The organism is Verrucomicrobiales bacterium (assembly GCA_016793885.1).
Lineage (GTDB): Bacteria > Verrucomicrobiota > Verrucomicrobiia > Limisphaerales > UBA11320 > UBA11320.
In genome coordinates this window covers 1-57671 of sequence record JAEUHE010000197.1, presented here as the reverse complement: position 1 = coordinate 57671, position 57671 = coordinate 1, and the positions used below count along the sequence as shown (strand labels likewise).

Annotated in this window: 40 protein-coding genes and 1 pseudogene (1 of these 41 running past the window's edge); 17 read left to right on the top strand and 24 right to left on the bottom strand. The window is 60.0% G+C overall.

The genetic code is table 11. From position 1 onward, the window contains the following. The 5 genes and pseudogenes from JNN07_22620 to JNN07_22600 form a co-directional block, all read right to left on the bottom strand. Nucleotides 1-432, bottom strand: the start of a protein-coding gene (locus tag JNN07_22620; protein ID MBL9170546.1) for a DUF1553 domain-containing protein. 1200 nt of this gene lie to the left of the window's left edge; 432 of the gene's 1632 nt are visible here — the first part of the coding sequence; its start codon is at nucleotides 430-432; its stop codon lies off the left edge, out of view. A 9-nt stretch (nucleotides 433-441) separates the two neighbouring features. After that, a pseudogene (locus JNN07_22615) lies at nucleotides 442-1572 on the bottom strand (DUF1549 domain-containing protein). Between the two features lie 116 nt (nucleotides 1573-1688). After that, the gene (locus JNN07_22610; GenBank protein ID MBL9170545.1) at nucleotides 1689-3017 is read right to left on the bottom strand and encodes a DUF1501 domain-containing protein; all 1329 of its coding nucleotides are present in this window, start codon (nucleotides 3015-3017) and stop codon (nucleotides 1689-1691) included. A 144-nt stretch (nucleotides 3018-3161) separates the two neighbouring features. Then, nucleotides 3162-4724, bottom strand: coding sequence for an IMP dehydrogenase (locus tag JNN07_22605; protein ID MBL9170544.1), 1563 nt, complete (start codon nucleotides 4722-4724; stop codon nucleotides 3162-3164). Between the two features lie 65 nt (nucleotides 4725-4789). Next, nucleotides 4790-5689 (bottom strand): MBL fold metallo-hydrolase, encoded by a 900-nt coding sequence (locus JNN07_22600; protein MBL9170543.1) that lies wholly within the window; start codon nucleotides 5687-5689, stop codon nucleotides 4790-4792. A 244-nt stretch (nucleotides 5690-5933) separates the two neighbouring features. Between JNN07_22600 and JNN07_22595 the strand changes: the two genes are divergently transcribed. The 4 genes from JNN07_22595 to JNN07_22580 all read left to right on the top strand — a co-directional run bounded on the left by JNN07_22595 (nucleotide 5934) and on the right by JNN07_22580 (nucleotide 9759). Further along, the gene (locus tag JNN07_22595) at nucleotides 5934-6620 is read left to right on the top strand and encodes a methyltransferase domain-containing protein (protein MBL9170542.1); all 687 of its coding nucleotides are present in this window, start codon (nucleotides 5934-5936) and stop codon (nucleotides 6618-6620) included. Between the two features lie 124 nt (nucleotides 6621-6744). Beyond that, a complete protein-coding gene (locus JNN07_22590; GenBank protein ID MBL9170541.1) occupies nucleotides 6745-6915 on the top strand; it encodes a hypothetical protein in 171 nt (56 codons plus the stop codon). Between the two features lie 315 nt (nucleotides 6916-7230). Beyond that, complete coding sequence (dnaA, locus tag JNN07_22585; protein ID MBL9170540.1) at nucleotides 7231-8676, top strand: chromosomal replication initiator protein DnaA; 1446 nt, start codon at nucleotides 7231-7233, stop codon at nucleotides 8674-8676. A 66-nt stretch (nucleotides 8677-8742) separates the two neighbouring features. Further along, entirely contained in the window at nucleotides 8743-9759 is a 1017-nt protein-coding gene (locus JNN07_22580; protein ID MBL9170539.1) for an ABC transporter ATP-binding protein, read from the top strand. Between the two features lie 14 nt (nucleotides 9760-9773). Here JNN07_22580 and purL read toward each other — a convergent pair whose 3' ends face one another. The 3 genes from purL to JNN07_22565 form a co-directional block, all read right to left on the bottom strand. Continuing rightward, the gene (gene purL / locus JNN07_22575) at nucleotides 9774-13685 is read right to left on the bottom strand and encodes a phosphoribosylformylglycinamidine synthase (protein MBL9170538.1); all 3912 of its coding nucleotides are present in this window, start codon (nucleotides 13683-13685) and stop codon (nucleotides 9774-9776) included. 467 nt (nucleotides 13686-14152) lie between these two features. Next, the gene (locus JNN07_22570) at nucleotides 14153-14575 is read right to left on the bottom strand and encodes a hypothetical protein (GenBank protein MBL9170537.1); all 423 of its coding nucleotides are present in this window, start codon (nucleotides 14573-14575) and stop codon (nucleotides 14153-14155) included. Beyond that, nucleotides 14572-15843, bottom strand: coding sequence for a hypothetical protein (locus JNN07_22565; protein ID MBL9170536.1), 1272 nt, complete (start codon nucleotides 15841-15843; stop codon nucleotides 14572-14574). Before JNN07_22565 ends, JNN07_22570 begins: the two co-directional genes overlap by 4 nt. A gap of 281 nt (nucleotides 15844-16124) precedes the next feature. Here JNN07_22565 and JNN07_22560 point away from each other — a divergent pair, with 281 nt between their 5' ends. Genes JNN07_22560 through JNN07_22545 form a run of 4 tightly spaced genes read left to right on the top strand, consistent with a single transcriptional unit; the run spans nucleotide 16125 to nucleotide 20137 of the window. Further along, nucleotides 16125-16679 carry a UbiX family flavin prenyltransferase gene (locus JNN07_22560; protein ID MBL9170535.1) on the top strand — a complete coding sequence of 185 codons (555 nt, stop codon included), beginning with the start codon at nucleotides 16125-16127 and terminating at the stop codon, nucleotides 16677-16679. Nucleotides 16680-16700: 21 nt separating this feature from the next. Next, nucleotides 16701-17591: a 4-hydroxybenzoate octaprenyltransferase gene (locus JNN07_22555; protein MBL9170534.1), complete on the top strand. Its 891-nt coding sequence runs from the start codon at nucleotides 16701-16703 to the stop codon at nucleotides 17589-17591. Then, nucleotides 17588-18691: an aminofutalosine synthase MqnE gene (gene mqnE, locus JNN07_22550; GenBank protein MBL9170533.1), complete on the top strand. Its 1104-nt coding sequence runs from the start codon at nucleotides 17588-17590 to the stop codon at nucleotides 18689-18691. The genes JNN07_22555 and mqnE overlap by 4 nt, the downstream gene beginning before the upstream one ends. A 51-nt stretch (nucleotides 18692-18742) precedes the next feature. Beyond that, nucleotides 18743-20137, top strand: coding sequence for a hypothetical protein (locus JNN07_22545; protein MBL9170532.1), 1395 nt, complete (start codon nucleotides 18743-18745; stop codon nucleotides 20135-20137). A 2096-nt stretch (nucleotides 20138-22233) separates the two neighbouring features. On the opposite strand, the gene JNN07_22540 is transcribed toward JNN07_22545, so the two are convergent. Further along, entirely contained in the window at nucleotides 22234-23322 is a 1089-nt protein-coding gene (locus tag JNN07_22540; protein ID MBL9170531.1) for a PilT/PilU family type 4a pilus ATPase, read from the bottom strand. 36 nt (nucleotides 23323-23358) lie between these two features. Continuing rightward, nucleotides 23359-23685, bottom strand: coding sequence for a PilZ domain-containing protein (locus JNN07_22535; protein MBL9170530.1), 327 nt, complete (start codon nucleotides 23683-23685; stop codon nucleotides 23359-23361). Nucleotides 23686-23787: 102 nt separating this feature from the next. Here JNN07_22535 and JNN07_22530 point away from each other — a divergent pair, with 102 nt between their 5' ends. After that, on the top strand, nucleotides 23788-26010 hold the full coding sequence (locus JNN07_22530; protein MBL9170529.1) for a cellulase family glycosylhydrolase: 2223 nt from the start codon (nucleotides 23788-23790) through the stop codon (nucleotides 26008-26010). Nucleotides 26011-26445: 435 nt separating this feature from the next. Here the strand turns inward: JNN07_22530 and JNN07_22525 are convergent, their stop codons facing one another. From JNN07_22525 to JNN07_22505, 5 genes are all read right to left on the bottom strand, one after another. Next, complete coding sequence (locus JNN07_22525) at nucleotides 26446-26970, bottom strand: chemotaxis protein CheX (GenBank protein ID MBL9170528.1); 525 nt, start codon at nucleotides 26968-26970, stop codon at nucleotides 26446-26448. Between the two features lie 63 nt (nucleotides 26971-27033). After that, nucleotides 27034-28725 (bottom strand): amidase, encoded by a 1692-nt coding sequence (locus tag JNN07_22520; GenBank protein MBL9170527.1) that lies wholly within the window; start codon nucleotides 28723-28725, stop codon nucleotides 27034-27036. A 369-nt stretch (nucleotides 28726-29094) separates the two neighbouring features. After that, nucleotides 29095-32388, bottom strand: a complete 3294-nt coding sequence (locus tag JNN07_22515; GenBank protein ID MBL9170526.1) for an efflux RND transporter permease subunit — start codon at nucleotides 32386-32388, stop codon at nucleotides 29095-29097. Then, nucleotides 32385-33416, bottom strand: a complete 1032-nt coding sequence (locus tag JNN07_22510; protein MBL9170525.1) for an efflux RND transporter periplasmic adaptor subunit — start codon at nucleotides 33414-33416, stop codon at nucleotides 32385-32387. Before JNN07_22510 ends, JNN07_22515 begins: the two co-directional genes overlap by 4 nt. Nucleotides 33417-33429: 13 nt before the next feature. Then, the gene (locus tag JNN07_22505) at nucleotides 33430-34749 is read right to left on the bottom strand and encodes a TolC family protein (protein MBL9170524.1); all 1320 of its coding nucleotides are present in this window, start codon (nucleotides 34747-34749) and stop codon (nucleotides 33430-33432) included. Nucleotides 34750-34878: 129 nt separating this feature from the next. Here JNN07_22505 and JNN07_22500 point away from each other — a divergent pair, with 129 nt between their 5' ends. Further along, complete coding sequence (locus JNN07_22500; GenBank protein MBL9170523.1) at nucleotides 34879-35559, top strand: sigma-70 family RNA polymerase sigma factor; 681 nt, start codon at nucleotides 34879-34881, stop codon at nucleotides 35557-35559. Between the two features lie 392 nt (nucleotides 35560-35951). On the opposite strand, the gene JNN07_22495 is transcribed toward JNN07_22500, so the two are convergent. Together JNN07_22495 and JNN07_22490 are read right to left on the bottom strand one after the other, a co-directional pair. After that, nucleotides 35952-36203 (bottom strand): zf-HC2 domain-containing protein, encoded by a 252-nt coding sequence (locus JNN07_22495; GenBank protein ID MBL9170522.1) that lies wholly within the window; start codon nucleotides 36201-36203, stop codon nucleotides 35952-35954. A gap of 64 nt (nucleotides 36204-36267) precedes the next feature. Continuing rightward, nucleotides 36268-37266: a LysR family transcriptional regulator gene (locus JNN07_22490; protein MBL9170521.1), complete on the bottom strand. Its 999-nt coding sequence runs from the start codon at nucleotides 37264-37266 to the stop codon at nucleotides 36268-36270. A 102-nt stretch (nucleotides 37267-37368) separates the two neighbouring features. On the opposite strand from JNN07_22490, the gene JNN07_22485 reads away from it, so the two are divergent. The 3 genes from JNN07_22485 to JNN07_22475 are packed head-to-tail and all read left to right on the top strand — an operon-like array spanning nucleotide 37369 to nucleotide 43188. Then, a complete protein-coding gene (locus JNN07_22485) occupies nucleotides 37369-38553 on the top strand; it encodes an efflux RND transporter periplasmic adaptor subunit (GenBank protein ID MBL9170520.1) in 1185 nt (394 codons plus the stop codon). Beyond that, nucleotides 38550-41714, top strand: a complete 3165-nt coding sequence (locus tag JNN07_22480) for a multidrug efflux RND transporter permease subunit (GenBank protein MBL9170519.1) — start codon at nucleotides 38550-38552, stop codon at nucleotides 41712-41714. Before JNN07_22485 ends, JNN07_22480 begins: the two co-directional genes overlap by 4 nt. A 1-nt stretch (nucleotide 41715) precedes the next feature. Then, on the top strand, nucleotides 41716-43188 hold the full coding sequence (locus JNN07_22475) for an efflux transporter outer membrane subunit (protein MBL9170518.1): 1473 nt from the start codon (nucleotides 41716-41718) through the stop codon (nucleotides 43186-43188). 49 nt (nucleotides 43189-43237) lie between these two features. On the opposite strand, the gene JNN07_22470 is transcribed toward JNN07_22475, so the two are convergent. From JNN07_22470 to JNN07_22455, 4 genes are all read right to left on the bottom strand, one after another. Next, on the bottom strand, nucleotides 43238-43567 hold the full coding sequence (locus JNN07_22470) for a cytochrome c (protein ID MBL9170517.1): 330 nt from the start codon (nucleotides 43565-43567) through the stop codon (nucleotides 43238-43240). A gap of 12 nt (nucleotides 43568-43579) precedes the next feature. Then, nucleotides 43580-44830, bottom strand: a complete 1251-nt coding sequence (locus tag JNN07_22465; protein MBL9170516.1) for a molybdopterin-dependent oxidoreductase — start codon at nucleotides 44828-44830, stop codon at nucleotides 43580-43582. A gap of 170 nt (nucleotides 44831-45000) precedes the next feature. Continuing rightward, a complete protein-coding gene (locus tag JNN07_22460; protein ID MBL9170515.1) occupies nucleotides 45001-46539 on the bottom strand; it encodes a HAMP domain-containing protein in 1539 nt (512 codons plus the stop codon). Continuing rightward, nucleotides 46536-47201, bottom strand: a complete 666-nt coding sequence (locus tag JNN07_22455; GenBank protein ID MBL9170514.1) for a response regulator transcription factor — start codon at nucleotides 47199-47201, stop codon at nucleotides 46536-46538. Before JNN07_22455 ends, JNN07_22460 begins: the two co-directional genes overlap by 4 nt. A gap of 230 nt (nucleotides 47202-47431) precedes the next feature. Between JNN07_22455 and JNN07_22450 the strand changes: the two genes are divergently transcribed. Continuing rightward, nucleotides 47432-49162 carry a CotH kinase family protein gene (locus tag JNN07_22450; protein MBL9170513.1) on the top strand — a complete coding sequence of 577 codons (1731 nt, stop codon included), beginning with the start codon at nucleotides 47432-47434 and terminating at the stop codon, nucleotides 49160-49162. A 48-nt stretch (nucleotides 49163-49210) separates the two neighbouring features. Here the strand turns inward: JNN07_22450 and JNN07_22445 are convergent, their stop codons facing one another. The 3 genes from JNN07_22445 to JNN07_22435 all read right to left on the bottom strand — a co-directional run bounded on the left by JNN07_22445 (nucleotide 49211) and on the right by JNN07_22435 (nucleotide 53280). Beyond that, complete coding sequence (locus tag JNN07_22445) at nucleotides 49211-50233, bottom strand: hypothetical protein (GenBank protein ID MBL9170512.1); 1023 nt, start codon at nucleotides 50231-50233, stop codon at nucleotides 49211-49213. 285 nt (nucleotides 50234-50518) lie between these two features. Beyond that, the gene (locus tag JNN07_22440; protein ID MBL9170511.1) at nucleotides 50519-51919 is read right to left on the bottom strand and encodes a sigma-54-dependent Fis family transcriptional regulator; all 1401 of its coding nucleotides are present in this window, start codon (nucleotides 51917-51919) and stop codon (nucleotides 50519-50521) included. Beyond that, on the bottom strand, nucleotides 51916-53280 hold the full coding sequence (locus JNN07_22435) for a hypothetical protein (GenBank protein MBL9170510.1): 1365 nt from the start codon (nucleotides 53278-53280) through the stop codon (nucleotides 51916-51918). Before JNN07_22435 ends, JNN07_22440 begins: the two co-directional genes overlap by 4 nt. Before the next feature lie 145 nt (nucleotides 53281-53425). On the opposite strand from JNN07_22435, the gene JNN07_22430 reads away from it, so the two are divergent. Genes JNN07_22430 through JNN07_22420 form a run of 3 tightly spaced genes read left to right on the top strand, consistent with a single transcriptional unit; the run spans nucleotide 53426 to nucleotide 57271 of the window. Next, entirely contained in the window at nucleotides 53426-54592 is a 1167-nt protein-coding gene (locus JNN07_22430) for an HlyD family efflux transporter periplasmic adaptor subunit (GenBank protein ID MBL9170509.1), read from the top strand. 39 nt (nucleotides 54593-54631) lie between these two features. Further along, nucleotides 54632-55717 (top strand): DUF3616 domain-containing protein, encoded by a 1086-nt coding sequence (locus JNN07_22425; protein MBL9170508.1) that lies wholly within the window; start codon nucleotides 54632-54634, stop codon nucleotides 55715-55717. A gap of 21 nt (nucleotides 55718-55738) precedes the next feature. Further along, nucleotides 55739-57271 (top strand): TolC family protein, encoded by a 1533-nt coding sequence (locus tag JNN07_22420; GenBank protein ID MBL9170507.1) that lies wholly within the window; start codon nucleotides 55739-55741, stop codon nucleotides 57269-57271. The last annotated feature ends 400 nt before the right edge of the window (nucleotides 57272-57671 follow it).

Sequence of the window (57671 nt, the reverse complement as noted above, 5' to 3'; positions counted from 1 at the left end):
GTCGGTGAGCAGACCGTTCAGACGGCTCTGCCAAACCGGATCCGCCTTGGCGAAAACAAAGCCATACAAGGAGGCAACCTCGGCAATCGATTTGGGCGATTGTCCGCGAAACACCTCAACTACCGCTGTGGGCAAGCCGCGGGTGCGTTCATCCTGGCCTAAATTGGACAACAGCCGCCGCGATTGCTCCGGCAAGCGGGCCGGCGGCACCCGCTGCAGGACCTGCCAGAGCCGGAACACCCCGCCCTCGCGCCGCGTCCCCACCCGGATGAGCTGCTGCCAGTTCTTGAGCAGCTCCGGATCAGCCCCGTTCTTGGTGAGATAGGGAGCCTGCTCCCTCACCGGCAAGGTGGTGGCGAACAGATAAACTCCGGCATGATGCCGATAATCCCCAAACGCCGCTGAGACCAGTCCCGTGGACACATTCTCCATGCGCAGCTCGAGTTCCGACCGCTCCTTGAGGTAATCGGCATACGCCGGGGTGTTCGTTTGGGAGCCGCTGAGCAAGGGGGACGAAACAGGTTGAACCGAACTGGCAAAGATCCCGTGCAGAGAATAGTAGTCGGCCTGGGGGATGGGATCGAACCGATGATCATGGCATCGCGCACAGGAAACAGTCAGCCCCAGAAACCCCTTCGTAACGACATCGATTCGGTCATTGATGATGTCGTTTTCGTTGCCATTGTAATGCTCTCCCACCGTCAGAAAACCCATGGCCGCCAAGGCGTGGTTGCCCTTGTTCACCGGGAACTTGTCGCCCGCCAGCTGTTCGAGAATAAATCGATCGTACGGCTTGTCGTCATTGAAAGCCTTGATGACATAATCGCGATAGGTCCAGGCATAAGGATACAACGAGCTCTCGCGCTGCCGACGGAATTGTCCCTTCGTGTCGGAATACCGAGCCACATCCAACCAATGACGCCCCCACCTCTCCCCATAGTGCGGCGAAGCCAACAAGCGATCGACCAGGTCTTCCCACGCCTTCGGTGAAGTATCCTGGACGAAGGCATCCACTTCCTCCGGACTCGGAGGCAGACCGATGAGATCAAAGTATAGACGCCGGATTAGTGTAGACCGATCCGCTTCCGGAGCGTGCGAAAGCCCGACCTCTTCCAGTTTGGACAGGATGAAGGCATCCACTGGAGTGGCGATCCAACCCGGTTCCTTGACGGATGGTATAGCCGGCTCCCGCACCGGCTTGAAGGCCCAATGGGCTTTGGGATCATGACCGCTCGATCGCTCGGTTCGCGAGTCTGGCGCGCCCCGCTGCACCCAGGACACCAGCGTCGCCACCTCAGCCGAAGAAAGCCTCTCTCCCTTGGGCGGCATCTGGAGGTCCGGATCGGCATACCGAACTGCTTTGATCAACAGGCTCTTGTCAGGCTCGCCGGGAACCAACGCCGGGCCGGAGTCGCCCCCTTTCTCCCATCCGCCCTTCCAATCCAACTCCAACCCTGCTTTGACCTTGCCTTGAGCGGTGCTGTGACACGAATAGCAACGACGCTCCAGAAGCGGTCGAACCTGCGCCTCAAAGAAAGCCCAATCAGCAGCCCCCGGCGTAGCCCCACCCATCGGCCGCACCAACCCGGCAGCCACCGCCAAACCCAGCAACCCCAGGCGCCATCCGCTCACTTCACGCAACTTCTTCATAGTCGTCAGTTCTGGAGGAGCAAGTCCCCCCCTTAAAGTTAGCTGAGAATGGACTGCACCAGCTTGCCGTAGTTGTCCGTCAGCCGAAAGTCTCGGCCGTTGTAGCGATAGGTGAGCTTCTCATGGTTCATTCCGAGAAGATGAAGAAACGTGGCATGCAAGTCGTGAATGTGAACCGGATCCTGAACGGCTTTCGCGCCAAATTCATCGGTGGCACCATGAACCACCCCGCCCTTGACCCCTCCGCCCGCCAGCCAAACGCTGAACGCCTTGTTGTTATGATCGCGTCCGGGATCATCTCCCCCGTTGCGGTCCCGAGTCGCGGTGCGTCCAAACTCACCGCCCCACAGCACCAAAGTGCTGTCCAACAACCCGCGCTGAGCCAGGTCGGTCAGCAGAGCGGCCGCCGGCTGGTCGATTTCCCGAGCCGATTGAGGAAGCTTGGTTTCGAGATCGTCGTGATGGTCCCATCCACCCGCCCATACCTGCACAAACCTCACCCCACGCTCGACCAAGCGCCGAGCGATCAGCAACTGGCGTCCTTGCGTCGAGTTTCCGTACAGCGCTCGCGTCTCAGCGCTCTCCTTCCCGATATCGAACGCATCCGAAGCCTCCATCTGCATGCGATAGGCCATCTCAAAAGCCGCGATCCGGGCATCGAGCTGCGGATCCGGACGAACCTGCGACTGAGACCGCGACGAGTGATTGAGCTTTTGGACCAAGTCCAACTGACGACGCTGCTGGGCCTGAGTCAAATACGGATTGCGAATGTTCTGGAGCATCCCCTCCACGCTCTCGGCCTTGGTATTAATGCTGGTCGCTTGAAAATTTCCCGGCAGGAAGGCGGAGCCCCAGTTCTGCACGCCCCCGGGCGGAAGCCCCCCCGGCCGCAGGGCAATGTACCCCGGCATGTTCTGATTCTCACTGCCCAAACCGTACAGCACCCAGGAGCCGATGCTGGGCTTGATCATGCGCAGCGACCCGGTGTTCATCATCAAGGTGGCCACATCGTGAGCGGGGATGTCCGTGTGCATCGAACGGATGATCGCCAGCTTGTCCACATGCTCAGCCAGCTGGGAAAACACGTCGCTCACCTCAATGCCAGACCGTCCATGCTTGCGAAAACGAAACGGCGAAGGCATGGCCACCCCGTTCATGCCCGGCAATGTTTCATCCTCGTGCTTCGCCAGCTCGGGCTTGGGATCCCAAGTGTCCATCTGGGAAGGAGCCCCTTGGGCGAAGATATGAATGACTCGCTTCGCCTTGGCCGCCAAGCGGCTGCCCGCAGGTGGCTCAGGACTACCAGCGGCCCTACCCTCCTGTTCGGATGCCAACAAGCCAGCCAACCCCAGAAAACCGAAGCCCATGGCGGTGCGTTGGAGAAAGTGTCTCCGATCGAGACATTCCGCAGTTGAGAAGCCCATCCCGGCCGACTGAGTGTGCTGATTCTTCATAGCGAACCTACACCCTTATTGACGGCAGAAATCGCCAGGAGGTAACAAAGGAAGTCGTCAGCCTCCCGTCTTTACTTCCACCACATCGTGCGGCGAGGCTTCTCTCTGTCCAGCAGGGCTGACACGGATGTATCGGGCCTTGGATCGCAGCTGCGTCAGATCGGCCGCGCCCAGATAGCCCATGCCGGATTGGATCCCGCCGATCAACTGGGTCAGGATGGTGTCCACGGAAGCCGAGACTTCTTTCAACGCCTCGACGCCTTCGGCCGCCACCTTGCGGGTATTGTCTTTGGAATGCCCATACCGGGCCGCCGATCCCGCGCTCATGGCAGCCAGGCTGCCCATCCCCCGATACTGCTTATACAGCTTGTTCCCAATTTCAAGAATCTGACCCGGTGCCTCCGGACACCCGGCAAACAGTCCGCCGCAGAGCACCCCATTGGCCAAAGTCAAAGCCTTGACGATATCCCCCGACTTGGTGATCCCGCCGTCGGCCAAAATCGTCACGCGCTTCTTCTGCGCCGCCTGCGAGCACACATAGAGCGCCGTCAGCTGAGGAATCCCCACTCCCGCAACAATGCGGGTGGTGCAGATGGATCCAGGACCTTGTCCCACTTTAATACAGTTGGCCCCCGCATCCGCCAGAAACTCTACTCCCGAGGCACTCGTCACATTCCCCGCGATGATCGGCAGCTTCGGGAAAGCCTCCCGGATCATCCGGACAGTATCGCCGACGCCTTTGCTGAAACCATGAGCGGTCGAGACCGCCACCACATCGACACCCCGCTCCACCAACCCCTCGACATGACGAAGGATGCGTTCGCGGTCCAATTCACCGAAAGCATTCCGGGTCGCCGAAACGGCCGCGCCGCAAACCAGCCGAAATTGGCTGTCGCGGGCTGGCTTAAACTGAGCCTTCTTTTCCTGGGTGATCCGCTCGATGTCGCTCATCGTGAACAAGCCATGCAGATGATCCGCATTGTCCACCACCAATAGCTTGTGAATCCCCGGATGGTCGCTGAAGAAACGATCAGCGCGCGCGATCGGGTCGTTGCCCAACTCCTTTTTGTTGATCGTATGGATCTGGCTCCGCTCCGTCAGCGCCTCGCCGACCTTGCGCTTGGCATAACGGGGTTTGACCACATGCCCGGGCAACAGTCCCAACAGCTTCCCGCTCTCGTCCACCACGGGAAACGTGCCGAAAGCGAACTTTCGCTTCTCGATCATGTCCAACACCTCACCAATCAGCTGATCGGGAGAGACCTTGATCGGCTCCTGGATCAAGCCGTGAACGTGGTTCTTGACGCGGCTGACCTCCGAGAGCTGATCCCGCTCCGGCATGTTGTAGTGGAGAAGGCCCAAGGCGCCGTTTAGCGCCATCGCGATCGCCATCCGTGACTCGGTGACCGTGTCCATGTCCGCCGAAACGATCGGCACATTCAGTCGCAAGGACTCACTGAGGGCGGTATCAAGCTGCGTGTCACGAGGGAGAACCTCGGAGTAGAGGGTCGCCAAGGTCACATCGTCGTAGGTCAATCCCACGTTGCGATGCGCCCCAAAGAAGGCCTCGGCCGGCTGATAAAACTGATCGTCAATGGCGGAAGTTTTCCGTGCTGCCATGGCCCATCTTGACCGGGTATGTTCTCGGCTGGCAAGCGGAACCTATCGGAAAGGAAAGCCGAAGGCTAACACGCGGCTCGGAGCACGACTGTTGCCCCTTCACGGGCCGCCTCTACGTGCAAGGAAGACCCCAACGACCGAGCGATCTCCCGGGCTCGCCGCAGCCGCTGCGCGATGATGCGGTCGCCATGGTCCGGATCGTGGTGAAACAGTTGCAGCTGCTTGACCCGGGCTCGACAGGCCAAGGCCACCATGTCCTCCAAACACCCATGCCCCCACCCCGCATGCCGAGGATACTCGCTGATGTCGTACTGGGAGTCCAGAATCAGCAAATCCACGCCGCGCACAAACGACTTCAAATCCCGGTCCAAAAGTACAGGACGCGGTTGGCGGGGCAGCCGCTTGGAAAGCTCACAATCGGGAAGGTACGCCACCGAGGCGCCGGGCGCGGACAACCGATAACCCAGGCATCCATCGGGGTGGTTCACCCGTATCGGAGTGACTTGGAAGGCGCCAATCTTGAAGGACCGCGACTCCGCCTCACAAAAGGTGGGACAGCTCGGCAGTCGACGCAAATCCACCGGAAACCAAGGAGACTGCATTTGACGATGGAACGCCGCGCGGAGCGACATTCGTCCGACGGCGGGGCCAAACACGCGAATCCGGTTTCCCGGCTCATACAGCGGCTGGAAGAAGGGAAAGCCCTGAATGTGATCCCAATGCAGGTGGCTCAGCAGAACATCAAGCTCCATCGGCGCCGACCCATACTCCGACAGCAACGCCGCCCCTAAAGCCCGAATCCCAGTCCCCGCATCCAGAACCAACAACTGAGATCCATACCGAATCTCCACACAGGACGTGTTTCCACCAAAGCGTGTGGTGCTTTTGCCGGGAACAGGAATGGAGCCGCGGACCCCCCAAAAACGGACATCGAGGCTTCGCAACGACCGGTCGGACGGTTTCATTTGAGCACGTTTCAAGCGTCTGGAACCATTTAACGCCAAGATGCGTCGGGGGGGAACCGGAAAAATTCAACAAAGAGAAGTTGGCTTGCTCCAGGGGCTTCTGCTATTAAACTGGGATCAACGCAACCAACTTCAGCGAATCAACGAGGCTTGGACTGCCAACAATTGCGATGGACACTCACACGCCAAATGTATTCACTCCGCGGGAATGTTATGGCAAAGTGCCGTCGAAGCATGATCGAAAATGGGACTCCCCTGGCTTAAGGCATTGACCGTTTTCGGTCAGGAGCTGGTATCAAACCCGCGACCTATCGGGGCGGCGTGCCCTAGCTCCCCCGGGCTGGCTCGCCGTGTGGCCCGCATGGTAGGTCATACTCGCGGCAATTACATTCTGGAGATTGGCGCCGGCACCGGAGCCATCACCGCCGCGCTCCTGCGCGACTGCGTGCCCGCTGACCGCCTCATTGCCGTGGAGCGCTCCAGTTCCATGGTCAATCTCCTGAGGCAGCGTTTCGAGAAGGTTCGCATTATCGAAGGCGATGCGTGTGACCTGGTCGATACGCTCCACAGACAGGATATTGACCTGCGATCCATCACGCACGTCGTTTCCAGCCTCCCGCTGCGCTCGCTGCCGGCCGATCAGGTGGCCAAAATCACCAGCCAATTCCTCAAGATCCTCTCTCACGGATCCCACCTGGTCCAATACACGTATAACCTGCGCCACGGCAGCGGCAACGTGTTTGGACAGTTTAGACGCCGCTCTTCCTCGGTAGTGTGGCTCAACCTGCCACCCGCACGGGTTGAACTCTTCTCCGCTGTCGGCGCCGGCCAAAGCCTGGAATCTCAGGACACCTTCGATCGACTCCCTTCTGAGAATCCCTTCCGCATGGCCCCAGGAACCAAACGCGCCAACGCCTCCCCGAGGAGTTAGAGCCGCCGCCGCGAGACTGGACAAGCCGCGGCGAAAGCCTCCATCGAAGCCGCCCCGGTGGACTTCCCACGCCGAATCTCGCGATCCGTGGTTGCCATTCCCGTGGTCAGACTCCCCCTCCGACATGACGATTCGCTGGCTGAAATCGGACGTGACACGCAGATTTTTCCAAAGCTTCACCGCGGAGCATTTTTCAGCAATGTGTCCAGCAGAAAAAAATCTCAAACGCACTTTTCTAAAACCGCTCAAAAATCAGCGTTTTTTGGGGCTTTTTGGGGTTGTGAATAACTGGTGAAAAACTCCTAAAACATTGTCCTAGTCACTCCGGTTTTCATCCACTACAACCGCTCCGCGTCACTTGATCCAACTGTTGTGCAGATCGTTTTCGTCGACGGAACGTGCCGCTCAGAAAAGCAACTTAAACAGCTGATTATCAATGCAGTCCGAGATCCTCATTCAAGAAACAGCCTCGATTTACGGGAGATTCATCGAGTTTGTTTGGATCCCTCGGCTGCCTCTGGCTCGGAGAATTCCCACGTCGGCTGGCGCTGTGTCGGTGCCAGTGAATAAGATTTGAGCAACCGTCTTTAGGATTTTGGAATTGGGGAACATGGAAAACGTCGCCGAACAGCTCTGGAGTGCCGCTCAACAAACGCTCCGTTCTTTACTCAATCAGGACATCTATAATCTGTGGTTTGGCCCCATCAAGGCCATCTCCCTGGAGAAAGGTACCATCCTGCTGGAGGTGCCCAATGATTTCTGCGAGGTATGGTTGAAGGACAACTACGCGGGCTTGCTGCGGGATGCGCTGGGCCAGGCATCAGGCTCCCAGGTCGCCATCCAGTTCCGCGCCTCAAACGCGGATCTTAAAGGAACCGTCGCTAACAAAGCCGCCGCCGCCGAGAAGCGGGAACCCGCCGCCGCACCCGCTCCATCGATTAAGGAGGGCGCGTCCCCGGTCGAAAACAGCTTCAATCCGCGGAACACGTTCGAGAACTTCGTCGTGGGAGACAATAACACGTTCGCGCATGCTGCCGCGATGGCCGTCGCTCAAGCGCCCGGCAAGACGTACAATCCTTTGTTCCTCTACGGTGGCGTTGGTTTGGGAAAAACCCATCTGCTCCACGCCATCGGCTTGCACGTGGCCGATCGCAAAAAGGGCGCCAAGGTCACCTACGTCTCCGCGGAGCGCTTCACCAACGAGTTCATCGATGCCATTCAAAACGGCCAGCTGGTTCGTTTCCGCCGTCGCTACCGTAAATGCGAGGTCCTGCTGATCGACGACATTCAGTTCCTCTCCGGCAAGGAGCGCATCCAAGAAGAGTTCTTCCACACCTTCAATGCGCTGCACGAAGAGCATCACCAAATCGTTCTGACCTGCGACCGCCCTGCCAATGAGATTCAGGGCCTTGAACAACGTCTTGTCTCCCGTTTCGAATGGGGTCTGGTCACCGACATGCAGCCGCCCGATGTCGAGACCCGCATGGCGATTCTGCGGAAAAAGGAAAAACTCATGGGCACCGAGTTGCCCCCCGAAATCGTACAGTTCATCGCCGAACGAGTGCGCTCCAACATCCGACGTCTCGAAGGCGCCTTCATCCGGGTCTCCTCCTACTTCTCGCTGACCCGCAAGCCGGTCACGACCGCGGTGGTGGAAGAGCTCCTGCGCGACATTCTCCACGAGGAAAACCGATCCTCGATCACTATCGAGATGATCCAAAAAACGGTGGCGGATCACTACGATATCCGGGTCTCCGACCTGACCGGCAAACGTCGCCCCGGAAACATCGCGTTTCCTCGGCAAGTGGCCATGTATCTGGCCCGCCAGCTCACCGACAGCTCGCTGAATACCATTGGCGAGGCTTTCGGCGGACGCGACCACGGAACCGTGCTCCACGCCGTGCGTCAGGTGCGCGATCGCATGTCGGTGGAACCCAATGTCCGCCAGGCCGTGGGCTATATCGAAAATCAGCTCATGCGGGTGAACACCCGTCACGTAGCCGCCGCCCCGACGCGTCACACGCAGCCCGCGCCAACCTCGGCCACCACGACCTGACACTTGACCTGAGTTATCAAACCAGGCTCGCCCGTTCACGAGCTCAACAGAAGCTGATGCGGCGTTGTGAAAGCCTCGGCTGATCCAGTCCCAGTCATCCGGGCCGAAGGCCTGACCAAGGCCTTTCGGACCTACAAGAAGGCTCCCGGATTCAAGGGAGCCATTCGAGGTTTGTTTCATCGGGAATACGAGCAAACCGTGGCGGTCGACAGCATCAACTTTACCATCGCAGAAGGGGAACTAGTCGGCTTCCTCGGCCCGAATGGGGCCGGAAAAACCACAACCCTCAAGATGCTGGCCGGTCTTCTGCACCCATCCGCCGGCGAAGCCTCCGTGCTGGGATTCCGCCCCTGGGAGCGCGCCGACGGATACCGCCGCCAGTTCTCCCTCCTGCTGGGCCAGAAGAATCAACTGTGGTGGGACCTGCCGGCTCGGGAATCGCTCGATCTCAACGCCCGAATCTACGGTATCGCCCCTGCGCAGGCGCAACGCACCATCGACGAGCTTACCGCCCTGCTGGACGTGCGCGACAAGCTGGACGTCATGGTCCGAGAGCTGTCGCTCGGTGAGCGCATGAAGATGGAACTCATCGCCGCCCTGCTCCACCAACCGAAGGTGCTCTTCTTGGACGAACCCACCATCGGACTCGACGTGGTTTCTCAAAAGACCGTCCGCGAGTTCCTCCGCCATCACAATCAGGAGCGCAAGACCACCATCATTCTCACCAGCCACTACATGGCCGATATCCAGGAGCTGTGCCGCCGGGTGATCATCATCGACCACGGAGTGATTTTCTTCGACGGCCAACTGGCTGAAATCGTGGACCGGTTTGCCGATTTCAAACTCATCACGATCCAGTGCCCCAGCGCCGACCAGGTAGCCAGCGAAACCCTGGCACGCCAGGGGGAGGTGGTGGAGAAAACACTGAGCACGATTCGACTCAAGGTGAAACGTGACCGCGTGATCTCGGCATGCAAAGCCTTGCTGGAGGAAGTTCCTGTCACCGACATCGACATCCAGGAGGTCCCCATCGAGGATGTCATTCGCGAGCTGTTCAAGCGCAAGGATCCGGCGGCCAGCTAGTGTGAGCCACCACGCTAGCCGACCCACTTCCTGGCGTTTCGGAAGAGGCGCATCCACGGGCTGTCAGCCGACAAATCACCGTTCGTCCAACTCATCTGGATGTTTCGAAAGACTCGCTCCGGATGTGGCATCAGGACCGTGAACCGGCCATCGACCGTGGTCACTGAGGTTAAACCGCCAGGGCTGCCGTTCGGATTCAAGGGATACTGCTCTGTCGGATTCCCAAAATGGTCCACAAACCGCAGTGCGCGCTGCACCCGGGTCGGATCTCCGCGTTGCGAGAAATCTGCATACCCCTCCCCGTGCGATACCGCGATCGGGATCCTGCTCCCGGCCATGCCCTGGAAGAAGATCGAAGGGCTGTCCATGACCTCAACCTGGCTGAGCCGGGCTTCAAATTGCTCGCTTCGATTGCGGGTGAACTTGGGCCAATGCTCCGCCCCCGGAATCATCGGGGAGAGCGCCGCCATCATCTGGCACCCGTTGCAAACTCCCAGAGCGAAGGTGTCGGACCGACCGAAGAACGCCTTGAACTGATCTGCCAGCACCGCATTGAACATGATCGACCGCGCCCAACCTTCTCCGGCGCCCAACGTGTCGCCATACGTGAAGCCGCCACAGGCGACAAACCCTCGAAATGCCTCCAGGCGAACTCGGCCTGACTGAAGATCCGTCATGTGCACATCAAACGTGTCAAACCCCGCCTTCGCCATGGCATAACTCATCTCGACCTGGCTATTCACCCCTTGCTCGCGCAGGATGGCGACCTTCGGACGAGTGGACTTCACATAAGGTGCAGCCACGTCCTCAGCGGGATCGAAGGTCAAGTGCACCGTCAAACCAGGATCCTTCGCCACCCCCTTCGACTGATGCTCGGAATCGGCACCCGTCGGATTGTCCCGCAGCCGCGAAATCCGCCAGCTCACTTCATCCCAGGCTTGATGCAACTCGCGCAACTCGGCCGCGAACACCACTTTCCCCTGGACGCACACCTCCGCACGCTCCGACAAACCCGGCGTGCCCACCAGATGAGTGCACTCTCCCAGACCATGCTGGCCCAGGCTACGGATAACATCCTCCAGTGCCGTTGTCTCCACCTGGAGAACAACCCCCAACTCTTCATTGAAGAGGGCGGCCAGCACATCCTGGACATCGAAAGATTGAGCCGCAGTGGAGCTCGAAAGGAGAGAATCCAGGATCAACTGAAACCCACAGTTTCCAGCAAAAGCCATTTCACACACCGCCGCCCATAACCCGCCATCGCTACGATCATGATAGGCTAGGATCCTTCCCTCGTTCCGCAACGCATTCACGGCGTCGACCAAGGACTTGAGTTGGGCCGGGCGGTCCAGGTCAGGCACCTGGTCCCCAAACTGCCCACTGGCTTGAGCCAGGATGGATCCCCCCAGTCGATTCCTGCCGTTCCCTAAATCCACCAGCACGAGGCGGGTGCCAGTTCCCGATTTCAGCTGAGGGGTCAGGACGCCTCGCACGTCCGCCAGCGTCACGAAGGCCGACACGATCAAGCTCACGGGAGCGACCACCTGCTTTCCGACGCCCTCAGCACTCCAACGGGTGCGCATCGACAGACTGTCCTTGCCGACCGGCACACTAATCCCCAATGCAGGACACAGCTCCATGCCTACCGCCTTCACGGTGTCATAAAGCGCCGCGTCCTCGCCGTTCTCCCCGCAGGCAGCCATCCAGTTGCAGCTCAGCTTGACGCGGCCGAGTTCGAGGGGAGCGGCCAGCAAGTTGGTGATCGATTCCCCCACCGCCATCCGGCCCGAGGCAGGAGCATCTAGCACCGCCAGCGGGGTTCTCTCACCCATGCTCATCGCTTCGCCTCGAAAGCCGTCATAGTCCGCCAGGGTGACCGCGCAATCCGCCACCGGCACCTGCCAGGGTCCCACCATCTGATCGCGGCAACTCAGCCCGCCAACCGTCCGATCGCCAATGGTAATGAGGAACCGCTTACTCGCCACCGTGGGATGCCGCAGGACATCCCAGGCAATCCGACTCAAAGGGATTTTGGAAAGATCCAAAACGGGGAGAGTTCGCTTCAATCGCTTCACGTCGCGAGTCATCTTGGGAGGCTTGCCGAGCAAGATCTCCATCGGCATGTCGATCGATCGCTCTCCACCCGCCCCATTCTCCAACACCAGATCCTTCGCGGCGGTCGTCACTCCGACCACTGAGAACGGGCATCGTTCCCGCTCGCACAGTTGCCGAAACACCTGCAGCTGCTCGGGAGAGACGGCGAGCACGTAACGCTCCTGGCTCTCGTTGCACCAAATCTCCTTCGGGGCCAGACCGCTCTCCTCCAAAGGCACCTTGCTTAGATCAAACCGCGCGCCCAGACCGGCTCCATCAACCAGCTCCGGAAACGCGTTCGAGATGCCCCCCGCCCCGACATCATGGATGGCGAGGATCGGATTGAGTTTCCCCAGCGCCGCGCACTGGCCAATCACTTCCTGCGCCCGACGTTGAATCTCGGGATTTCCGCGTTGGACCGAATCAAAATCCAGCTCCGCCGCGTTCGCCCCCGCCGCCATAGAACTGGCCGCCCCGCCTCCCATGCCAATCCGCATGCCGGGACCACCCAGCTGCACGAGCAGGGTCCCGACGGGAAATTCCACCTTCTGGGTCTGGCTCGCCGAGATGGTCCCCACTCCGCCGGCTATCATGATCGGCTTGTGGTAGCCGCGACGCTGGCCATCTACCGTCTGCTCATACACTCGAAAATAACCCGCCAAATTCGGCCGGCCAAATTCGTTGTTAAACGCCGCTCCACCCAATGGCCCGTCGATCATGATCTGGAGGGGGCTGGCAATGTGCTCCGGCTTCCCGTAAGGGCTCGCCTCCCAGGGCTCCTGAGTCCCCGGCAGGTTCAGGTTGGAGACCGTAAAGCCAGTCAGTCCAGCCTTGGGACGCGACCCACGTCCGGTGGCCCCTTCGTCCCGAATCTCACCCCCAGCCCCAGTCGCTGCACCCGGAAACGGGGAAATAGCCGTGGGATGATTGTGCGTCTCCACCTTCATCAGGTTGTGCACCAGCTCGCGCTGCGCCTGGTATTGGAGCGCTCCCTGATGCAGTTGCGGCAGCCAGCGCTCCACCTCCCCGCCTTCCATCACCGACGCATTGTCCTTGTAAGCGATGATGGTATAGCCGGGGGTGACTTCATGCGTATGACGAATCATCTGGAACATCGAGCGATCCTGCAGCACGCCATCGATGACAAACTGGGCGTTGAAGATCTTGTGCCGACAATGCTCGCTATTGGCCTGCGCAAACATCGTCAGTTCGACGTCCGTGGGATTCCGCTTCAGCCCGCGGAAGGACTGCACAAGATAGTCAATTTCGTCCTCGCTCAGCGCGAGGCCAAAACTTCGATTAGCCTCCTCCAATGCCAGTCGGCCTCGCCCGAGGACATCGACGTGCTCCATCGGAACTCCCTGCCGATCCTGGAAAAGCAGCGACACATCCTCGCGACGGTTGAGCACGCTCTCCGTCATCCGGTCATGGAGCAACGCCGCAGCGCGCTGAAGCTCAGCCACGGTCAACGGTGACGCTCCGGGCCTGAGAGTGAGCCGATACTCCGTCACCCGTTCGACTCGCTTGAGAGCCAGTCCGCAATTGTGGGCAATGTCCGTGGCCTTGGAAGCCCAAGGAGAAACCGTGCCCACTCGCGGAGAAATCACCATCAATTGCCCTTCGCTGGCTCCTTGATAGGGATCCCCGTAATTCAGGAGTCGCTTTAGCCTGGCCAACTCCTCGCCCTCGAGCGGTGTTGCGCTAAGCACGCAATGCACAAATCGTGCGTGAATACCGGCTACCCCGGAATGAACGGCTTGGAGCGAAGGCAACAAAGCTTGGGCCCGGAACTCAGACAGAGCGTTCCCGCCCTCAATGACAATTAAATGCATGGATGATCCGGATCGCACCCCGCGACGGTTAACTCGCCCGCTTGCCGCAGGAATGCAATCACTTGGGCATTTTGAGGATCAGACCCGGCTCTGATCAATAGGGATTATTCTGCGCCAGATGAAATTCAGCCAATCTCGCAAGCCCCACCCAGAAAACAACGGAACCAACTCGAGGATAACAGGTTCGAAGGAACAGCTCAGCCTTTCACAAAGGAAGGCCGCGACAACCTCCAAGGAAGAGTTTTGTCCACGGAACACACAGAACACACGGATTAAGAGTCCTGAAGGGATCGGACCCTTCTCACGACGGCTCCTACTATCGGATAGTGACGTGCCATCGCGCCGACGGCGCTCGCCGCTAGCAGGCCGTCGGACTTAGCCTGTCGCGACGCTTCCTACGTCATTCTTGAGCACAAATGAGGTTCAAAGCCGGACTCACGTCCGGGCGGGACAAGTCCGACAGGCTGCTAGGGCGTTTCATAGAATCGAATGTAGGTCCCGATCTGGACCAACCGTCCATCCTCAAACTCAAACTCCTGAAACCACACCGGATACCGTGCTCGATATCCCATCCAGCGATCTCCGGACATAAAGGACGGGCTCATCTGCCACTGTCCTCTGCCATCCACAGAAAGGTAAGTGACCTGACCCTCGCCATCGAAGGAACGCAAATGGGTGGACTCACCCAACTCCCGATAGCGCTGGAACAACTCCCGTTTGGACATCCCAATCCGAAACCCGTAAGCCTCACCCGTCCGCGTGATGCGCCATCCTCCCCAAAGCTGCTGACAGAGGATCAATCCGATGCCGAAACACAGGCCGATGCTCACCACGACGGCTACCGACCGAATCAACAGGCGCAGGAGGTGCAGGCGAGGGGTCGAATTCATGGGAAAGGCAGCGGGGAGAACGGAAGGCCGGGAGTCAACGGAGCTAGCCAGTTCTCTCGCGCCGCGGGATGTTGCGCCGCCGGATCGGACTGAAAGTAGTGATTAGGAATGCGATTCCGACGCAGTGGATCGTATCCGGAGAAGTTCGGCCATGGATGCCCCCCCACCGCCTCCAACAGCGAGGAGACCCACGAATTGCTGTTCCATTGACGCCGCGACCAGGGGCTGAGCCCCCCGCCAAACGGCGGATACTCAATCGGTGCCACCGCTTGATGGCTTCGGTAGTGCTGCATCGCCTTCAACAACCGAAGAATAAACTCGGTGTCGCCCAGCCCAGCCGGAGGAGAGATATCATGCGCTTCCACATCAAAATCACTCCGATAAAGGGGCACCGAACGAGTGCGGTCCAGGAGTTCGACCGCTGCCAACTCATCAGCACGCTCCAACCATTGGACCGTAAGCCTTCCCCCGACACTATGCCCCCCGGCGGTGACCGCCCATTTTCCACCGATCCATCGGAAAGCGATACCCATCTCCCGCAACAAAGCCGCACCCGATCCGGCGCCCACGAAGTCCTCCGGATGGTCCGGAACCAAAATCAAGAATTGATGAGTCCCCCAAGGCATTCCATCCAGGTCTCGGGCAGCGTGCATGACGACCAAGCCCGAGGGATCAAGATGGTTGATGGGATCGCCGTGCGCGTACAGATATCGATGTCGGCTGACGGGCGTGGAGGGCTCCCCCTCGAAAGGATCCTGCGACGTGAAGCGGCCGGAATGCGGATCATAGGCCCGAGCTCTCAAATCGTAGAGACCGGTGGCAACATCGAAGAACTCCCCCCCATACCCAGGTCGCTCTGGTGACGAGTCAGTGATGGTAGCTGTGATACGATTGCCAAACGCGTCGAAAGGGGCCGTATCGCTCCAGCCGGGCGCGGGGCTGCTCAACGTTGAGCGCACCGACGACAAGGCATCCCCGATCAGGTAATCCGTCGTCATTGCCCCAGAGGAGGGCCAGTTTAAATGAGCAATCGGCTTTCGCCCCCACAAAAGCAGGTGCAGGTCTCCGTCCGTGAGTTCAGCCCAGCGCTGCGCCACGCCGGTTGTTGGATTGGCTCCAATCAGTATTCGGGAAGTGTTGGTGATCGATGCTCCGCTGCTGGGATCCACTCTCACCTCTCTCCGGCCTACTCGCTGCCCATCCGCGTCGAGCAGATACGCGACCTCCGATACTGGAGACGCGCCGGTGGAGAAAACGAGACAGACCAAGGAGAGCGGCCGAGCTAAACGTCTCCGCCAGCAACCAACTCCTCTGCTTCCACGTGGGAAATTCTCCATAGGACTCCTATCCTCCTCGCGTCCTCCCGATTCACAATCCCAGGTATTAGGGATAAGCGATAGAAAGCGCGCCTGGGATGCCCTAGTTTTGGGGGATGTTGAAAAAGTTATCCACCTCTCCCCCCTGTTGCCGCACCCCACGTCCCCCTTGCCCCCCACCCGAGTGTTCGCCATATTAAGCGCCTGACGACGATGATCGGGTATACCCAGCAATGAGAATCTTGATCGCCATTACCGGCGCGAGCGGATCACTGTACGCACAACGGCTTTTGGACCAACTGGATCCAGCCGAGCATGAAGTGCATCTGATCCTCAGTTCTTATGCCCAGCAGGTCATTCATACCGAGTTACCGGAGGGACTGAAGTTACGTCCCGGCACGACTCAGCACAGTCTCCGAACCATGAATGCCCCATTCGCCAGCGGCTCCAATGCCTTCGATGCGATGGTGGTGATTCCCTGCAGCATGGGAACCCTCGGACGGATCGCCCATGGAATCAGCTCCGATCTGCTCCTACGTGCCGCCGATGTCATGCTCAAGGAACGCAAGAAGGTCATCCTCGTTCCTCGCGAGACTCCCATCAGTCTGATCCATGTGAAAAACTTCGAACTCCTCTTGCTCGCCGGAGCCATCCTGATCCCAGCCAACCCGTCGTTCTATTCCCTGCCCAAGACCTTGGCGGATGTTGCCGACACGGTCGTGGCGCGCGTCCTGGATCATCTGGGAATCTCCCAAACCCTCGTGCCGCGCTGGCAGGAGGAAGAATAAAGGCCCAAGGTAACGCACCCTATGAGTCTTTGGTCGCACCTCCGTCGTTGGGCTGAATTCGTCAAGATCAGCCACACTGTTTTCGCGCTTCCGTTTGCCCTCGCCTCTATGGCTATCGCCGCCCGCGAAAATCGCGGGTGGCCCGGCTGGAGGTTGTTCGCGCTGATCGTCGCCGCCATGTTCCTGGCCCGAACCTGCGCCATGACGTTCAACCGAATCGTGGATCGGAAGTATGATGCTCTCAACCCACGCACTGCTCGACGTCACCTTCCAGCGGGAGAGATCTCACTGGTCAGCGCCTGGACGCTCTGGATCCTAAGCGCGGCGGGGTTCGTGTGGGTCTCCGCCCTGATTAACTCACTCTGCCTTTACCTCTCCCCCGTGGCTTTGTTTGTGGTCTGCTTCTACTCCCTCACGAAACGGTTTACCAGCTACACCCATGTGTTCTTGGGTATCGCGTTGGCACTCGCGCCCGTGGGGGCCTGGGTCGCGGTCACGGGGTCCTTCTCCTGGCAGCCCATCTACCTGGCGGTAGCCGTCGTGTTCTGGCTCATTGGATTCGACATCATTTACGCCATCCAAGACTACGATTTCGACCGCAAGAACCACCTCAATTCTTTGGTGGTGGCCTGGGGCCCGAAAAACGCCCTCATGGGAGCCTTCCTGGCACACATGATCATGTGGATCCTCCTGGCCGCGTTCGGACTGTTCGTGCGCTTCCGTCTGCCCTACTTCGTAGGCATGGGGGTCATCCTGCTCTGCCTGCTGATGGAGCACTGGCTGGCCCGCCGACGGAGCCTGAACTGGGTGAATACAGCCTTCTTCAAACTCAATGCGGTCATCAGCGCGGTCTTCCTGGCGGTGACCGTGGCCGAGGTGGTCTTTACTGACTTTTTCCGAGTGCGACGATGAACTTACTGATCCAACGCAGCGATCTGGGCCCCATTTATGATCGAGTGGCCGCCGGCGAGCGGATTACCGACGGCGACGCCCTGCAGCTCTTCCGTACCACTGACCTCAATGCGCTGGGCTCCATTGCGGATCTGGTCCGCCAACGGAAAGTAGGCAATCAGGCCAGTTATATCCTCAACCGATACATCAATTACTCCAACTATTGCATTCTCAGTTGCCAGTTCTGTGCGTTCTCCAAAAAGAAGCGGGACGCCGACGGCTTCGAGCTGAGTGTGGAGCAGATCGTCCAAAAAGCCCGCGAAGCGCTGTCGATTGGCATTACCGAACTCCATATCGTGGGAGGGCTCCATCCCTCCCTGCCCTTCGATTACTACCTCTGCATGTTGCGCGAACTCAAAGCGCTGGACGCCAAGCTGCAGCTCAAGTGCTTTACTGCGATCGAAATCCTCCATCTGGCCTGGCTCGCTCGCCTCAGCACTCGCGACACTCTAATCCGCCTCAAAGAAGCTGGCCTGGATTCCCTGACCGGTGGGGGAGCAGAAATCTTTCGTCCCGCGATCCGATCCGCCATCGCCAAAGGCAAGGAGTCCGCCGCCGAGTATCTCGACGTGCATCGCACCTGGCACCAACTCGGAGGACGAAGCACCTGCACCATGCTCTACGGCCACGTCGAGTCGCTCGAGGACCGGGTCGATCACCTGCGGCAACTGCGGGCGCTCCAAGATGAAACTCACGGGTTCACGGGCTTCATCCCCCTGGCCTATCAGCCCGATAACAATGACATCCCGGTCAAACATCCCCCCACGGGGTTCGACTCGCTGCGGACCATTGCCGTGAGCCGCATTTACCTGGATAACTTCGATCACCTGACCGCCTACTGGGTGGGGCTGGGAATGAAGCTCGCCCAGGTGGCGCTGAGCTATGGGGCGGACGATCTGCACGGGACCATCGTCGAAGAGCACATCTTCCATATGGCGGGGGCCAAGGTGCCCCAGCTGCAAACGGAGGCCGACATGATCAAGGCGATCCGCGAGGCCGGCCGCGATCCGGTGCAGCGAAACACGTTCTACGAACCCATCGCAGCACCTCAGCCCCGCTAAGTGATCTTGGCACTGCAAAGGCTTCAGCTTGGGTTCTGGATCTGGGTTGGAATGCTCCTGGGCATCCCAGGGATCAGCCGCAGCGCCCCCTCGATGTCCTACCCGGCGGTGGCCTTTCCTGACTCAAGTCAGTGGGGAAAGCACATCCAACGCACGATGCGGCTGCTCGCCACCAGCACCGCCGGGCAAAGAAACACCGTTCGGATCCTCTTCTACGGTCAATCGATTACCGAGCAAGCCTGGACCCAGGACGTCGAGCAGGACCTGCGACGCCGCTTTCCGCACGCCAACCTGATCGTAGAGAACCGAGCCCTGGGTGGATTCGGTTCACAGATGCTCATCCATACCGCCGAAACGGACCTCTACCCTTTCCAACCCGATCTGCTCATCTTTCACGTGTATGGCGCACACGATAAGTATGAGCAGATCATTCGGCGCACACGCGAGCGAACCACCGCCGAGATCCTGATTCAGACGGATCATGTGACCAAACCGGAACACCTCCAGGAGGAAACCGACCCCGCCAAGCTGCCACCCCTCGGGAAACACTGGGATGCCTTCATGAACCACCACTGGCTGCCCCAGGTGGCGCGGCAGTACGGGGCTGAACTCTGCGACCAGCGATCGCTCTGGAAGGCCTATCTCACTCAGCACCGCCTCGAGCCCCGAGCCTTGCTCCGCGACAACGTGCATCTCAATGCCCACGGCGAATGGCTGATGGCCCAGTGCGTGAAAGCCTACCTTCGCTACGACCCCCGCCTGGGTCCTTCGCCAGCCGAGGATTGGGTTAAAACAGTCGAAGTCGGCCGCAACGTACGCTGGTCGGACGGAACGCTACGCCTCAGCTTTCAAGGCAGTCGAATCGATCTCATTTGCCGCCCTGGACAAGGGGCACCGGCACGGATCCGCATCGACGGCCGCAAACCTTCCGAATGGCCGCAGCTTTACACCTTCACCCGAGCACTCGCTCATCCGGCAGGCAAATGGCGCGTGCGATGGCCGGTAGTGGCACCGATCGAATCACAGCATCCACTGCTGGAGGAGGAGTGGACACTCCAGGCCTCCCAGGCCGATCCCGAGGGAAAGCGGTTCAAGTTCTCATTGAGGGGAACGCGGACCGGACCGGATGGGGAAGGACGTTCGGATCAGCGATTCGTCTCCACCTCCGGGCGTGTGGTCATTGAAACGAACGCTTGGAACGTCGCCTATGCCATGAGTCTGGCGAGCATCAAGTCGGTGCCCGCTGAGTTCCCGGTTACTTGGAAAGTCGAACCTCGCTTTGTGGATGAATTCGTATCGCCCGGAGTGGCGGATCCCGCGGTAGAAACCGCCGTCACCGTCGCCCAAGGCTTGCCCAACACCCGGCACACGTTGGAGATCCGCAGCCCGGTCGAGCCACCCATCCGCGCGATTCGGATCTACACGCCTCCTCGCCAGGCCAGGTAGATGCCAGGTGCCGAGGCGCCGGTGGGCAACTTCGTCTGACCGGAACCTTCTTCCCTACCACCGCGCCCCCTATGGGCCGTAGTTCCCCTGTAGGAGACGGTTGTCCCGCCATAGCTCGGAGCGACGGCGGAAGGTCACGAGGCTTGGTCCCCGGATCACTTTCTCTCAAATGAATGAGTTAGATTTCTCCCAAACCTCCGACTTCCTTCCAAGTCTTTGCGGATCCGTGTCATCCGCGAAATCCGTGGTTTCCATTCTCCCTTATTGGTTTAGCCGCAAGAAACGAAAGACGGCGAAGAACTGCCAAACCCAGGAAATCACTCTTAGCAGCCAGTATCAGAACCAAGAGATTTGACCCCGGTGGGCCAATCCCATGACCAACTCGATGAACGTACGTTCACCGAGTTGGTCATGGGTTGGGTGCAACTTTCAGGGAGCCCAGGGTGGCGTGAGTGGCGAGAATGAAGACGTCATGGGTAAGGGAAACGTGACAAACCACCGTCGGTGGGCTTAGGGAGTTCTATGGACCGCGGTGGCACCGACACCGCTTTTCCTTCGCGCAACAACCATCCAATCCGGTTCCCTCCAACACTGCATATCCGCGTCTATCAGCTCGACCGCTCGCGGAAGGCAGCGGCAAACTGTCGGCGGTACCAGCTGGCAAGCTGCGCCATGCTTTTGAAGAAGCCTCCCGTCTCCCACCTAGCCATACGGGTTGACCCCGCCTTCCTCCCCAAGCGGATCCCTATTTGGCCAGTCGGTTAAGACACAAAGGCGAGCCTAATCCTTGTGCAGAGTGCATGAGACTTTCCATTCGATTTTTCCCGCTCTAGTCCGAACGTGTGCCCACAGATAGGGGTCGCTAAATCACCGCTTACGTCTGATCCACAATGCCAAGAACGTCGGCTCAGAGAACAGGGGGCGAAGAATAGACGTACACCCTCAGGGCAGCTGATCCAGAAAACGCTTCCAGCAATTCCAACCGAAATTCACAACACGTCCGGCGAGGAATCGACCTAATTGGGATACGCAGAGGAGGTGTTGCTAAGTCCAATTCTCCCTCAAACAGTGTCTCACTCGCACCAGGATCAATCGGAACGTAATGCATTTGTGAATTCTTCGCTACAACGGCTACACGCCCACGATTGGTAACCGAAAGTTTCAAACGAGGCTTGACGGTTGAATCGATATTTAACCACTCAACTTCGATTCTACGCGCATTTCTTCCTAGGACGTACGTGAATGCGTGCGAATCTGAATTCGGGGGAAAAGCTGCTACCAAGGCGCGCTTCGGAGAAAAGAGCGTACAGCCTGAAAGAACCAACGCCAGAGCGCTATACAGCAAAGCCCAGAGACACTTATAATCGTCCAAATAATCCTTCATACACTTCGTCAAAGGAATGGATCATACACCGGAGTCCAACCAGGGTAAGCGACCGGTAGGGGTGAGACGATCCAGCCTCCAGACCCACAAACAGCAACCAACCTGATGTTTTCAACTTGTACGGAAAAACAATTTGCGCGGCCTCCCCTTACGTTAACCCAACTTAGCGGACTGGAGGGTGGCAGTCCGCTAAGTTGGGTTAAGCATAACTACAGTACTCAGCTTTTGTGACCGTCGCGGAACCAGAGCCGCCAACAATGCGCACACAAGGCCTAGTAGAGTCAGCAGCGAGGCAGTGAATGAGGTCTTTCGGTTCATAGCCCGGGTAGTTTTTTGTAGCCGCTATCCGAGGAGAGCCAATCCTCCTTGCCAACATCGATAAACACTGTGTTCGGTACGCTAAATTGCCTGCAGGACTGAATGGCCTCCTAGCTAGCCGTGGGCATCTTCGTAGGACCGATTGTCTTCAGCCATTGTTTATACTGCCTCGGATTCAGATTAAGATTCAGAGCAAGGGATGGGACTGTATCGCCATCATCCGGAATGGCGGTGGCTTGTTTCAGTCTAGCCACTATGACCAGTCAGACTGAATTTTCCAACCCCGACTCGGAGTCGGGGTGTATTCTAGCAGGCCGATGCCCATAAGACCCGGGAGCCAAACAAAAGCCCAGCCGTGCACCCTGCAGAACGACATTCTAAGTCCGACGGCCTGCTAGCCCAGGATGCGTTTGCCTTCGCTGAGGAAGATGCCCTGGAAATTCATCTCCAGCGCCTGCGCATTCGTCGCCTTCGCCAAGGCGTCTTTCTCAGAAATCTTCCCCTGCTTCACCAGCTCAAACAAAGCTTGGTTGAAGTTGATCATCCCATCGTCGGTCGCGGTCTCGATGGCGGCGGGCAGTTTGTCCAGCCGGTTTTCCTCAATGAGCTTCCGCACCGTCGGCGTGTTGATGAGAATCTCCTGCGCTGGAGTCATCCCGCCAGCCAGGGTCGGGACCATGCGCTGACAGATCACGGCCTGCAGCGTGCCCGCCAACTGCCGTCGCACCTGCTCCCGTTCCTCCGCCTTGAAGAAATCGAGGATACGCGTCACCGACAGGGAGGCGTTGGTGGTGTGGAGGGTCGAAAGTACTAGATGCCCGGTGTCAGCGGCACTCATGGCCGCCTGAAAGCTGGTCGCATCCCGCATCTCACCCACCATAATCACATCGGGGTCCTGACGCAAAACGTGCTTCAAGGCGTGCTGAAAAGACAACGTATCCAAACCGACTTCCCGCTGCTCGATGACCGACTGATTGTCCTCAAAGACATATTCAATCGGATCCTCCAACGTGACAATGTGTTTCCGGCCATGGGCATTGATGTGCTCGATCATGGCCGCCAGGGTCGTCGACTTGCCAGAGCCCGTGGAACCCGCCACCAGCACGATGCCCCGAGGCGACTCCGCGATCGTCTTGACCGACGGCAACAAACCCAACTCTTCAAACGTGGGCACCTGCGTCTTTACAAACCGCATCGCTAAACACCAGGTCCCACGCTGCTGAAACACATTGGTTCGGAACCGTCCCACTCCAGGCAGAAAGTAGGAAAAGTCGACCTCGCGCTCCGTCTCCAACCGATGTCGCCCATGCTTGGGCACGATGGTATTAACCACGTTCTCCATCCACTCGTTGGTCGGATAGGGACACTCGACTGAAATCAACTGCCGGTTAATTCGGAAGATGACCGGGGTCTCGATCTTGAGATGAATGTCAGAGGCTCCGCCGTCAACGGCGGCTTTCAGGATCCGATTAAAAATTTCCATGCGGTCTAGGTCAGGGTCGGTCTGTGTCCGATCGGTCTACATCGAGTAACTGGACGCCAAAATGTCCAGCCGTGCTCTAGACTGGGCGGAGAGATGCGTGAAGACAAGCGAGACCTGATAGCCGCTGTGCCGATCACCGCTGCAGGCAACCACAACTCCAGTGGCCTGAATGCGGCGGGTATCTGACGGAGCCTCAAGTTCGAGGGTCATTTCCGTCCAGGGAGCGAAAGAACTGGGGCTCCTAAATTCGATTCCGTTCTTATGGACACGGACCGCCCGGGCAGGGAGGGTGAGGCGCTGACCTCCGGATTGGACCAAAAAAGGTCCGAAGGTGAGCGAGGTGTCGAGTTTGCTGGCGCTCATAGATGCAGATTCACCGTAACACAGAGAAACGTGCCGTCAATTGAGGATCTGTTGGATTGGTATTCCTTGCCCCTAACTCCACCCGCCTGCTATTCAAACCTCATGCAGATTCAACGAACTGCAGTGGCCCTGCTGCTCTGGTTCGCCCAGATGCTGGTGCTCGCCCAGCCTCATGGCCCGGCCAGACTCGCGCCCGAAGCCCGCTTGGATGTCTATGGCACCCCCGAAGTGGTCGCCCTGCAGCAACCGGAAGTCCTCCAAGGGTTCGGTACGGTCAGCCGCATCGGCTGGCTCAGAAAAACCGAACAAAACCGGGCTTTTTCAGCTACCTTTCCGCTCACCCTGTTCTCCACGAACGAGATCTCCCTGCAGTTCCTACCTCGCGGGAAAGGAATCGTAACAATTTCATTACTAGGATTTTACGAGAAAGTTCCCCACGAGAAAGAGGCGCTCTTTCAGGAAGAAATTTCCTGGGAAGCCATTGACCTGCAAGGGGCAACCTTCACCCCGGAGACCCAGAGCCTGCTCCGCCTTCCCGTCCGGTCCTGGTTCCGGCAACGCTACGAATTCGGAATCCAGGTCGACCGGGATACCCCGGTGACCATGCGCTTCGCGGCACGGCCGGTAGTGCCCCCGACGGTCGAGATCCCCACTCCACTGGAGAATCAAGAGACGCCGGCTCACCGGAGCGCTCAGCTTCTCGCCAAGGGGATCTCTTTGATCGGCACCTCCGACACGGTTAAGCAGGGGCTTGGCAATGCCATGGCCCGTAGCGGCGAGCTACAACAAATCCAGCGCGAGGGCTTCGACCACGTGCGAATCACCCTGCCCTGGCACGCCCTGGCCGGCAAGGCGCCCGAGTTTCGGGTTTCCGCGGAGGCACTGGCACGACTGGACCTTCTGATCGCCGAGGCCGCCAAGCACAACCTCGCCGTGGTGATCAGCTGGCATGATTTCGACGCCTTCTACGCGGATCCTTCCGCGGAAACCGCTCGCTTCAAGGCAATATGGTCCCAAGTCTCCAGCCACTATGTCGATTTCCCGGCCACCATCGCCTATGAACTGCTGAACCCAGCCGACAACCAAGCCGATACGCCGTCGCTCAACCCCATCTATGCTGAAGTCATTCGAGAAATCCGTCGGGGAAGCCTTGCTCGCACCGTCCTGTGCAGCCCCGGACGCCGAGGCAACCCCGCCGAGCTGGCTCGGCTGCTTCCACCCGAAGGCGAGCGCAACTGGATCGCCTCGCTGAGCAGCCGAGAGCCGGAGTTTTTCAGCCAACAAGCCTTCGGCACCCCCGCTTTAAATCGTCTCACCGGAATCCAGTTTCCCGGTCCGGCTCAACCAGCGCTCTCCGCGGGGTCGGTGGCCGGCCTGGACTTGAACGTTCAAGAATGGCTGGCGCGCTACCAGCGCACACCCACCGATCGAAACCCCTGCGGCCCCCAACCTCTCCTGCACCAGGCCCAGTGGGCCGCTCGGTGGGCGGAACACTACCGACGACCAGTCTATTTTGCCGAACTAGGTTGTGATAGCCGTATCGAGCCAGGCTCCCGTGCCCGCTATTACGCAGCCTGGCGCAGCGCACTGGAGGAAAGTGGATTGGGGTGGGCCGTGTCGGATTGGGGACAGCTTCAACGCTACTGGGATGGCCAAACGCAACAGCCCCTTCCCGGCCTGAGACAGGCACTCTTTCCTGACCGTCAGCCCGCCTCGGCGGCCGCGGGAAACCCAGAGTCGCTCCAACGCGCCCTTCGCCAACTCGAGGATCTGAAGTCGCGGCTCGATACCACGGAACGCCTCTCGGGTAAGGAACTGGACCAACTCAAAGCCCGGACCTCCGATGCCCAACGTCAGGCCCAACAAACACACGACCTCGCCCGCTGGCTGATGGCAGGCCTTCTCGCTCTGACCTTGGTCTTTTTGATTTCCCTGCTCCTCCGCCGCAAGCCCGCCGCAGAGCGGCTCCTCGCCTTGGCCGCACTGGAGGAGTCCAATGACCATCGAAAGCGGGGTCAGAAGATCCTGCCCCCTCAGCTCACCGAAGTGTTGCGTGAGAAAGTTGTCCAGCGGCTGCTGACCGACCGACACCAAGATCGCCTGCTTCACCTGTGCGCCGCCGAGGAACTCGCCACCCTCGAACAACGGCTCTCAGACCTGCAGGCTCCCATCGAGGTTCGGCTGAACGCCTACGAGCGAAAAATACAGGAACTGGAGGCAGAGCTACGGCAGAAGGGCCTGGAAAACCGGGAGCTGCTCGAGACCAAAATCCAGCTCACCAAACAACGTCTCGTCCACGTACGAACCGGCGCAGACTTTCCCTGAACTCTTTCCTCTCCGCGCTCTCCGCGCCTCCGCGAGAGATGCCGGCAGTCCTTCCGCGTCCGGGGAGGGATCTTTTCTCGCGGAGGCGCGGAGAGCGCGGAGGAGCGCAGAGAGGAAGAGCAACTGGTGTCCATCCGAGTCATCCGAGAAATCCGTGGTTAATACTTCCGTCTTAGGTTTCTGTGGAATTCTCCAGGAACAGAGTATGGAAGTCCTTGATGTCCAGTCTCCCAGCACGCAGTGCCATCTAGCGGGGACCCGTGCAAAGCTCGACGGCGTTGCCCCGCTCCATCTCCAAGGAAACCATCAGCAGATCGGCTCTTTTCCGCAGGAAAAATATCTAGCAGCCTGTCGCGACGTTTCCTACGACATTCTTTAGCACAAAGGAGGTTCGAAGCCGGACTCACGTCCGGTCGGGACAAGTCCGACAGGTTGCTAGGGCATCTTTCGAGCCAGAACCCGGACCTGGACGTGATCCAGAATGCCTGGCAGCCGAATCACGTTCTTGGTGGCCACCGAGGTGTTCCGGACGGAAATTCGAGAATTCTCTCCCATGATATACGTGGGGATCGTCAGGCTGGAGTCCAGGCCGGCGGTCGCCAGCTGATTCTTCAGCCCTCCTGCAACCATGTTGGTGAGTTCACCGACAACATCCTTGATTTCTCCAGCTCCCACCTCATCCGTCCCCAGCATGTTTGCGGTCACCTGCCTCGCGGTCTGCTCTGACATCAACAGGTAGACTGCCCCACTCAAAGGTCCGGCAAAGTTGACAAAGCCTCCCACGCCGTTCAGCTGAATGTCAGTCGCATCCTCAGCTTTTGAGACGGGCTCCCCGGACAAGTTCGCCATGGTTCCAAAAACCGAAAGCACCGACTGCTCAACCATGTCCGCAATCTTGCCCGAAAGTTCGCTCATATTGAAAACGCCATGCTTGCTGCTGGTCAGGTTGAACGGCTTCACCCTAGTCAGAATATCAGTCGGCTCTTTTCGCAGAAGCTTGAACCCGTTCTCGCAGTCGACACCCTACTTCACCCCAGTCAGATCAGGACGTCGACGATTCCATTCGGTGGACTCCTGATACACTTGCGCCACCGTCAGGGCATCCGCTTCCCGAAATAGCCCCGACAGGAAACAGACGCTGGGCGGCGGCCCCTGGCCCATCTCTCCATTCGGAACCACCACACACGGGTGACCGGTCATGTTGCTGTACAGCAGCTGATTCCCTCTCCAGCTCGGGGCCACGACCACATCGACCTCGGAGAACAGTCGCTGGAAGTCTTCCATCAATCGGGCACGAATCCGGCCCGCCTGAAGGTAGTCGACGGCGGTGATGAACCGAGCGCTGCGAAAGGTGTTTGGCCAGCTCCCGGCGTCCTGCTGCACGAGCCGGTCGTCCTGATTCTGCCGGGTCAGCTCGTCAAAAGCCATGGCGGCTTCCGCCGCGAGCAGACTATACAAAACTCCCTTCGGACATTTCGGCAGGGTGACCGGTTTCAGCGTCAGGCCCAAAGCCCGCAACGTTTCCAGCGTGTTCTGGTCATTGGTGCGATTGGCGTAGGGTTTCTCCAAGTCTTCGGCCAGATACCCGATCCGAAGTCGGCGTGGATCTCGCCGCCTCGCCGCCGAGAACGGCGCGTCGATGACCGACATATCACGACCGTCCGATCCCCGAATCACCTCCAAAACCAAGGCGCAATCCCAGGCCGAACGCGCCAGGGGTCCCAGCTTATCCAGCGAAAAGCACAGCATCATCGCCCCGCTGCGGCTCACGCGCCCAAAGGTCGGGCGAAGACCCGTCACCCCGCAGACCGTCGACGGCGAAACAATGGAGCCCAGAGTCTCCGAGCCGATCGCGAACGGAACCAGACCGGCCGCCACCGCGCTCGCCGAACCCGCGGAGGAACCCGACGAGCCGGTCGCAGGTTTCCAGGGATTGCGGGTTAAGCCACCATACCAAACATCTCCCATCGCCAACTCGCCCAGGCTCAGCTTGGCCACCAGAACGGCGCCAGCGGCGTCGAGCTTCTCCACCACCGTGGCATCGGCCGCGGCGACCGAATTCGTTCGGAGCGAAATCCCCCAGGTCGACGGAAACCCAGCCACGTCCAATAGGTCCTTCACCCCATACGGAACCCCGTGCAGGGGTCCGCGCCAGCGACCCGACCGAATCTCGCGATCAGCCCGGCGCGCAGATTCGAGGGCGCGCTGCTCGGTCAAAGTCACCACGCAATGCAACGAGGGTCCATACCGCTTCAGCCGATCCAAGAAATAGGTCGTCAGCGTTTCCGAAGAGACGGCTCTAGATCGGAGCAATCCCGCCAACTCCTCCACGGACAGAAACGCCCAATCCGCCCGATCCTGCGGCAGACGAGTCCGTCGAGAAGGTTGCCAGGACGAAACCGACTCCGCTGCCGGCATGACGAAGCCCGGAGGCCGTGGATCAAATCGAAGCGCGGGCATCTGGGGCAGAGCCAGGGAGCTGCCCCGCATCTCCACAACAGCGCTGAGATGATCCTGCAGCCGAGCCATCATCAGGTGTACCTCCGCTTCCGAAAACTCAAGCCCGGCTAAACGGGAAGCGCCGACGACATCCTCCTCCGCAAGCGCAGGCTGGGCTCCCTGGATCTCACGACCGCCTGTGAGTGAGAGCAGGAGCGCGATCCCCAGAAGCATCCGTTGATAGAATCCAGCGTAAGAAGATCCCAATGATTTCATCAGTCCGACGAACCTCGCAGATCCAGCCCAGGGATCAACCCAGAAACGGAAATGGAAGTGGATTGCCCACAAAACACGGACTAGACAAATCGGAAGATGCGGGAGTTTCTCACCTGGGCGGCAGTGGCTCGAACCCGCAGGGTTCACAGACATTAGCCGGGGTGTGGAGCGCAGCGACACCCCCGGTTGGTCGGCCCCTATTCAACAGCACCCTGAAAGGCGTGCCACCCGTCGGCTAATCTCTGTGAACCCTGCGGGTTCTCGGCCGCAGATTCAGGAACTCACCCGAAGGAATGATGAGCTCCTCCAGCTTGTCTAGTCCGCGTTCTTAGCAACAAAGATGAGAGAGGTCTACCGCACTCCAATGCGTCAAGCGCCTCGCGAAGCGTCCTGGGATCGGGGTGAGAAAGTCCGAGCATGAACCCAGTAATAAAAGATCGGAACCGCCATGCGGCTGATCAGCAGCGACGCTATTTCACCGGCCATGAGCGCAATGGCCAGGCCCTGGAAGATAGGATCGGCCAGAATGACGGCGGCACCCACCACCACGGCCATCGCGGTCAGCAACATGGGGCGAAAACGCACCGCTCCCGCATCAACGACCGCATCAGCAAGCGAAAGACCATGGCTCAGCCGCAGCTCGATGAAGTCGACCAGAATGATCGAATTGCGGACCACAATCCCCGCCCCAGCCATGAACCCGATCATCGAAGTGGCGGTGAAAAACGCACCCATGGCCGCGTGGGCGGGGAGGATACCCACGAGTGAGAACGGAATGGCGACCATCACGATCAGCGGCGTGATAAAGGACTTAAACCATCCCACCATGAGCACATAGATCAACACCAGCACCGCGGCGAACGCCAGGCCAAGATCATGAAACACCTCGAGCGTGATGTGCCACTCTCCATCCCACTTCAAGGTCGGAAGACCATCCGTGAACGGCTGGGCGGCGTTCAAGAGCACCAGGTCCTTGACCTGGCCTCCCATCTCCCGCATGTCCCACTGGCGCAAGGCCTCATTCATCTGAAAGATCGCATAGACGGGGCTCTCCACCGCGCCCGCCACATCCCCGATCACATAGGTCACCGGCATCAGGTTCTTGTGATAGATGCTCTTCTCCGCCACCCCATGTTCCAGCCTGACCAACTCACGCAAGGGAACCAGCGGGCCCTCCGAGGAGCCTGAGCTTCGCTGCGCGCGCAACCGCAGTCCCAACAGATCCTCAGGGGTCTGCCGCGCGCTCCGGGGCAGCTCCAACACCAGGCTGACGTCCCGCTTCTCCACCGGATCATGCAGGAGGTCCACCACTTCGGTTCCTGCGGCAATCTTCAGGGCCTGGGCAACCTGCTCCGCGCTGATCCCGTGCATGGCCGCCTTCTCCCGATCCACCACAAATCGGACGCGGGCCTGGTCGGCCTCGCGATACCAATCCACATCCACCACCCCCTCCGTCCGAGCGAACAAATCGCGCACCTTCGCCGCCAGCGCTTCCCGCACCTTCTCGCTGGGACCGTAGATCTCCGCCACCAAAGTCTGGAGCACCGGCGGACCAGGCGGAACCTCCGCGACCGCCACCCGCGCCCCATAGCGGCGGACCACGTCCGCGATCCGCAACCGGACCCGCTTGGCCACTTCGTGACTCTGCGCGCTGCGCCGATGCTTGGAGACTAGGTTCACCTGAACATCCGCGACGTTCGGCCCCCTCCGCATGAAGTAGTGCCGAACCAATCCGTTAAAATTGAAGGGCGAAGCAGTCCCGGCATACACCTGACAATCGAGCACCTCCGGCTCCTGCCGAACCACGGCGGCAATTTCCCGGGCAGCTTGGGCAGTGCGTTCCAACACACTTCCCTCCGGCATATTCAAGATAATCTGAAACTCCGACTTGTTGTCAAAAGGCAACATCTTCACCTTGACCCACCCGAGCGGAACCATCGCCATCGCGCCCAGCAATAGCAGAGAAATCACGCCCAGAAACCCGTACCGCCAACCCCGCTTCATCAACAGCGGCACCATCACCCGACGATAAAAGCGCGTGAAGCCGTCCTCCGGATGCGCCTCAGCGCTCGTGGGGGGCCGAGCTTCCTCACCCGTATCGACTGCCGTTTGGCCGTGACCTCTGAGCTTCAACAACCGCACCGCCGCCCAAGGCGTCACCACGAACGCGATCAGCAGGGACCAGAACATCGCCGCGCTCGCCCCCACCGGAATCGGACGCATGTAGGGACCCATCAGTCCACCCACGAATGCCATGGGCAATACGGCCGCGATCACGGCAAAGGTCGCAAGGATCGTTGGATTTCCAACCTCCCCCACCGCTTCAGCCGCCACTACAAAACGGTCCCGGGAATGGTTCTCCGGCAAACGAAAATGCCGAACCAAATTCTCCACCACCACAATCGCATCGTCGACCAGGATCCCAATGCTAAAGATCAGGGCAAACAAGGTAATGCGATTCAGCGTGAACCCCTGGAGATAAAACACCAGCAGGGTGAGGGCGAGGGTGGATGGAATCGCCACCGCCACCACGATCGATTCCCGCCATCCCAACGTGAACAGGATGAGCAGCGAAACACTCACCACCGCAATGGCCATGTGGAACAGCAGTTCATTGGATTTCTCCGCCGCCGTCTCCCCGTAGTGGCGGGTGATCGACACCTCAACATCAGCCGGGATAATCACACCCTTCAACTGATCGACCTTGCGCAGGACCGCATCGGCCACCTCAATGGCGTTCACGCCCGGCCTTTTCGCCACGCTCAACGTGACCGCCGGACGATCCTCCTCCCGACCCCGACCAAAGAAGACATAGCTCGCCGGCTCCTCGGCGCCGTCCTGGATGGAGGCCACATCCCGCAAATAGACTGGCCGCCCCCCGGAAACCCCCACCACCACGCTGGCTACTTCCGCAGCCGAGCGAAGAAAGCCCCCGGTCTCAATCAGGATGGTTCTGTCTCCAGAGATCAGTTCGCCCGACCGCGATTGACGGTTGGCCTGACGGAGGATCGGTGCCAGATCGGTAAGGGAAAGCTGGCGAGCCGCCAGCCGAAGCGGATCCAAGATCACACGCAATTGCCGCCGTACGCCGCCAATTAACATCGTCTCCGCCACCAAGGGCACCTGCTTGACGGCGTCGTCCACCTGGGCCGCCAACCGTCCCAGGGTCAGATGATCATAACGGGAGGAATGAAAGGTCAGGGCCAGGATCGGCACGTCATCGATGCTCTTAGGCTTGATCAAGGGAAAGGAGACACCCGGAGGGATCCGATCGAAGTTCGAGCGAAGCTTCTCACTCAGGCGCGCCAGGCTCAGTTCCGGATCCTGACCAACCTTGAACCGCACAATGACGAGTGACTCCTCGGTCCGAGAAGTTGAGTAAACATACTCGACGCCGGGAATCTCCCACAGCAGCTTTTCCATCGGACGAGTGGCACGCTCCTCCACTTCCTGAGCCGAGGCTCCAGGCATGGCCACCATCACGTCGATCATCGGAACCTTGATCTGTGGCTCCTCTTCGCGGGGGAGCAGCACCACGGCGGCCAACCCCAAGAGCACGGACGCCAGTACCACCAGGGGAGTAAGCTTGGAATCCAAGAACATCGCCGCCACTCGGCCAGCGATGCCAGGTACCGGGGTCGATTGGGAGGAGGACTGACTCATGGTTGAACAGTGATGGGTTGGCCGTCACGAAGTCCGGAAGCACCTTCCACGACCACGCTCTCTCCCGCCGAAACCCCGGCGAGCAACTCTGTCTCCGCGCCGCTCACACGACCGCTTTTCACCAGGCGCAGCCGGGCGTGTCCCTCCGCAGCCACGAACACAAGCTCCAGCTGACCGCGCGGAATCACCGCAACGCTGGGCACTCGAAGCGATTTCGCCTTGCCCCCTGGCAGATCCACACGCGCAAAGGCCCCAGATCTGAGCCCGGGGGTCGGTGGAAGATCCAGCTTCACGAGAAGGGTTCGGCTGGCTGGATCCGCGGCTGGCGAGATCTCGCTCACCACCCCTTGCAGCGGCCCGTCCCAAGAGGGAGCTCGCACGGGCAGAGCCTGGCCCGCTTGAAGGTGGCGGATCAGGGACTCCCCAACCTGCACCTCCAAACGCATTGCCTGAGGATCCTCCAACTCAAACAATAGTTTCCCTGGCATCGCCAGATCGCCCGTCTCGACGGATTTTGAGGTGACCACCGCGTCAAAGGGAGCGGCGATCTCGCCATTTCCGGCCAGCGATTCTAATTCTTTGACCGCCGCCGCTGCCGCTCGAGCCCGCGCTTGGATGGACTCAAACTCCGCGGGCGTAGCCGCCTGGCGCTCTAACAGGGAGGCCATGCGCCTGAAGTCATTACGAGCTTGCTCATCGACAGCCCTAGCCTGCTCCAGGCGAGCCCGAGTCTCGGACACCTCGAGCCTCACCAAAACCTCACCGGCACGGACGGTCTGTCCCACGACCACCAAAACCTCGAGAACACGGCCCGAGACCTTCGCTTCGATCCTCGCTTGGCGCTTGGACCTAACCGTGCCCATGGTTTCCTCGATGAGCTCAGTCTCCCGAGCCTCCAACCGATGGACGGTCACCAAGGCCGAAGGAAGGGTTTCGGTCGAACCCGGATTCGGTTCGTGATGTCGACATCCGGTCCCGAGCGCGAGCAGCGCCAAGGCGGACAGAGCGAGCAGAAGGTTTGGTTTCATGAAAGGCAGCAGGTTAAGGAACTGGGGCAACTTGGGATAACCCGAGCGCCCGACGCAAGGCCGCGATAGCAATGCGCTGGTCGGCTCGAGCTTCGACCTGTCGCACACGGGCCGTGGTGAGGGCCGTCTGCGCATCCGTCAGTTGCAGGCCGAGCGCGAGTCCTTGTTCAAATCGGGCACGGCTCAGGGCCACACTCTCCTCCGCCTGAGCAATGGCGGCCCCGCTCACAGCCAATCGCTCCGTCGCGCCTTCTAGCTGCACACGCGCCTCGGCTAATTCGAAATCGATGGAGAGCCGCAGCTTCTGCTCCTGTTCCTGGACGGCATCGGCGTTGGCTCGGGCTTCAGCTACTCTCGATTGGGTCAGCTTGCCATCCCAGACATCCCACTGAACCATGAGTCCCGCGGTGTAGCTCCGGCCATTTCCATCGGTTTTCCAGCCGGAGTCGGAGTCCAGGCTGCCGAATGCCGAGACGCGTGGCTGATAGCCCGCTCTAGCCCGCAGAACCTCCTGGTCGGCGCTCCGCCTCAGGGCCTGAATCACACGCCACTCCGGACGCCGCGACGCATCGCCGTCGGCCGGAGGCGGCAGTTCCATCACCGTCCCCTCCAGGCTCAACGCCCCCGGGTCCATTCCCAACAGGTTGCACAACGCATGCTCGGCGATCGCGTGCGCGTTCCGAGAGCGCACCAGTTCCTCGCGGGCTTGGGCAACACGCACTTGCAGATCCAAAACCTCACTGCGAAGAATGGCTCCGCTCTGCAGCCGCTGGCGGGCGACTTGAAGGTGTCCCTCAAACGACTTCAATCCCGCCTCCGCCACCTCGACCACCGATCGCGTCTTATGGACTGTGTAAAAGGTGCGAGCGACTTCAAAGGCCAGGGTGTGGCGAACTTGCTCGGCTTGAGCCTCGGCCATCTCGGATCGAGCCTTTGCTCCCTCCCGACCCGCCCGGGTTCGGCCGCCCGTGTAAAGTGGATAGGTCAGCACCCCACGCAGGTTCAGGTTGTCCACGTCGGGCACATGATTGAAATCCAGTGAATTCCCAAAAGCGCGCTGATTGAGCAGGCTGCCAAACACCTGCATTGGGTTGTCGGTCCGCGTATAGCTGGATTGGAGCTGAAGCTGAGGCCACAGCCCGGCATTCGCCTGCGCAACGCCAGCACGCGCCGCCCGCATCCGATGCACCGCGATCCGCGCGTCCGGACTGTTCGTCTGAGCGTGGGCGATGAGACGAGCCAACGTCCAAACCTCAGCCTCAGCGGCTGAGGCTGCTCCGATCCTCGGAGAGACGAGCACCAAACTAAGGCACATTATGGCAAATATCTTCATATCCGTTCGAATCAACGGGCGGCCGAACCCCATCGGTTACAGCCCCATCCTCCCTGAGCCACCAACCCCGTTTTAGTTACAAAGAGGCCCGCCGCTTTTCAGGCTCGCCACCGAAAGCTTTACCCGCGTATGAATGCCCGGTACATGTTGAGCGGTAAGCCAGTCCCCTCCGCAGAGAATGCGTCTGATCCATCAGACGAAGACCTCGTCAGCCGAGCGAAATCAGGAGAACTGGCTGCTTTTGAAGCCCTGGCTACCCGCTACGAACGTCGTCTCTACACCCTCGCCCGTCGGATCACCGGCAGTCACGAGGATGCCCAGGATGTCACCCAGGAAGCTTTGCTGAGTGCCATGGACCATCTGGCAGGGTTCCGAGAGGAGGCTCGATTCGGCACCTGGATCCAACGGATCGCCACGCACGCCGCCCTTAAGATCCTGCGCAAACGCAAAGGTCTGCCCACCGTTTCTTTGGAAGCCAACACCGAGCCGGGAGAAGGTTACAGCAACGTGCCTCACCCGGAATTCATCGCCGATTGGAACCAGTCTCCGGAAAAGCTGGTCGACAGCCGGGAAACCCTCCAGCAAGTGGAATCCGCCCTCGAGCAACTCGATGAAAAGCACCGGCTCATTTTCCTGCTCCGGGATGTGGAAGGCTTCTCCATCAAAGAAACCGCGGCCGAATTGGGACTGAGCGAAGCCAACGTTAAAGTGCGCTTACTGCGCGCCAGACTGCAACTGCGCGAACAAATGACCCGCGCCTTCGGCGATCCCGCCACTCAGCTCAAACCCCACGCCCACGAGCACGACTAGCACGCCGACGGCCCTCCCCATGAACCAAGCCTCGTTACCTCGGCTCCTACAAGGCTAGAAAGGAAGGCCGAAAGGACTTGCACCGCCGAGACGGGAAGGGCGCAGAGAGGGAGAGCAACTGATGAACCACGGATTTCGCTGATTCCACGGATTAAGAATCCTGACGGGATCGGAAGTGAAACCCCCTTCTTCTCTTCCATCCGAGTCATCCGAGAAATCCGTGGTTAAAACTTCCGTCGTAGGTTTCTCTGGAACTCTCTCCTCTCCGCGCTCTCCGCGCCTCCGCGAGTGATTCCGGCAGTCCTTCGGAGTCAGGGGAGGGATCGTTTCTCGCGGAGGCGCGGAGAACGTGGAGGAGCACTAAATCAGTGAGAACCGAGGCACTGTGCATTCTAGGACTCGGACGAAGTCACCCTCTGAGCCCACTTTTCCCGAAGCGCCTGATGCAAACGTTCGCGAAACGGGATAGGGAGATCATAGGGGACCCCATCCTTGTACAAAACGATGGTTTTCCGGATGTTGTCCACCACCACCTGGCAAGGACTGCACCCCGCCATGTGCTTCTCAAACTCTTCACAGATGCCCGGATCGACGGTTCCGTCGACATATTCGTTCAGCATCGCAAGTAGTTCTTCGCACTTCATAGGCAAACCTTAATCAAAGTGTTCCCGGGGCTTATTGAGCCAGAAAAACCGAGAAAGTTACAAATCAAACTGGACTCCTTTCACGAAAAGGCGGGACGGACGGCCTGCGCCCTTCCTGCCCCCGCGCCCCACGCCGCAGGTTCGGATGGGTGAGATCTTCGATCAGACGGGGCACCTCAGTCGCGGCAAAGTCGACGAACGCCCTCACCCGCCCCGGAAGATGACGGCCCGGTGCATACGCGACCTGCACATCGACCGCCGGCACCCGCCACTCCGGAAGCAGGTGGATCAACCCGCCCCCGGCCAGCGCATCTCCCACCAGCCAGTCAGGCTGAATGGTCATTCCCGCACCGGCGATGGCAGCCTCACGCAAAGCCGTCACGCTATCCAAAAGGAGGACCGGACTCAGCTTAACCATCCGGTGCTCCTCCCCCCTCACCAGTTGAATGCGATCACGAAGGTAAAAGTGCGGTTGAAGCGCACCAATCCAGGGTAACAACTTAAGTTCAGCGGGTTTTCGGGGAATTCCACGTTCGCGCAGCAGGGAGGGTGCCGCCACCAAGAGCCGGGAGAGTTCAGCGATTTTTCGAACGGCAACCGAGCCGTCTGTCACCCGACCGACGAGGACGCCACAGTCAAATCCCTCTTCCACAAACTTGCTGGGACGGTTGATCAGGTGAAGCTCGGCCGTCACCAGCGGATAGCGTTGACGAAATGACGCCAGCAACCGCGGGACGATCCACTGACCAAAATCGACCACCGCCACGACGCGCAAATGCCCGCGGGGCGTGTCCTGCTCCTCGCGCAACCTCTGACTGGCGGCCTCCGCCATTCCCAGCAAGTCGCGCGCGTCCTCCACCAATCGCCGTCCCGCCGCGGTCAAACTCATGGTGTGGGTGTCCCGACGGATCAACGAAACGCCAGCCGACCGCTCGAGCTGACTGAGTTGACGGCTAAGCGTCGGTTGAGAGACGTTTAACACCCGCGCGGCGGCCGAGATGCTCCCGCTCTCGGTTATCCTGACGAACGCTCTCAGAAGCCGGAGATCTTCCAATCCAGTCATGCGTGAAGTGAATAACGGATATACGCAACTGCGTCTAGGCAAACGCGGCAGGTCGCTTAAGATGATTTCAGGCGACCGCTCGGCGCCACTCGTTCCTCGACTATGAAGATACATCACATCGCGGGTGTGGGACTCGCCATTGCCCTGGCCGGCTGCAGCAAGCCTGCGCCGCGCCCCACCGCGCCATCCGTGCCCAGTGTGTCGGTAGCCCGTCCCGTTGCCGAAACGGTGAACGAGTGGGATGAATTCACGGGCCGCCTGGCCTCACCGGAAACGGTCGAGATCCGGGCGCGAGTTCCCGGCTACATCGATCGGGTTCATTTCAAAGAGGGGGGCGACGTCAAGGTAGGTGACTTGCTCTTCACTATCGACCCCCGTCCCTACCGCGCCGTGGTCGATCGAGTCACCGCTGAACTGGGTGCTGCTCGCGCCCGCGCCGAACTCGCCCGAAGCGAGGCGAAACGCGCCGAGGGCCTGGCGGCCAGCAAGGCCATCTCGACCGACACCTTCGAGACCCGTGTCAAGACCGCCACCGAGGCCGCAGAAGCCGTTCGTTCCGCCGAGGCGGCGCTGAAGGTCGCTCAACTCGATCTCGAGTTCACCGAAGTCAGGGCACCCATCGCCGGCCGCATCAGCGATGCCCGCGTGACCGCCGGCAACCTGGTCACGGGCGGGAGCGCTTCCTCCTCCACCCTCCTGACCACGATTGTCTCCCTCGACCGGATGTACTGCTACCTCGATGTGGACGAAGCTTCCGCTCTGCGCTACCGACAACTCTATCGGGAAGGCAAGCGCGCCAGCGCGCTGTTCGGACCGATCCCAGCCGAGATGGGGCTGGGCAACGAACAGGGTTTCCCCCACCAGGGCACGATCGACTTCGTGGACAATCAGCTCAATCCAGCCACGGGCACCATCCGCGTCCGCGCGGTCTTTCCCAATGGCGACAAGCTCATGGCTCCGGGATTCTTCGCGCGGGTTCGCATGCCCGGAAATGGTGAATACCCGGCCCTGCTCATTCGGGACATCGCCATCGGAAGCGATCAGGGACGAGCCTTCGTGCTGGCCTTGGATGACAACGACACCGCGACCTACCGAACCATCAAACCCGGTCCCATGGTCAAGGGGCTTCGAGTGGTGCGCGAGGGGCTGACGGAGAAAGACCGAATCATCGTGAACGGTTTGATGAGCACGCGGGCGGGGACCAAAGTGAACCCCCAGCTGGTGCCGATGGCCACCAACACGGTTGCCACAGCCGAGACCGCGCCCAAGACCGGGACAACGCCATGAGCATCCCGCGCTTTTTCGTCGACCGCCCCATCTTCGCCGCCGTGCTCAGCATCCTGATCACGCTCCTGGGAATCCTGGCGTTTTTCGCGCTCCCGGTCGCGCAGTATCCCGACGTCGCCCCTCCCACGGTCATTGTCTCCGCCACCTATCCAGGAGCCGATGCCCAAACGCTCGCCGAGACGGTCTCAACACCGCTGGAGCAGGAGATCAACGGTGTGGAACGAATGCTCTACATGTCATCCTCCAGCACCAGTGATGGCAAAGTGCAGATCACGATCACGTTCGAACTGGGGACCGACCTCAATGAAGCCCAGGTACTGGTGCAAAACCGTGTCAACAGCGCGTCGCCCCGACTGCCTGAGGACGTGCGACGACTGGGCATCATTGCCCGCAAGCAGTCCCCCGACCTCACGTTGGCGGCTCAATTCTACAGCCCCGATGGCTCACGGAACGTCGCCTACCTCGCCAACTACGTCACGCTCCAAGTGCGAGATCGCATCGCACGCATCAAAGGGGTCGCCGAAGCGAATTCCCTGGGCGGTCAGGATTTCACCATGCGAATTTGGCTGGATCCCGACAAGCTCGCCGCCCGCCACCTCACCGCCGGAGATGTCACCCGGGCGCTGAGGGAACAAAACCTGCAGATCGCCGCCGGCTCCCTCGGCCAACCCCCGGTGCCTTCAGGAACCGATTTTCAATACACCCTGGTGGCTCAGGGTCGGCTGATGACAGCCGAACAATTCAGCGCCGTGGTGGTAAAGACGGGCGCAGAGGGAGAAGTCACGCGGGTGGGAGATGTCGCCCGAGTCGAATTGGGCGCGCGGGACTACTCCACCAAAACCTACATGGACGGGTACAACGCCGTGTCCCTTCGGGTATTCCAGCTGCCCGGCAGTAATGCTTTGGAAACTGCGGACGAGGTGTACGCCACGCTGCTCGAGCTCAAGAAAGATTTCCCGCCCGGCGTGAATTACCGGATCAACTACGATCCCACTCAGTTTATTCGGGCCTCGGTTCAGGCGGTGCTGTGGACCTTGCTGGAAGCCATCGTCTTGGTGGTCATTGTGGTGGTGGTCTTTCTGCAGAGCTGGCGGGCCTCCATCATCCCCCTCCTGGCTGTCCCCGTCTCGCTGATCGGCACGCTGGCGGTAATGAAGCTGTTCGATTTCTCGCTCAATAATCTGTCTCTCTTCGGCATCGTGCTGGCCATCGGCATTGTCGTGGATGACGCGATCGTCGTGGTCGAAAACGTGGAGAGGTTTATCTCCAAAGGGCTCAAGCCGCGCGCCGCGACCCTTCAGGCGATGGCCGAGGTAACCGGCCCGGTGATCGCGGTGGCCTTGGTGCTCTGCGCCGTGTTCGTGCCCACCGCTTTTATCACGGGCATCACTGGCAAGTTCTATAAGCAGTTCGCCCTGACCATCGCGGTCTCCACGGTCATCTCCGCGTTCAACTCCCTCACTCTCAGCCCTGCCCTGTGCGCGCTGCTCCTGCCTGAGCACGGGGCGCCCAAGGACCGCCTCACCCGGATCCTGGATGCCGTGTTCGGCTGGTTCTTCCGCGCGTTTAACCGGGGTTTTCAAAGCGCCGGAGATCTCTACGCCGGCCTCGTGAAACGGTTGCTCCGCATCACCACGCTGGTTCTGGTCGGATACGCGGGTCTCGTCGGACTAGGTCTATTCACGTTCGCCAAAGTGCCCACCGGGTTCATTCCCGTGCAGGACATGGGTTACTTCATCGTCGTGATTCAACTGCCCGATGCCTCATCCTTCGAACGAACCGATGCCGTGGTCCGCGAGGTGGATGCGATGGCGCGAACCATCCCCGGTGTCAGCCATACGTTCGCGATCTCCGGCTACTCCTCCGTGCTGCAGGCCAACCAGCCCAACGTAGGCGCCGCGTTCTTGGTGCTGGATTCATTTCAGAACCGAAAAGACCCGGCTCTGCGGGGCGATCGCATGCTGGCCACTATTCGTCAGAAATTCTCCTCCATCCAGGAGGGGCGGGTGCTGGTGCTTCCACCGCCATCCCTGCGCGGATTAGGAAATGCGGGCGGGTTCAAAGTGCAAGTCCAGGACCTCAACAACGCCGGCCTCATCCCCCTCGAAGGCGCCACCCGCCTGCTCTTGGAAGCGGCTCAGCGGGATCCTGATTTCGTGTCGCTGATTTCCGGCTTTCGTGCGAATGTGCCCCAATATCGCATCCAAATCGATCGCGCCAAGGCCAAGAGCATGGGAGTCAGCATGGCCGATGTCGGTGAGACCCTCCAGACGTTCATGGGCTCCGTCTATGTCAATGACTTCAACTTGTTCGGGCGAACCTGGCAGGTCTATGCGCAGGCCGAACCCCGGTTTCGCGTCACGCCGGATAGCATTCATCAGCTGAAAACCCGAAACTCCCGAGGCCAGATGGTTCCGCTTGGGGCCCTCGCCAAAGTGGAGAAAATCGGCGGTGTGGATCGCTTGCAACGTTACAACCTCTTCTATTCGGCCGACATCAGCGGCAGCACGGCACCGGGCGTCAGTTCCGGTCAGATGATCTCAAAAATGGAGAAACTGGCCCGGGATGTCCTGCCATCAGGATTCACCATCGAATGGACCGATCTCACCTACCAGCAGATCATTGCCGGGAATACGATTCTCTTTATCTTCCCGCTCTGCGTCGTGTTCGTGTTTCTCGTGCTCGCGGCGCAATACGAAAGCTGGGGCTTGCCGCTGGCGGTCATTTTGATCGTGCCGATGTGCTTGTTGAGCGCCATGGGCGGAGTCTGGCTCAATGGACGCGACAACGACATCTTCACCCAGATCGGCTTGGTGGTTCTGGTCGGGTTGTCCGCCAAAAACGCCATCCTGATTGTTGAGTTCGCCCGCCAGCGCGAGCAGGCGGGACTCGATCGCTTCAGCGCAGCCGTCGAGGCCTGCCGACTCCGGCTGCGCCCGATTCTGATGACGAGTTTTGCCTTCATCCTGGGGGTAGTGCCGCTGCTGCGAGCCACCGGCGCCGGGGCCGAGATGCGCCAGGCCCTGGGAACCGCAGTATTCTATGGAATGCTGGGCGTGACCTTCTTCGGACTGCTGCTCACGCCCGTGTTCTACCTGGTGGTGCGCGCAGCCAGTGGCAATAAGTCTCAGGCGATGACGCCGCCCCCCTCCCAATCCTGATATGACCCGCTTTCACACCCAGTTCTCCCGGTTGATCGATATACTCTGCTGCACCTCAACCCTGCTGCTTGCCACGGGATGCGCCGTCGGACCCCGCTACCGTCAACCGACGAACCTCCATCCAGCCCAGTTCGAGCAAGCCGGCGCGCTCGGCGACACCTCCGCGCCGGCCGAAACCGAATGGTGGCGCGGCTTCGGCGATCCCCTCATGGAGTCGCTGATCCACTCCGCCGCCACCAACAACCACGACCTTCGGATCGCGCAATCGCGGCTTCAGGAGGCACGGGCTCTCTGGACCCAGGCACGCTTTGACTTCGCTCCCACGATACGAAGCCAAAACTATTACGAGAACACCCAAACCAGCCGAGCCACCCAGTCGGACCGCGATCGCTCCGGCCGACACAACGAACTGTATCGAGTCGGTTTCGACTCCACCTGGGAATTGGACTTGTGGGGAAAATCCCGCCGCAACGTGGAGGCGGCCCGAGCCACCATCGAAGCTGTCGAAGCCTCTCGGGACGATGTGCTGATCAGTGTACGGGCCGAGGTCGCGCTCAATTATTTGGATCTGCGTGGCCTGCAAAATCAGCTGGTCGTGGCCGAGCGCAATGCCACGAACCAGACCGAAATCCTGGTCCTGGCGCAAGCGCTCCGCGACGGCGGACAGGGCACCCAACTGGACGTCGCTCGGGCGCGATCGCTCCTGAATGCCACGTTGGCCACCATCGCTCCGCTGCACTCCGACCTCGAGCAAGCCAAACATCGGCTGGCCGTTCTGTGCGGGCTTCCTCCGGCTGGCCTGAAGGAGCAACTTCGCCCCACTGCCCCCTTGCCTACCCTCCCGACCCAGGTGCCCCTGGGATCTCCGGCCGATCTGCTCCGCCGAAGACCGGATCTACGGTCGGCAGAACGGTCGCTGGCGGCGGCCACCGCCCGCATCGGGGTCGAAACCGCAGACCTTTTCCCGAGTGTCACCTTCGTCGGCAGCATCGGACTCCAGGCTAACCGGTTCTCCGGATTCGGCGATGCGGGAACCGATGCCTGGGGCTTTGGACCTCACCTATCCTGGGCCGCGCTGGACCTTGGTCGGGTACGCCAACGCATCAAAGCGGCCAATTCTCGCGCTGAAGGGGCTCTCGTCACCTATGAAAAGACGGTTCTCCTGGCCCTCGAGGAAACGGAAAACGCTTTAGTTGGCTTTTCGGGACAGCGCCAGCGCCTGGGCTTTCTGAGGGAAGCCGAACGCGCGGCCGCCGAGGCTGTGGCCCTCGCCCGCCAACGCTATCGGGATGGGGTTTCGGATTTCCTCGGGGTGCTTGATGCCGAGCGTACGCTGTTGAGCCTCCAGGAACAGCTGGTCGCGAGCGAGACACTCACCGCCACGAGCCTCGTTCGCGTTTACAAATCACTGGGAGGCTCCCCGCTCGCCACCACGTCCGCCACCGCCACTCCCAGCAAGGCCGGGAACCGCTAAGCGAAGGCACGGCCAGCCCATCTGCGCCCCCGCACGGTAGAAGAACGAATCACTTACCTGAGGGAGTTGGTTTGCCGTAAACTTGGGTGAGGTAGTCCACGAGGTTCGTGACCTGGCCGGCGGGGATCGGCGCGCCGTATTTCTCTCTCATTTTCTTCACCGAGGCCTCCCAGCCCGCACGCGTCAGACGAGGCTGTGTGCTGACATAGTCCGCCGAGTGACACAGAAGACAGTGGGTGGTGGCCAGTTCCACTCCCGGCCCAGCCTTCAGCTTGGCCGTCTCAGGCGGCAGGAGCCAGGCGTCCGCCGCCACTCCCGCCACTCCCGAAAGCACCAGCGCCACTCCCGCCATCGCCAACTGCCGAAAGTTCGTGTTCATCCTCATTCCCTGTTAAAGTACTTCCAACCGGACCCGCTCCACCACGTTGCGTAGGTATCCCGCCGGATTCCAGAGCGGATCCATCGGCTGAGACTGTCCCAAGCGATTCGTCGCTTTCACCAGCAATTCCACGGTGCCTTTCCTCTTGGACACGTATGGCAGGCTCCATTCGCGGAAGGAATATTTACCGAGATCCTTGCCGAGATCAGCCTGACGCCAAGTGGTTCCGCCATCATCCGACACCAGCACTTGTGCGATGCCATACCCGCCGTCAAACGCAATTCCACGCACCGTCACGGGCTCACCGGAGGAAACCCGACTCCCTTCCGCCGGGCTCGTGATGAATGAGCGCACATTAAACCGCTGGATCGGAACCGTTTTGGTGGGAGCCGTTCCCGGCTCAAGACAGCCGCAGGCATTATCGGGGATTCGGTACGCCGTGCTCATCCAATATCCGGCATACACCTCGTCCACCACCGTGATCTCATGAAGGTGCTTGATCCAGTAGGTTCCATAGTGCCCGGGAACCACCAACCGCAGAGGATACCCGTTCAGCCAGGGAAGCTCCTCGCCATTCATTTCGTAGGCGAGCATCACGTCGCCATCGAGCGCGTGGTCCACATCCAAGGCCTTCACAAAGTCGGGCGTCTGGGGCAGCAAGGGCTTGTCGAGCCCGTTAAAGGTGACTTGGCGCGCACCGGCAGCTAACCCAGCTTTGTTGAGCACGTCCTTCAGCCGAACGCCCCGCCAGCGGGCGTTACCCATGGCCCCATTTCCGGACTGCCCCCCCGGGACCCGCGGCTGTGAGAACCCACGGCTGTTGCCCGAGCACTGATTCACCGCCACTACTTCTACTGCGTCAAACTGAGACTTCAGGTCGGCGACCGACAGCTTCAAGGGCTGCTGGACTTTGCCCTGAACCGTCACCTGGAAGGCATCCGGTCGCAACGACGCCTCAGGAGGGGGCGAGAGCGCCAAATGATAGCGCACAAAGAAAGCGTCGTTGGGAGTGAGGACTCCCTCGCCATACACGCTAAATGGAGTTTCCAACTGCGGCGGGCGACTGGTCAACCGCAACATCGGACGCTTCTGCGGATATCGAACCAGCGGCCGCTCCCCGTTGTCGAAAGGTAACTCCGTCGCCTCCTCCGCCCGAAGCGAGGGCACCGATCCCGCCGTCAGCGCGGCTATCCCCGCAACGGCGCCTGCCCGCAGGAAACTGCGACGATCCCCAACCCGTTCATCGGATGAAAAAAATGCCATGGCTGTTGGAGCAGCCTGAAAGAAAATCCTGGATCAGTCCAGTGGGAAGAGGTCGCACCCTGGCATCGGGGCGTGATCTGAGTGATGGGTTGGAGTTTTCGAATGCGAATCGCTCGGGAACAGGGTTCAGGTGTCGGTTTCTACCGCCGGAAATCCCTCACCGATATGCCTCACTTCGCCCTCGGCAAATACACGCTGAAACAGGTTCCAACCCCCAGTTCGCTCGTCACCTTTATCCGTCCGCCGTGGGATTCCACAATGGCCTGGCAGATCGCCAATCCCAGGCCGAAATGGCCGTCCGCCCGAGATCGGGATCGATCGGCCCTAAAAAACCTTTCAAACACATGCGGCAGATCCTCGGCGCTGATCCCCAAACCGGAATCGCTGATGTGCAGGACCACCTCCGCTCCCTCCATGCTGGTTCTGAGCCGTATCTCGCCGCCCGGCTTATTGTACTGAATCGCATTCGAAAGCAGATTCAGGATGACCTGTTCCATCTGGACGCCATTCACCAGCGCACATGCCGGTTGCAGCTCGGTTTGAATGGATACGCTCCGGCTCGAGGCCAGGTCGCGCACGCGATCCACACAAGCCTCCACCGGAGTCTGCAAGTCCACCGGCTCGCGCTCCAATTGATCCTGCCCCGCATCCGAACGCGCCAAATTCAACAAGGACTCCGTCAACCGCCGCAGCTGCTGCGCGATCTCAAGACAGTTCTCCACGGTTTCCTTATACTCGGCCGTGGTGCGCTCGCGGGCGAGAGTGGTCTGCGCCTCCGAGATCAATACCGCGAGGGGTGTCCGCAACTCATGCGAGGCATCCGAGGTGAATTGCCTCTGACGCGAAAACGACGCCTCCAGCCGGGCAAAGGTGGAGTTGAGCACGGATACCAGTCTCCCCAACTCGTTCCCTTCTCCCGCCCCGGAGATGCGTTCCGACAAATTACCCGCCGAGATACGACTCGCCGCGGCGCTGATTTCCTCGATGGGACGGATCGCCCGCGTCGTCAGCCACCAGCCTCCCCCCAGTCCCATCCCCAGCACCGTTCCACCCGCCAGCACCAGCCACCAGCCAAATGCGCGGATCGAATCCAGGTCCTCCGCCACCGAACGCCCGACCAGCACACACTCCCCAATCTCGGTAAAATGATAGGCTTCGCGTATTTCTCCCCGGGAACGGATGTGCGTGCGGGTGTCGTTGACGGGCGTCGGAAGTTCGAGCTCAGGCGGCGCGTTGGTGGAAGCCTTCATCAAATTTTGATTGCGGGCCCAGATCGCAAAATAGGCCCGATCTCTTCGGTCGACCTCAAATTGGCCCAGAATCTCCGGAGACAACCGGATCTCACGCAACCACGGCTTGAACTCGCGGGACATGCCGGGCAGACGCCCCTCCCCCGGCTCCGCCCCCGGTCCCGGATGCGGCGGACGTTTGCCCTCGGGACCCGAGTCCTCCGGCCCAGGCCGACCCCGAGGACCACGCGAAAATGGGCCGCCTCCCCCGGGGCCGCGCCCCCCCTCAAACGGCGGACGAATCCTCACCGCCGCGCTGACCTGCGCCACTTGACGCTCCAATTCCTCGTCAATCCGGCTCAGTTGATGATTGCGATACAGCTGATAGGCTGTCACTCCAAAGCCGCTCAACAGGAGGATAAGCAAAAAGCCCAGCCACAACTGCAACCGCCAGCGAATGGAGTGAGTCAGCCGCATCACGGTGAAAGCTCGATGCAATACCCCTGCCCTCGACGCGTCGCAATCAAATCGTGACCCAGCTTTTTGCGAATGCTGAACACATGGACATCGACCAAATTCGACAAGGTATTATCGGTCTCATCGAACAAATGTTCATAGAGCGCTGTCCGGGTCACCACCTCGCCCCGATGCAGCGCCAGGTACTCCAGAATCGAATACTCGCGCGCCGTGAGGGAAATCGTCTCTCCCGCACGGGTCACGACTCGTGAGCGGGTGTCCACCCGGACGTCCCCCAATTCAATGACCGGCGAGGCCTGGCCCGTAGTGCGTCGTATCAAGGCGCGCAACCGCGCCAGCAACTCCGGCAAGTCATACGGCTTCACCAAGTAGTCATCCGCTCCAGTGTCCAAACCACGAACCCGATCCGGACTCGAGTCCCGAGCCGTCAACATCAACACCGGGGTCGACTTCTTCGTGCGCAGTCGTTGAAGAATTTCCCACCCGTCTAGTTCCGGCAGCATCACGTCCAACAGAATCGCATCGTAGTCGTAGGACTCGGCCTTGAACAAGCCGTCCCCACCCTTGTCCGCCGTGTCGACGGCATATCCTTCCTCACGCAACGCCTTGCTCAGGTTGTGCAGGAGCCGAGGTTCATCTTCGACCACTAAGACTCTCATAGACATTCCATGGTTTCCTGGTTCGGCGACGCCCTGGTCCTCTGGCCCGAAACACGGCGGCTCAACGACCTCGCCATCGCTCTGAACACTATGCCACCCAGCTGATTAAGGCATCATTAAGATCCCAATGGCGATTTTCCACGCTTAATCGAGCCTTAATCGTCGAAGGGCTATCGTGCTCGCCAATCAGGACGGGGATTCGTAGGATCGAAGCCCGTCCACATCACCTAACGCCGATGAAAAATCGATTCCTCTCCACCACTTGGTTTCTACCGCTCGCCCTCTGCTGGCTCAGCCTCAGTGCGATGCGTCCGCATGCCCAACCGGCCCGCGATGCCGATCGACCACCGCAGGGACCCGGACGGGACGAACCTCCCGGGCCAGGCGGCTTTGGAGGCCCAGGGGGACCCGGTGGACCGCCCGGCGGACCCCAAGAAGAACAAAAGCTCGTCGGACGCTTTGATCAGGACGGTGACAAGCGGTTGAATTCCGTGGAACGGAAAGCCGCGATGGAGTTCCTGAAACAGGAGGAGGCGGCCGGTCGCGGTCGTCGAGGTCCTCGGGGGCCTCGCGGCGGCCCTCAGCGGGAGCAGACGCCCGTAACGAAAGGACGCGCCCTGAAGCCTAGCGATGTCAAAACCTATCCCGCCGCCGATATCTATGATCCCGCCGCATTTCGAACTTTCTTTCTCGAGTTCGAAGACGCCGATTGGGAAAAGCAGATGACCGCGTTCAAGAACACCGATGTCGAGCTGATCGCCAAAGTGACCGTGGACGGCAAGGTCTACCCGGACGTGGGGGTTCACTTCCGCGGAATGTCCTCCTTCATGATGGTAGGCGAAGGACGGAAGAAATCTCTGAATCTTTCCTTCGACTACGTGAAAGAAGATCAACGCATCGGCAACTATCGCACTCTGGAATTCTTGAACTCTCACAGCGATCCCAGCTTCCTGCGCACCGCCTTGGCGAGCGAGATCTCCCGCGCATACATTCCCGCACCCAAGGTCAACTTTGTCGAAGTGGTGATCAACGGCGAATCCTGGGGCGTTTACGTGAATGCGCAACCGTTCAACAAAGATTTCATTCGCGATGCCTACAAGACCACGAAGGGAGCCCGGTGGAAAGTTCCCGGCAGCCCGGCAGGTCGGGGTGGACTGGCTTATCTCGGCGACAACATCGAGGACTACCGCAAGATCTACACGCTAAAAACGAAGGAGGATTCCAAGGTATGGAAGGATTTAATCCGTCTATGTCAGGTTCTCAACGAGACGCCCGCCGACCAGTTGGAAAAGGCACTCGAACCCCTGCTGGATATCGAGGGAGCGCTCAAATTCCTCGCCCTGGATAATGCACTCGTCAACAACGACGGCTATTGGATTCGGACCAGTGACTACAGCATCTATCAGGACCTTACCGGACGCTTTCACCTCATCCCTCATGACCTGAATGAAACGTTCATGCGTCCAGAATCGCCTCGGGGGCCGCGCGGGCGCGGGCAACGCCCCCCCAACGCTCCGGACGTCGGTGCCGCGCCTACGCCTCAGGCCCCCGCCGCACCGACCGCCCCCGCTCCCCGGGGAGTGGAACTCGACCCATTGGTGGCGGCCAGCGACGCATCCAAGCCCCTCGCCTCCAAACTGCTGGCCGTTCCAGCTCTGCGCCAGCGGTATCTCGGCTATGTGCGTGATATCGCCACCGAGTGGCTCGACTGGAAAAAGCTCGGGCCGATCGCCGAACGTTACCATGCTCAGATCGCTGAGGCGGTCCATGCCGACACCCACAAACTCAACTCCACCGAAGCCTTTGAGAAGAGCCTCACCGACGACACCGCCGGTGAAGCCGGAGGGCCCCCAGGTGGACCAGGTGGACCAGGTGGACCAGGTGGACCAGGTGGACCAGGTGGACGGTCTACCATAGGGCTCAAAAAGTTCGCCGACGAACGTCGTGCGTACCTCTTAAAGCCTTAGTGCCCGGATTTACGAACAAGCTCAGCGTGCTTATCCGAATCTGGGCACTTAAGGAGTGCCCGTGTTCGCACCCGGGACCCGGAACGCGACTTGGTAAAAGCCTCGTTCGGCCTTGGAATCCACATAGATGGTCAACGTACCTTCGCTGGTCGCCGTGTGTTTGTGACGATCCACTACGGCGGCCGGCGCGAGGGAGAAAGGCAAGGCCTTCCAGTCGAGATCGCTCAGGGTAGGATTGCCGTAGATCTCGTAGGTATAGCCGGCATAAGCAGGCACCGTCAGTTGATAGCGAACCGAGCCCGCCGTGAGGCCGCCTACGGCGGTGCCAGCCACCACCAAACTTCCGCCGTTCGGATAAGTGGGTTCCGAAGGGGTAAATCCACTCACGTAGTCCCAAGTGGCCTGAACTTCGCCAGTGGTAGTCCCAGGAACCGCCTCGTAGGCGAGCAGCACCGAAGCGCGCTGTGCCGCATTGGAAACCGTGGAGAAGACATTGTCATTCGAATTCTGCGTATCCCAGCGGGTCCCATTTAAATCATAAGCTACCTCATCCCAAAATGTCTGGGTGGTGGTGCGGGTCGTCCGACCCGGCAGGGTCACGCCCCAATGCAAATGGCGAGTTCGACCCCGATACAATCCGGCTTTGATGGTTCGAAAGCGAAAGGCGCCACTAGATCCGGTGAGAAATTGACCAAACCCGGCAAAATTGGAATCACAGGCCGAGTTCCGTCCCGCACTCGCAGAGTACAGATAGTCCCCTTCCCGATCCGCGTGCCAAAGCTCCACTAAGGCGTTCTTCACCGGGTTGCCATTCGAGTCCAGCACGCGGCCCGTCACATAGGTAACGACTCCACCTGCCAAGGTGAGGCTGTCATTCAACTGCACCAAATCATTGTCCTTATCCAACGGGATATCATCCGCCAACGGATAGTAAGGGCCCTGAGTCACCGTGGGGGAGAGCGTTAGCGCTTCTGCCAGGTAACCAGACAGCGCAAAGCCAGCTGAGGCCGTCGCCATCGATTTGAAAAAGCGCCGCCGATCCAGGGGAATATGGAAAGAATGAGGTTTCATAAACTAAGTTAGGTTCTTGGTTCAATCGTTTGCTTCGTTCAACCGGTATCCAGGTTGTTGAGATCCATGCTAAACCGAACGCAATTAAGCCATGATTAAGCGGAGCAGAAAAGGGGTGGATGTCAGGTGTCGGGTCCTAATCGTAATCGTTATCGTAATCGATCCCAAGTTCCCCTTCCCGCTCCGGGACCTCGGTGTGAGAAAAGCGGAGTCCTCCGAAGGGGCGAGGGGGTGATCGCGTTTACGATAAGCACGCCCGACACAAGTCCCCGGGCCCCCTCCTGTTCAACTCCTCTCCCATTCCGCCAGCCGTTCCCGCAGCTTCAGTCGGGTAATCCCCAACCAGCGAGCGGCTTTGGTTTGGTTGCCATCGGCTCGCTGCATCGCCTGCGTGAACAGCTCAATTTCCAACTCCCGCACCATGCGCCAATACACATCCACCAGCTCCCCGTTGACCGCGCGATCCAACAACTGCTGGACGTAGGCGGCATGCGGAAGCGCAGCGGGTGCGCCCGTCTGGGATGAAGTAGTCAAGGCCTGCCTGACATGGGCGGCTGATACCGCCAGAGGACGCGCCAGGAGCAGGGATCGACGAACCACATTCTCCAGCTCCCGCACATTGCCCGGCCAAGGATGACGCGACAACGCTTCCAGTGCCTCAGATTGAATGGATGGACTGGCGATATCCAACTCCGGAGCATATTTTTGAATGAAGTGCTTCACCAACTCCGGGATATCTTCAGCCCGCTCACTGAGCGTCGGCACCCGAATCGTGACCACGCTGAGCCGATAAAATAAATCTTCGCGAAAGTCCTTCTGCTGGATCGCCGCGTCGAGATCGCGATGAGTGGCCGCAATGACTCTGACATCCGCCGTCAGCAGCCGATCTCCCCCCACACGATGAAACGCCTTCTCCTGCAGCACGCGCAGAAGTTTTACTTGGGTGTCCAATGGCAGATCACCAATCTCATCCAAGAACAAGGTCCCGCCCTGAGCCTGCTCAAAGCGGCCAATGCGTTGCACCGCCGCGCTCGTGAAGGCGCCCCGCTCGTGTCCGAACAGCTCGCTCTCCAGCAGCGATTGCGGGATCGCGGCGCAGTTGATCGCCACGAACGGCCGATCCGACCGATCACTGTGCTGATAAACAGCTCGGGCCACCAGCTCCTTGCCGGTCCCGGTCGCCCCGCGGATCAGAACCGTGGCGGATGTCGCCGCCGCCCGACCAATCTCCTTGTAGAGCACCTGCATCGGCCGACTGCGCCCGACCAAGCCCCGCACCTCCGATCCCTGCGCCCCCAGCGGCACCGGCTCGGACATCTTCAGAGAACTCGCAACCCCCTCCGCCACCACGGACAGCAACTCCTCAACCTCGAAGGGCTTGGTCAGATACTCGAACGCACCGAACTTCATCGCCTCGATCGCGGTTTCCGTCGTGCCGTGAGCCGTCATGAGAATCAGCGGCAGCTTTGGATGTGAGGCATGAAAACGACGCACCAACTCGAGCCCGCTCAGCCCGGGAAGCTTGAGATCCGTCACCACCAATTGGTAACCCTGCTCTGCCACCCGCCGCAGCGCGTCCTCTCCCCGTGTTACCCAGTCCACCTCGTAGCCCTCAGCCTTGATGACTTTCTGAAGGGCCGTCCCGGCACCTGGATCATCCTCGATCAGCAGAATTCTGGATCTCATAAATCGGAAACCTCCCCCGGAATCACCACACTAAACGTTGTTCCTTTTCCCAATTGGGTCTCAAACTGAATGTGACCGTGATGCTTCTCGACGATGCGGGAAGCGATCGGCAAACCTAGTCCAGTCCCCGCAGCCTTGGTGGAGAAGAAGGGATCAAACAGACGCCGCCGAACCTCGTCCGGAATCCCGGGTCCCGAGTCGGTGATGCGGAGGCAAACGACACCGCCGCGCCCTTCCACCCGCGTAGAATTCTCCACCAGTGCTGAAAGAGTGATAGTGCCATCGCCGGCGATGCTCTCAGCCGAGTTCTGAACCAGATTCATCACCACTTGTATTAATTGCTGCAGGTCGCCCTGAATCTGCAGGCCCGGCGCCGGCTCCTGTGTCAATCGAATCCCCCGCTCGCTCAACGAGGCCTGCATCAGCCGAAGAATCTCCGCGAACAAATCATCCACCCGAAGCACCCGCAGGTCCGGGTCCGCCGGACGCGCGAAGAGTAGGAAATCCTTCACAATCTTCTCCAGCCGATTGAGTTCTCCTTTCAGAATCGAGAGATCCTCGTGATCCGAAAATCCCGCCGGGAGACTCCTTTCCAAGGTGAATAGCCGAAACTTCATCGCGGTCAGAGGATTCCGGATTTCATGCGCCACCCCTGCCGCCAAAGTGCCCAACGCCGCCAGCTTCTCTTGCCGGTCGATGATCGCACGGCTCTGATCGAGCTCCAGGCGCAAGGGCGCGATCCAGGCGCGATAGACGAGGAAAAAGATCACGACCAAGCATGCCGAGAGCAACCCAAGCGAGACCCGCCAGAGTTCCTGAGTCCGGTGCAAGGTCTGCTGCATGTCGCTCGAAAGTGCTGCCCAAGAGACCTGCTGGCCCGACACCAAGTCCTCGGCCAGCGCGAGCAGACGAGCCGACTTCACATCGATCTTCTGCTTGAGCTGCGCGGTCGTATCCCGCCGGATGCCCCGGGTGCCTTTCCCTTGCAGCGCCACGGTATCCGCGAGATAACTTCGAAACTCCTCATCAAAATGCGAAAGGACCTGCTGCTCTGCCGGGGTCAACAACAGCCGCCGAGCGAGCCGAATCTGCTCCGTCAGATCCTCCGACAGAGCATGAAACCCAAAGCGCTCCTCGTCACTGTCCGTCAGCTGAATCCGCAATAAACCCTCGTTCATGGAGCGAACCGTTTCGCGGAACCGCAGGCCCACACTGAAACTGGCCGGGCTGCCAGCCGCGATCCGATCCCGCAGCCGCATCAAACTGTTCCGAGTGCTGGCAAAACCCCACACCAGAATCCCACAGAGCACCAGCGCGGGGATCAGAACGAGAATCCATTGTTTGAGCGATGGCTTGGTCACGGGTACGTTCGTTTTTGTGCTTTCATTGGAACAAATCGTTCCTGCCCTGGCCAGCGCTCGGAGCTAAAAACCGCTCTCGACGCGACCACGGGGCCTGCCCCAGCAAGTTTCCGGCCTGGCATGGACGGTGCTAAGGGAGCTTATCATGACATCGCGAGCACCCATTCCAATCCCTCCCAGCCTCCGCTGGCGTGAATTCCGCATCAAGTCTCTTCCGCCGCTCTTCTTCATCGGACTCTGCGTCGCCTGCGGATTCCTGTGGCGAAGCGCGGTAGTTCAGGGTGGATTTCTCGGAGTGGCCGAGGGATCCCGCTCCGTCATCTCCGCTCTCCAACCCGGTGTGCTGGGTTCCCTGCGAGCCCAAGCCTATGACCGCGTCCGGGCCGGCCAGCCACTCGCTGACTTCGATCCCTTTGAACCGCGGATCGAGGTCGATCTGCTCAACTCGGAAATGCAAATCGCCCGACTTCAATGGGAACCCACCGCCCATGAAGAATATGCGTTCAGCGCTGACCGCCTGCTACTGGAGATTCATCGGCTGCGTACGGAACAAGCCGTCGCCCGCGTCAACCTCGCCCGGGCCGAAAATGAGGTCAAACGCAACCAGCCGCTCTTCCAAGAGAAGCTGGTCTCCGAGGAGATCTACGACCTGAGCAACAAGGGGCGCGATCTCTACCGGGCGGAAATTGAAACCAAACAACAGGCGATCCAAGCGCTCGAGGCACGCTTTGAGGAAATCACACGCCAGTCGACCGGAAGCCAGGGTCAAACCGGCAAGCAGGAACGACTCGCCGGTCTGCTCTCCAGCCTCAATACCGCCAGCAACCTAATCGCGCGTAAAACGTTGGCCGCTCCGATCGACGGAATGGTGTCCGCCATCTACCGCCAGCCCGGAGAGAGCGTTCTCGCCGGCGAACCCTTGCTGCTCATCAACTCGGAATGGTCCACTCGGGTAGTCGGATACCTGCGCCAACCGTATCCGTTCACGCCCGAGATCGGACAAAAGGTTCGGGTCACCACCCAGGAGCGCAAAACCCGCCAAGTGGTGGGCGTGCTGACTCAGATAGGGGCTCAGATCGAATCCATCACCAACACGCTGGCTCTGCTGCCGCAGGGCAAGCTGATCGACGCCGGACTGCCCCTCGTCGTGGATCTTCCAACAGAAGCACGCATCCGCCCCGGTGAAATCGTCACGCTCTCACTCCTGCCCCCGGAGCCATCCGCCACCGCCAGTCAGCCGGCCTCGCTATCCTCGCGTTCGTGGGCAGCCTCGACACTCACCCCCAGCCCAGTCCGCGCCGGACAACCCTAAGCTCACGCTGAACCCACCCCATCCCCAGGAAACGATTTTATGAAACCCTACGCTCTTCTCCTGCTCGTCCTGCTGGGAGGCATCGCCTTCTCGCTGACCAGACCCTCTCCGTCCTTTCCCGCCCAGTCTTTCCATGGCATGGCCGACGCGTCCGCCGTTGAAGTTCTGAATCAGGATTGGTTCGTGGTGGCCAACGATGAGGACAATCTGCTTCGCATCTACCACCGTGGGCAAACGGAAGCCCCCGTCCGCAGCCTGGACCTCAGCCCCTTCCTTCGTGCGGGCAACAAAGGGAAGAAGGGTAAGAGTGAGGAGGTGGATCTGGAGGGCTCTGCTCGGGTGGGGGACACGATCTTCTGGATTTCATCCCATGGACGCAACGCCGCAGGTGAATTCGCCTCCAGCCGACATCGCCTGCTCGCCACCAAGGTCGGCGCCATTGCGGGGGTACCTTGGGTGCACCCGGTGGGTGATCACTTCACCGATCTGGTTGCGGAGCTGCTGGCTGAACCGCGATTCGCGCACCTCGGACTGGCCGAAGCGGCCCAACGCGCTCCTAAAAGTCCGGGAGGATTGAACATCGAGGGCCTGGCTGCCACTCCTCAGGGGGGACTGCTCATCGGATTCCGCAGCCCCACCCCGCAAGGCCAGGCCTTGATGGTTTCCCTGCTGAACCCGATGGAGGTGATCGGGGGAACGAAGCCTCGCTTCGGTGACCCGATCCTCCTGCCGCTGGATGGACAGGGAATTCGCGGGATGGTCAATGTCGCCAGCGGATACTGGATCGTAGCCGGATCCAGCGGTTCCGGTGGCATCTCACGCCTCTTCCGATGGAATGGAGGTTCCGACGCCCCGGAGCTGTGGCCGGGGATCGATTTGTCGGACCTCAACCCTGAGGGAATCAGCGTGGCGGAGGGGACAACCGGTCCTACCCTGCTCCTGACGAGTGACGATGGAACAATGAAGGTCGACGGCCGCGAAGCAAAGCGGTTGAAGGATCCGAGCAAAAAGACCTTTCGACTCGCCACGGTGGTGTTGCCGGGGGCTACGCTGCCACCCGAGTCCAACACCTCGGTCCCCAGTGCTTCGATGCCCCTAGCCCAGCTGCCACCAGGACGACGCTAATCTCCACCTGTGGAACTACCTGTGAAACCCTTGTTGCTATCTCGATGCCTTCCGCTGGCACTGGGCCTGAGCCTCTTCTCAGCGGGGGACGCGCCCGCGACCCAGGTCCAAACGCTCGGACTGCGGGAGTGCTTGGCACTCGCGCTCATGGGTAATCGCGACCTCCAGCTGGAAAGAATCAATTCGGACGTCGCCAGCCTTCAGCTCTATGTGGCCGGCGGCTATTACGATCCCATTCTGTTCGGGCAGTATCGTCGCGAAGCGGCGTCGGAAATGGGCGGCTTCGATCCCGCTGACTTCAGCCGGGACACCTTCTACAATGCCGACTCGCAGACATCGCAGGCCGGACTTACCGGACGCCTGCCCACCGGCATGAGCTACTCCCTGGGAGGAAGCTACGCACAGAGCGACGGCGACCGCGAAGGCTGGAACTTCTCCTCCCATCGCATCGTGGCCAGCATGTCCTTCAGTCAGCCACTGCTGAAAAACTTCTGGAGCGATGCGGGGCGGCTGAATCTCCAGCTGCAGCGCCGAAATTCTAAGCTCGGCAAGCTGGCCGTCGAGCGCATCGCACAGTTGACTGTCCGCGACACGGAACAGGCCTACTATGCCTGGGTCGCCGCACGCGATATAAAATCCAATTTGGAGGAACTACTCCGCTCGCGCAGTCGGTTGCTCGAAGCCACGGAGCGGCAAATCAAGGAGGGCACAGCCACCGACTCCGATCGTCTTCTCGCGATCTCGCGGGTGGCTAGCTTAGAGACCATGATGGTGGAAGCCGATCTTGCCATCCGCCGAGCTGAGGTTCAGTTGATCAGCCTGCTGGGGGAGGGGTTCCGTCAGCGCGCCGAGCAGCCCTTCGTGCCGCAGGAGCTGCTGCTGGCGCCGCTGGCCGATGCGAGCCTGCAGACGAGCTGGAGCCGGGGCATCGAAAAGCGTCCCGAACTGGCGATGGCTGAGGAAGAGATTACCAAGTCCGGGCTGGTGACGAGGTTTCGCCGGAACCAGCTCTTTCCCACGCTCGATGTGGTGGGCGGTTACGGCCGCAAAGGGTCGAGCACCCAGCAGCTCCCGCCACCCTTAATCGCGGATGCATCCGCCGGTGACGCCTGGAGGCAGCTGCGGGCGGGCGATGTTCCCAACGACTGGATTGGGCTGGTGTTCAGCGTGCCGCTGTCGCGTCGGGCCGAGCGGGGCGAGTTTCGAATCAGCAAAAAGCTTCAGGAACAAAGCCAGATTCTGCGCGAGCGCCAGGAGGAAATCATTCTTCGAGAGATCGCCGATGCCGTGCATGGCGTCGAGTCGGGCGCTCAGCGAATCCAAACAAGTCGCCGGGCCAAGGAAAATGCGGAGGCGGCGCTGGTGGCCGAGGAGAAAAAGCTCGCCGGCGGAAAGAGCACGCTCTTTTTCGTGCTCCAGCTTCAGCAGGATGTCGCCGATGCCCGCGCAGCACACGTCCGAGCGCTCGCCGACTATCAGCTCGCACTCACCCACCTGCACTGGTCCGAAGGAACCTTGCTCGAACAACGTCAGATCACGATCGAGGCGAGGTAAGGGTAGTGACGAGTGACGAGTGACGAGTGACGAGTGACGAGTTGCGCGCAGCATCGAGACTCGAGGTTCACCTGTTGAAGTGCCAGCCGCTCCCGGATTTGCCGTGGCGTGAAGGAACAGCGGTGTCGTACCCTCATCTTTGCCGCTAAAAGTCGGGACTCGACAAATCGGAGGACACCGGCGTCTCTCACCTGGGCGGCAGTGGCTCGAACCCATAGGGTTCAAAGAGATTTAGCCATCACTCATCACTCATCACTCATCACTCATCAGTAGTGTCCGGTTTAAAAACCCGGTAAATAGGGCGCTTTATTGAGGTTGGGAATTTTCTCGGGAGGCAAGTCATCGAAAAGCCCAGCAAACAGCGGAGTTTTCTCAAAAAGTGTGATGCTAAAAATCTGCA

What these genes read in the sequence shown, in the direction of transcription:
- JNN07_22610 (MBL9170545.1), bottom strand. Translation starts at nt 3,017, where the DNA reads ATGGGCTTCGGTTTTCTGGGGTTGGCTGGCTTGTTGGCATCCGAACAG.
- JNN07_22605 (MBL9170544.1), bottom strand. Translation starts at nt 4,724, where the DNA reads ATGGCAGCACGGAAAACTTCCGCCATTGACGATCAGTTTTATCAGCCG.
- JNN07_22600 (MBL9170543.1), bottom strand. Translation starts at nt 5,689, where the DNA reads ATGAAACCGTCCGACCGGTCGTTGCGAAGCCTCGATGTCCGTTTTTGG.
- JNN07_22595 (MBL9170542.1), top strand. Translation starts at nt 5,934, where the DNA reads ATGGGACTCCCCTGGCTTAAGGCATTGACCGTTTTCGGTCAGGAGCTG.
- JNN07_22590 (MBL9170541.1), top strand. Translation starts at nt 6,745, where the DNA reads ATGACGATTCGCTGGCTGAAATCGGACGTGACACGCAGATTTTTCCAA.
- dnaA (MBL9170540.1), top strand. Translation starts at nt 7,231, where the DNA reads ATGGAAAACGTCGCCGAACAGCTCTGGAGTGCCGCTCAACAAACGCTC.
- purL (MBL9170538.1), bottom strand. Translation starts at nt 13,685, where the DNA reads ATGCATTTAATTGTCATTGAGGGCGGGAACGCTCTGTCTGAGTTCCGG.
- JNN07_22570 (MBL9170537.1), bottom strand. Translation starts at nt 14,575, where the DNA reads ATGAATTCGACCCCTCGCCTGCACCTCCTGCGCCTGTTGATTCGGTCG.
- JNN07_22560 (MBL9170535.1), top strand. Translation starts at nt 16,125, where the DNA reads ATGAGAATCTTGATCGCCATTACCGGCGCGAGCGGATCACTGTACGCA.
- JNN07_22555 (MBL9170534.1), top strand. Translation starts at nt 16,701, where the DNA reads ATGAGTCTTTGGTCGCACCTCCGTCGTTGGGCTGAATTCGTCAAGATC.
- mqnE (MBL9170533.1), top strand. Translation starts at nt 17,588, where the DNA reads ATGAACTTACTGATCCAACGCAGCGATCTGGGCCCCATTTATGATCGA.
- JNN07_22545 (MBL9170532.1), top strand. Translation starts at nt 18,743, where the DNA reads ATGCTCCTGGGCATCCCAGGGATCAGCCGCAGCGCCCCCTCGATGTCC.
- JNN07_22540 (MBL9170531.1), bottom strand. Translation starts at nt 23,322, where the DNA reads ATGGAAATTTTTAATCGGATCCTGAAAGCCGCCGTTGACGGCGGAGCC.
- JNN07_22535 (MBL9170530.1), bottom strand. Translation starts at nt 23,685, where the DNA reads ATGAGCGCCAGCAAACTCGACACCTCGCTCACCTTCGGACCTTTTTTG.
- JNN07_22530 (MBL9170529.1), top strand. Translation starts at nt 23,788, where the DNA reads ATGCAGATTCAACGAACTGCAGTGGCCCTGCTGCTCTGGTTCGCCCAG.
- JNN07_22520 (MBL9170527.1), bottom strand. Translation starts at nt 28,725, where the DNA reads ATGAAATCATTGGGATCTTCTTACGCTGGATTCTATCAACGGATGCTT.
- JNN07_22515 (MBL9170526.1), bottom strand. Translation starts at nt 32,388, where the DNA reads ATGAGTCAGTCCTCCTCCCAATCGACCCCGGTACCTGGCATCGCTGGC.
- JNN07_22510 (MBL9170525.1), bottom strand. Translation starts at nt 33,416, where the DNA reads ATGAAACCAAACCTTCTGCTCGCTCTGTCCGCCTTGGCGCTGCTCGCG.
- JNN07_22505 (MBL9170524.1), bottom strand. Translation starts at nt 34,749, where the DNA reads ATGAAGATATTTGCCATAATGTGCCTTAGTTTGGTGCTCGTCTCTCCG.
- JNN07_22500 (MBL9170523.1), top strand. Translation starts at nt 34,879, where the DNA reads ATGAATGCCCGGTACATGTTGAGCGGTAAGCCAGTCCCCTCCGCAGAG.
- JNN07_22495 (MBL9170522.1), bottom strand. Translation starts at nt 36,203, where the DNA reads ATGAAGTGCGAAGAACTACTTGCGATGCTGAACGAATATGTCGACGGA.
- JNN07_22490 (MBL9170521.1), bottom strand. Translation starts at nt 37,266, where the DNA reads ATGACTGGATTGGAAGATCTCCGGCTTCTGAGAGCGTTCGTCAGGATA.
- JNN07_22485 (MBL9170520.1), top strand. Translation starts at nt 37,369, where the DNA reads ATGAAGATACATCACATCGCGGGTGTGGGACTCGCCATTGCCCTGGCC.
- JNN07_22480 (MBL9170519.1), top strand. Translation starts at nt 38,550, where the DNA reads ATGAGCATCCCGCGCTTTTTCGTCGACCGCCCCATCTTCGCCGCCGTG.
- JNN07_22475 (MBL9170518.1), top strand. Translation starts at nt 41,716, where the DNA reads ATGACCCGCTTTCACACCCAGTTCTCCCGGTTGATCGATATACTCTGC.
- JNN07_22470 (MBL9170517.1), bottom strand. Translation starts at nt 43,567, where the DNA reads ATGAACACGAACTTTCGGCAGTTGGCGATGGCGGGAGTGGCGCTGGTG.
- JNN07_22465 (MBL9170516.1), bottom strand. Translation starts at nt 44,830, where the DNA reads ATGGCATTTTTTTCATCCGATGAACGGGTTGGGGATCGTCGCAGTTTC.
- JNN07_22455 (MBL9170514.1), bottom strand. Translation starts at nt 47,201, where the DNA reads ATGTCTATGAGAGTCTTAGTGGTCGAAGATGAACCTCGGCTCCTGCAC.
- JNN07_22450 (MBL9170513.1), top strand. Translation starts at nt 47,432, where the DNA reads ATGAAAAATCGATTCCTCTCCACCACTTGGTTTCTACCGCTCGCCCTC.
- JNN07_22445 (MBL9170512.1), bottom strand. Translation starts at nt 50,233, where the DNA reads ATGAAACCTCATTCTTTCCATATTCCCCTGGATCGGCGGCGCTTTTTC.
- JNN07_22440 (MBL9170511.1), bottom strand. Translation starts at nt 51,919, where the DNA reads ATGAGATCCAGAATTCTGCTGATCGAGGATGATCCAGGTGCCGGGACG.
- JNN07_22430 (MBL9170509.1), top strand. Translation starts at nt 53,426, where the DNA reads ATGACATCGCGAGCACCCATTCCAATCCCTCCCAGCCTCCGCTGGCGT.
- JNN07_22425 (MBL9170508.1), top strand. Translation starts at nt 54,632, where the DNA reads ATGAAACCCTACGCTCTTCTCCTGCTCGTCCTGCTGGGAGGCATCGCC.